This is a genomic window from Hoeflea marina (genome assembly GCF_003182275.1).
In the GTDB taxonomy this organism is placed as follows: Bacteria; Pseudomonadota; Alphaproteobacteria; order Rhizobiales; family Rhizobiaceae; genus Hoeflea; species Hoeflea marina.
The window spans coordinates 286,130-340,590 of sequence record NZ_QGTR01000001.1 but is presented as its reverse complement, the minus strand read 5'-3'; the positions used below and the strand labels follow the sequence as shown (position 1 = coordinate 340,590).

The window sequence follows — 54,461 nt, the reverse complement described above, 5'->3', positions numbered from 1 at the left end:
GACGCCGCCCATGCGCTTGATGTCTTCGTCGGCCTCCTCGTGGATGACGTCGACCACGTCGTCGATGGTCAGCACGCCCACCAGACGGTCGTTTTCGTCGACGACTGCGGCGGAGAGAAGGTCGTACTGCTCGAAGACCTGGGCCGCCTCTTCCTGATCCATCTCTGCGGGGATCGGATAGCGGCTGTCATCCATGATCTCCTCGATGCGGGCCTTGCGCCTTGTGCGCAGGATGCGGTCGAGATTGACCGAGCCGAGCAGCTTGAAGGTCGGATCGATGACGAAGATCTGGCTGAAACTGTCGGGCAGATTCTCCTCGTTTCGCATGTAGTCGATGGTCTGCCCGACCGTCCAGAACGGCGGCACGGCCACGAATTCGGTCTGCATGCGCCGGCCGGCCGTGTCCTCGGGATAGTCCAGCGACCGGCGCAGCCGCACCCGCTCGGTGAACGGCAGCTGGGCGAGGATTTCGGCCTGATCCTCCTCATCGAGATCCTCGAGGATGTAGACCGCATCATCGGAATCGAGATCGCCCAGCGCCTGGGCGATCTGTTCGTTGGGCATGGCATCGATGATTTCGAGGCGGATGGCCTCGTCGACCTCGGTCAGCGCCGCGAAATCGAAGTCCGCGCCCAGCAGCTTGACCAGCGCCTGTCGCTGGCTGGCATTGATCGACTCAAGCAGGTCGCCCAGTTCGGATTCGTGCAGCGGGATGACGTGGTCACGCAGGAACAGCACGTCGCGATCGGCAATCGCCGCACCGATCGCAGTGAGGAAATCCTGCCGGATCGACCCGTCCTCACCGTAGATGTCGTCGTCATCGCCGACTTCCGCCAGCTGGGCATCCTTCATCTTGTCGTCGTCGCGGTCGGCGAAGTCATTCATGGCCAGGGCTCGCGGGTTTGAACGGCTTGAGGGCGGCGAGGTCAACGCGGCGGTTGGGAATCTCGCCGCAGCATAACGGTTTCGGCAAATGCACACAAAGGGGCCGCGAGCGCAATTCGGACACCAAAGAAACGCCAGGGATCGCCATGCGGATGGACGGCCCTCACCGCTGCCGGCGGATCGCGCCGTTCCGGGCGCGATGGCAGATGCAGCCACAAGGCCGGCTGAGCGCCGGCAGCCGGATCACCGGCCCGCACAGTCGCCACCGGTCGGCCCAGGGCCGAGGCGGGTTTCGGTCCGCGTCGGCCGGCGATCCTCTGCAACTCTCGCCAAGACCAGCAACCAGTCCGGGCAACGGCAGATCACCGCCCGGCTCATCAGTCAAATCAACGGGCTAGACTTGTCACATCGACTCACAATACTTTGAGTCATGGAGCTGGGGCCGATTCGACAATTGTGAGCGGTGGCAGTTCCTGATAGCTGGGGATACTTGAATGCAATTTTATGAGCGAAACAGAAATCTCTCGACACTCTACGAGCGGAACAAGCATGCAATTCTTGGAACGCTGACAAAAGAGTCCACGCCGGCGCCCAAGAAGGCATCGGTGATGATTTCGATTTCGAAGGTCTGCGCCGTCTCGTCCGCTATTCTTGACGACATGCGCGCATCCGCCAGCCCCGAAGAGGAGCTTCTGGAGGCGGAGCGCGTGCACCGCGCATGGCAGGACCTGCTGGTCCTCGCCTGGGAAACCAACATGCTGCGGAAGACCGACGCCGCATGACGCCGGCCCTGCCGGCAGCGGCGGGCAGCAGCTCCTGAGAGGCTCTCGAGAGCCTGGGATCTCGAATCGGGATCAGCGGTCGAGCGGTCGGGATGCAAGCCGTTGCGATCGACGGCGCGGCGCCGCAACGCTCCACCCGCAGCAAATCGGCAGCCTGCTCGACCGGGACCGGTTGGAAGCCCTATCGCTGTCTCCGACAACCCGGCGGATCGACGATGAACCACCTGATTCCCAAGGCTTGCCGGCTGCTCAAGGCCATGGTCGCGCGCAATCGTATTTTTGTGGCAATTGCGCTTGTGCACCTCATGGCCATTTGCTACATGCAGCGCGCCGACGCGGTTCGGCTCTACCACGTGCGGTCGTGGCGGAATTGGTAGACGCGCAGCGTTGAGGTCGCTGTGGGGCAACCCGTGGAAGTTCGAGTCTTCTCGACCGCACCATTTCTCCGCATCGAGAAACCCGCTTCGGCGGGTTTTTTGTTGTCCGGATTCGGGAATGCCGGCTGCCGTGGCTCGATCGGCGGTAAGGAGCAATTGCGCCCGCCGCCTCCCTCTCCAAAGCTTGCCAGCCTTTCGGCACGGCGCTAGGAAAGTGCATGACACTTCGCAACGAGCTTGAAACACGCTTCTTCGCCGCCGAAGGCAGCCCTCCGGTGCGCTGGCGCGTGGCCTCGAACCCCGTCCCCTACGAGGAGGCGGTGGCGCGAATGGAATTCGAGGCCGGCGAGATCGCCGCGGGCCGTGCCGACGAACTGGTCTGGCTCATCGAGCACCCTCCCCTCTACACATCCGGCACCAGCGCCGACCCGGCCGACCTGGTTTCGCCCGACCGTTTCCCGGTGTTTTCCACCGGACGGGGCGGCGAGTTCACCTATCACGGCCCGGGCCAGCGCGTCGTCTATGTGATGCTCGACCTCAAGCGCCGCCGTCCCGACGTGCGCGCCTTCGTCGCCGCGCTGGAGGCGCTGGCGATCGGAACGCTGGCGAGCATGAACGTCACCGGCGAACGGCGCGAGGACCGTGTCGGGGTCTGGGTGCGCCGTCCCGACAAGCCGCGCGAGGCGGACGGGTCGATGCAGGAGGACAAGATCGCCGCCATCGGCATCCGGCTGCGGAAATGGGTGAGCTTTCACGGCCTTTCGCTCAATGTCGATCCGGATCTCGAGCACTTCTCGGGGATCGTCTCCTGCGGCATCAGCGACCACGGCGTCACCAGCCTCGTCGATCTCGGACTGCCTGTGGACATGCACGAGGTCGACATAAGGCTGCGGGAGACCTTCGAGGCCGTATTCGGGCCGGCCCGCGATGATGCGACCGCGTGGCAGCCCCTGGAGGCCGGCATTCCGGCCGCCTGACTGAGACGATGCGCTGCCCGCAGCCGCCTCCTGCACGCTGGCGATGGATTCCTGATCAGTCTGCCGTGTGCCTGTGAACCCCTTGCATTCGCGCCGGGATACTATCCTGAATTGTATATTTCAACACTCTGCGCACGAAATAATTGCATAAACCTTGTGTTTTCCAGCCAGCGGTGGCACATAGAGCCGGAATTGGGCGGCCGCAATCCGGTGAACCGCCCGCAGATGGCGTCGGACCGGACGCGCGAGAAGGAGTTGCCCATGACGAACCTCACCCAGAATTTTGCCAGTGACGACGACACGCTTGGCGGACGCATCACCCATGCGCGCGATCTCACCGGCATGGAGACGGCGGAAGTCGCCTCGCATATCGGCGTCACCGAGGAGACGCTGGCGGAATGGGAAAACGACCGCTCGGAACCGCGCTCCAACAAGTTGATGACATTGGCGGGCGTGATGGGTGTGTCCCCGGCCTGGCTGATCAGCGGCAACGGCGAGGCGCCGCGCCCGCAGGGCCTGCAGACCGCGCTTGACGAGATGACGGGGGAACTCGCCCGGTTGCGGGAGCTCAACACCCAGGCGCTGGCCGGCATCGAACTGCTGGAAACACGCCTGGCGACCGTCGCCGCTGCGGTCAAATAATCGTTCCCTCTCCCGATGCATTCAGGGTTGAGCCGCGTGCCCTGCTCTGACACTGTGCAGCCGATATCGATTCCGCCGTGTCATCGGGAGACAGACAATGGACGTACGCGCAGCCGTGGCCTACCAGGCCGGTAAACCGCTCGAAGTGACCACCGTGCAGCTCGACGGTCCGCGCGCCGGCGAGGTGCTGGTGGAAATCAAGGCCACCGGCATCTGCCACACCGACGAGTTCACGCTCTCCGGCGCCGATCCCGAAGGCCAGTTCCCGGCCATTCTCGGCCACGAGGGCGCCGGCATCGTCGTCGATGTCGGCCCGGGCGTCACCAGCCTGAAGAAGGGCGATCACGTCATTCCGCTCTACACGCCGGAATGCCGGCAGTGCGAATACTGCCTTAACCCGAAGACCAATCTGTGCCAGGCGATCCGCACCACCCAGGGCGCCGGCGTCATGCCGGACGGCACATCGCGCTTCTCCATCGAGGGCAAGCCGATCCTGCACTACATGGGCACCTCCACCTTCGCCAACTACACCGTGCTGCCGGAGATCGCGCTCGCCAAGATCCGTGAGGACGCGCCCTTCGACAAGGTCTGCTACATCGGCTGCGGCGTGACCACCGGCATCGGCGCGGTGATCAACACCGCCAAGGTCGAGATCGGCTCGAAGGCCATCGTCTTCGGCCTCGGCGGCATCGGCCTCAACGTGCTGCAGGGCCTCAGGCTGGCGGGCGCGGACATGATCGTCGGCGTCGATCTCAACAACGGCAAGAAGGACATGGCGACACGCTTCGGCATGACCCATTTCGTCAATCCGTCGGAAGTCGAGGGCGACCTCGTCGCCTATCTCGTGAATCTCACCAGGGGCGGCGCCGACTACACGTTCGACGCCACCGGCAACGTCAAGGTGATGCGCACCGCGCTCGAGGCCTCGCACAAGGGCTGGGGCACGTCGATCATCATCGGCGTGGCGCCGGCGGGCGCGGAAATCTCCACCCGGCCGTTCCAGCTGGTGACCGGCCGCAACTGGCGCGGCACCGCCTTCGGCGGCGCCCGCGGCCGCACCGACGTGCCGAAGATCGTCGACTGGTACATGGAGGGCAAGATCGAGATCGATCCGATGATCACGCACACCATGCCGCTGAGCGACATCAACAAGGGCTTCGACCTGATGCACAGCGGCGAGAGCATCCGCAGCGTGGTGATCTACTGATGCCGCATTCCAGCGCAGCCGCCGTCCTCAAGCCGATGCAGATCATCTCGGACGCCAAGGTGCATGGCGGACGGCAGGGTGTCTACACCATCGAGTCGGACGCCTGCGGCTGCGACATGACCTTCGCGGTGTTCGTGCCGCCTCAGGCCAAGGAGCAGCTCTGCCCGGTGCTGTGGTACCTCTCCGGGCTCACCTGCACCCATGCCAACGTCATGGACAAGGGCGAGTACCGCCGCATGGCCGCCGAGCACGGGCTGATCATCGTCTGCCCCGACACATCGCCGCGCGGCGATCACGTGCCCGACGACGCCAGCTGGCAGCTCGGCAAGGGCGCGGCCTTCTATCTCGACGCCACCGAGGAGCCGTGGTCGGCCAATTTCCGCATGGAAAGCCACATCATCGACGAGCTGTCGGCGGTGATCGCGGGGCACTTTCCCGCCGACATGAGCCGCCAGGGGATCTTCGGCCACTCGATGGGCGGCCACGGAGCGCTGACGCTGGCGCTGCGCCATCCCGACCGGTTCAAGAGCTGTTCGGCCTTCGCGCCGATCGTGCAGCCCTCGACCGCCAACTGGTCCGTTGGCGCGCTGACCGCCTATCTCGGCCCGGACCAGGCCGCCTGGCGCGGCCATGACGCAACCCTGCTGATCGCGGACGGGGCGCGCTTCCCCGAGTTTCTGGTCGATCAGGGCAAGTCGGACCAGTATCTGGAAACCGGCCTGATGCCGTGGCTGTTCGAGGACGCCTGCCGCAAGGCCGGGATTCCGCTCACATACCGGCTGCACGAAGGCTACGACCACTCCTACAACTTCATCTCGACCTTCATGGACGACCACCTCGCCTGGCACGCGAGCAGACTGGCGCAAGCCTAGGATCTGATTGCGGAAAGACAGAAGTACAGCGGACAACGACAAGCCCGGAAGCTGATCTTCCGGGCTTTTCGCTTCCGGGTTCCGGAACGTTCAGTTGACGACAGGCGACTGACAGTCGGTCTCGATGGTGACAATGCACGGCTCATCCGGGTCGGACGACGCGTCGGATGGCGCGGCCGCTCGAACCGGCACCTCCCCGGCGGGCACACCGTCGGCAATCGGTGCGACAGAGGTCGCAGCCTGGGCATCGGACTCGGCTGCCAGCAGCGGCCGCGACGTGTCGAGCACCGGCACGTCCTCATCCATCGCAACAGCCGGCACGGATGTCGGGGTCACGGTGCCGTTGAGCAGCGGATCGGCGGCCTCCACTCCCGCGGCATCCAGCGCCGCCTCGGAAGGCAGAGGGCGTACCGAGGGCCTGGCCACGGCGCGTTTCGGCCCTTCGATCGGAGAGGGCACGGTCGCGCCTAGCCCGAGCAGGATGCGGACGTCTCCGGCAATGCGGGCGGCCAGGCCGGCATCCGAATCCGCAGCATCGGTTCCGGACACGGCGCTCTGCCACACTCCGGAGTAGAGGACCCGTCCGGTGGCGTCTTCGGTGACGGAAACGGACCAGCGGGCAAAGTCGCGGCCGACACCGGGCAGGAAGACCGCCGCCGCCGGCCGGCCGCGCTCGATCACAGTCACGGCCAATGTGGCCGCCTGGCCGACATCTCGGCTGGGCCTGCCCGCGGTGGCGCGGAGCCGCTCGTCAAGACGATCTGCAAACACGCGATCATCTGGATCGAGGGCGGTCACGCTCACACTTGTCAGCGACACCACGGCGCTGGCACGCGGCGGCGTCCGGCTGGCGCAGGCGCCGAGGGAAACCGCCAGAACCATCGCAAAAACGACACGGAGGAGGCTCGAATGGAGACGGCGGCAGTTGGTCACGGCAGGCCCCGGCTGTTAATGGAACATGAGAAGACTCACATATTATGGTTAGCGCGAGGTTAACCGACGCGCCCTCGGTCGACCGTTCCGATACTCAGGCGCAGGGGCAGGAAAGCATCCGTGGATTGCCGGCCGCCACCGGACTGGTTCACCGGGCACCAATGTGTTGACGAGGCCGCGAAAAGCAGCAAGGCGCCCTCTTTGGGCGATGTTCGCCCACGCCGGCAAGGTTCCGGACTCATACCACTTCGAGACACTGCCGCATGCCGTGACTGCCCTTGTTGCCGGGGATGCGGCGCTCCCGTCCCATCGGCTTGGCCGAATGTCCCATCGAGGCCGATTTCGACACCATGGATCCTCCCGCCGCACATCACGCGGATCCTTGCAATGCCGCGCGACCATCCGCCAGCTAACGGAGCGTTGAGATTGCGCTCGACAGCACCGGAAGGCATCGCCTAGGGCCGATGCACTGCGACTGTCGTCGTGTCCGTTGGGGGGACGCGTCGACCGTGTCCTGACTACCTCCGGCCAGCGGTCTGGATGGGCCATCCGCCTGTTCACGGCTGATTGACGCTGCCGATGCCATCCGCGCGGCGCCCTGCGGTCGCATCGCCTTGACCAGCGCGGGCGACGGGCGGCAGCTCAAATTGCATCGGCAGCATATTGATTTTCCGCTGAAATTCCACGATAAGCTGGCCCGTGATCGGTCGCGTTTACATTGAGGATTGACGGCTTTGATTGATTCCGCGCTGCAATTGGTCGGGCTGCATCACTCGCCGGAACGCCGAAGCCAGGTTTTCGCCCGGCCGGATAGCCACTTCGGCTTTGACCCCGCCATGCGGTGCTACGCGACCCTCACTCCGGAAGCCTCGCTGGCGATCCAGCAGTCCGAGGATTGGCTGGCCCCCGATCTGACCGCATTCGTCGAGCGGCTGGTCGAGCGCCTCAATCTCGACCTGTCCGTGACCGTGGAGGTTCTCGGCCAGGTGCCACTGCTTCATGAGGGTGCACGGCATCGCGAACTGCGCCGCGACCTCGCGGGCGCCATCAGCTCACGCCTGCCGATCGTGCAAAGGGAGATGCCTGCCTGGGTGTCCCGTTTGCTGGAGCCGATGCGGCACCGCGACAGTTTCGATCTGGTGTCCGAGCTCAGCATTCCGCTCATCGCCGCCATAAGCCGAACTCTTGACGGGGGCATCACCCCGCCCACGGAAGTGGCCGTGTCGCGCCTTGTCGATCAGCTGCTGGGCGTCGGGACCCGCAGAAGCATCGAGACGGCGCTGAAGGCGATGAAGGCGGGTATTGTCGGCCAGAGCGAGACCGAGGCGATACGGGCGCTGGTGCTCAACGTTCTGGGCACCGACACCCTGGGCGGATCGCTCTCGGCCACGCTGCATGACTGTCTGCCCAAGCAGACACCCGCCGGCTTCGCCGAGATCAGCTGGCCGACGGAGTTCACGAGCACGAGCATTCCCTATGTCGCCCGGGTCGCCGGCCGCGATTGTGAAGTGCTTGGCACCTCGTTTTCAAAGGGCGACAATCTGCACCTCTATTTCCTGCCCTTCAGCGACACCGAAGGACATCGGGATCTCGGCAAGCTGTTCGGCTACGGCCGGCATGCCTGCATCGGCAAGAGGCTCTCGCTGATGGTCTGGAACGAGGTGACGCGGCAGCTCGGGCTGATCGACCGGAAAGTGGTGGTCACCGACTACAGGCTCAGACCCGCGGATTACCTTTTCGTCTACCCCGAAAAACTCGAGATCGCACTGTCATGACCGATGCGGCGGAAGTTCGCGGGATGGTGCTGGCCCACATGATCAGCTTCGGCAGCGCCGCCAATGTCGATTTGCTGAAGGCGGCAGATGCTTCGGGTGCCGATGTCGAGTTCGGCCAGCTTGCCCGGTTCGACAGCGTCGACGCGGTCGAATTGTGCATGGAGCTGGAGGCCAGGCTCTCCGTGGCCATTGACCTGGCGGAATTTGCCCGCGTCAGGACACTTGACGGATTTGCGGCGCGCGTGGCGTCGATCGTCCAGTCCAGCGAAGCACGGGAAGCCGATAAGGCTCCGGCAGATTTCGGCCCGCACATGATATGCATGCAGGCCGGGGATCCGGGAAGAGTCCCGCTGTTCCTCATCCCCGGCGCCGATGGCAGCAGCTATGCATTCAGACATGTCGTTTCCTGCCTGTCGGACGCCGTTCCGGTCTACGGGCTGCAGATGCATGGCATTGACGGCAAGGCGATGCCGCGGCTTGACGTGCGGGAGATCGCCGCAGACTGCGTCGACAGCATCCGCTCGATCAAGCCGTCAGGGCCCTGCCGGATACTCGGCTATTCGATGGGCGGCGGGGTGGGTTTCGAGGTGGCGCGGCTGCTGGCGGCGGCGAACACCGGACAGTCGCATGTCATGATGCTCGACAGCGACTGCCCGCGCCAGCAGCCTGTGCGGCAACCGTTCCTCGACCAGATGACGGATTCGCGCTTCTGGATGCGCCTGTCGGGGCTCAAGCGGCTGGAACTGGCCATGCGCGACCGGCGCAATCGGGCCAAGCTGGTGCCGCTGCAGCGGCTGTTCGCCGAGAATGCCCTGCGCGGAGAAGCAATACCGATGAACGAGCGGGAAAGCGCCCTGTTGTCTTTCAACAAGATCGCTCACATGAGCCATGTTCCCGGCCGGTATGACGGGCCGGTCACCCTGCTTCGGGCTGCGCAGCGGCCACCCAAGGCACGCAACGAGCCGGAAGCACTTGGCTGGCAGCAGTTCTGTGACCGGCCGGTGCGGGTGATCACGGTCGATGCCGATCATTACACAATTCTGCACGACCCGGTGGCGCGCGTCGTCGCCGGCCATGTCGACCGACTGATGGCCGATCAGTTGCAGGCGGACGGGCAGCCCGCCTGAGCGCCCGGTCGCCCGTCGCCCCGTTTCGGAGGCGACTTGACGCCCCGCTTCGCTCCCTCGGCGCCTCAGAGCGCGTCTGCTCGTCAGAGCATCGCAGAGGCGCTCCGCGTTCTTGACGTGCCGCATTGTCCTGAGACGACGTGCAATCCACTTCCTCGCGAAATGCGCCAAAGCGCATCGCGGGAATTCAGATTCACGCGATGCGCTTTGGCTCTTTGTAATCATGCATGTCGTGATCCCGAAACCGCTGCACACTTTCAGGCGACATGCATTAGCGCCGGAAACTCTCGATGATCCGGGTTGCCGCGTCCATGTCCTGGCGGCGGGCGGCGCGGCGCGCGGCCGCCTCGCCGTCCTCGCCCCAGTGGGCGATATTCCAGTCTTCGTCGACATGGGCGGCGTTCCAGACGGTGTCGGCGTCGGCCTCGCCTTCGGCCAGCGCCAAAGCGAGCAGGATCGAGCCGCTCATGGCGGTGACCGTGTGCAGGGCCGTCAGCATCAGCGGCGAGGAATGGCGGCGCAGCACCGCGGCCAGCGCGCCCACGGCCTCGGGCGGCTGGGCGACATGCATCACCCCTTCCGACAGCACGAAGCGCGCGCCATGGGCCTGCACGGCCCAGTCGAGGAATGGATCCCAGACCTCGGCCTGCCGCGCGACAAGTTCGGCGGGCTGGGCGGCGCGGTAACACAAGAGGTCTGAGCCGGCGTAGCGGAGGATCTCCTCGAACACAGCCTCCGGCGCCGAGGCCACCCCATCGATGGCGGTGTTGACCATCCGGGTAAGCGGCATGCGCGCGGGATTGATCTCCTTGTCCTGGGCCTCCCATTCGGCGGCGAGCGCCCGGGCGAGCTCTTCGTCATGGACGGCCAGGCTGGCGCGCTGAGGCGTGCGCACCGGCTTGCCGTCGAGCGCGATGGCAAAACCTTCCGGCACAGGGACAACGGAAACGTCCTTGTAGAAGCGTTTGGGCAGCGACCGCTTCATCGTGGCCTGGGCCCGGCGCACCGGGTCCTTCTCCTGGGGAGTTCCCACTTCAAGGTCGCTCAGAATATCGCGCATGGCGCTCTCCGTCAGATCGGTGTGTCAGACAAGTCCGGCAATGGACACCACATCGGTGACCACCTGATGGGCGCCGGCGGCGTGAAGGGCCTCGACCGAGCCGTAGCCCCAGGACACGCCGATGGCGCGGGCGCCGGCGGCGCGGGCCATCTGCATATCGTAGATCGCGTCGCCGATGACAAGGGTTTGCGCCGGATCGATGCCGGCCTCGGCGCAGCATTCGAGCACCATGGCCGGATGCGGCTTGGAGGGGCAATCGTCGGCGGTGCGGGTGGTGAAGAACGTCGTGTCGAGCCCATGGTGGGCAAGGATGGCCTTCAGGCCGCGCTGCGACTTGCCGGTGACGACGCCGAGAACCAGGTCGTCGCGCGCCTTCAGCTCCGCCAGCAGCGGCAGGATCCCCTCGAACACCGGTTCCGGCGCGCCGCCCGCCTGGCGATGGGCGAAGAAGTGGTCCTTGTAGCGCGCCGTCATGGCCGTCACCTCCGGGTCAACCTCGCGCAGCAGCATGCGCGCGATCGCCAGATCGAGCGTCAGCCCGATGATCGACTTGGTCGCCGCCAGGTCCGGCAGCGGATGGTCGAAATCGGCGAATGTCCGGCTCATGCACAGATGGATGACATCGGCGCTGTCGACCAGCGTGCCGTCGCAATCAAACAGGACCAGCTGCATCAGTAGCGGGCCTCGCCGTTTTCCAGGTCGAAGCCGATCAGGTTCCAGCTCTGAACCATGTGCGGCGGCAGCGGCGCGGTGATGTCGAGCGTGCCGCCGGACGGATGCGGCACGACGATGCGACGGGCAAGCAGGTGCAGACGCTTCTGCATGCCGCCCGGGAACGCCCAGTTGTGGTCGGCGTCGAAATATTTCGGATCACCGATGATCGGCGTTCCGAGGCTGAGGGCGTGGACGCGCAGCTGGTGGGTGCGGCCGGTATAGGGCTCCATCTCCAGCCAGGTCAGCTGCTGGCCGGCCTCCTCGAGCACGCGGTAGTAGGACACCGCGTGATCGGCGCCCTGCTCGCCATGCTTGCCGATGCGCATGCGGTCGCCATCGGGCGTCGATTCCTTGATCAGCCAGCTCGACAGCTTGCCTTCCTTCTGCCGCGGCGTGCCCTTGACCAGCGCCCAGTAGGTCTTCTTGGTCTCGCGCTCGCGGAAGGCAGTGGTCAAGGCCTGCGCCGCAGCACGGGTGCGGGCGACGACCAGCACGCCGGCTGTGTCGCGATCGAGCCGGTGCACCAGACGGGGCTTTTCGCCTTTCTTGTTGCGCCAGGCTTCCAGCATCTCGTCGACATTGCGGGTGATGCCCGAACCGCCCTGCACGGCAAGGCCGGCGGGCTTGTTGAAGACCAGCACCTTGTCGTCCTCATGCAGCAGCATCTGCTTGAGCACGTCGTCATCGTCGCGGTTCTTCATGGTGTTGGCGGTGAGCGGTCCATGCACCTTCTCGTCGACGCCGAGCGGCGGCACGCGCACAGTCTGGCCCGGCTGGACGCGAGTCTCGGATTTGACCCGGCCGCCGTCGACGCGGATCTGGCCCGAACGCAGCAGTTTCTGCAACGGCCCGAAGCCGAGACCGGGAAAATGCACCTTGAACCAGCGGTCAAGCCGCATGCCGGTTTCGTCGGCTGCAACCTGAATGAGTTGTACGCCCGCCATATCGTTTCCTTCGTCCAATTGTCAGAGTTGGCGCACGAGCCAGAGGCCGGCAAACAGCGCCAGGATCGACACCAGGACGCTCGCCAGAACATAAATCATCGCGGCGGTCGGCTCGCCGCGTTCATAAAGAGCGACCGCATCGAGCGAGAACGCCGAGAACGTCGTGAACCCGCCCAGAAAGCCGACCGCCAGCAACAGGCGGAGATCGGAATCGCCGGACGAGCGCCGAGCCAGCCAGGAGACCAACAGTCCCATGACCAGCGAGCCCGCGACATTGACGAACAGGGTGCCCCAGGGGAAACCGTGCCCGGCGACGCGTCCGACCAGCAGCCCTGACCCATAGCGCGACACGGCGCCAAGTCCGCCCCCGACAAATACCAGAAAAAATGCACTCATGGCCGCTGCTTTAGCGGAATTCATCCGCCGGATAAAGCAGTAACGGCAATTCCGTCACGGTTGCGCTATCTGGCCGGCAAAAGCATCGATAAATTGATCGAGAGCCGCCCAATCGGTGAACTCGTAATCGCGGCTGGTGTCAACAGGACCGCCTTCCTTGCCGGCAATGCGGCGCATCAGAAAGCGCTTGAAGAAATCATATTCCAGGAATTTGAGCGCTCCGGCGGCATGATGCACCGATGCGGGATGGTAGCCGCTCTTGTGCTGGAGATGGATCGGGTAGGCTTCCGCCTCGGCGCGCTCCTCGGCATTGTCGCTGTGGATCGCGAGAGAAATCGAGACAAGCGCGTTGGGAACGGCTTCGATCGCGGTCTTCCAGTCGGTGACAAAGCGGACGAAGGCTTCCGGATAACGGCCCATATGAATGGGAGCGCAGAGCACGATGGCTTCAAACGTGCCGGGAACGGCAAATCCCGGATCGCGCACGTCCCCGAGCACGACCATATGGCCCTGCCCCTCGATGCGGGCGGCGACATGCTCGGCAATCTTGCGGGTCTGGCCTTCAACGGTGGCATACAGCACAAGCACGTTCATGGCGGATCTCCAGTTTCGCTGACCGATATCACCCGCTATCGGCGGCCGCCGCATTGACGCAGGTCAACCAGGGGCCGCGGGATGCGACAGCAGCCCGTTTGCCCCACTGGCCAGATTGTCCGAAATTGGGCTACTATGATCTTGAGCCATCCTTCTAGGCGGCAACCTTCCCATTGCAAATAGCCGCGGAAAGATACTGGCCCTTTCAATTCTGACTCAGATGTCATCCGTCCAAGGAGCATCGGCAATGGCCTTCGGAGAATCAAGCGCCCAGCATGGCGGAATAACGTTGGGCAGCAGGATCTCGCAAGCCCGGAAGCGTGCAGGTTTAAGCCGTGAAGCCGCCGCATCCAGGGCGGGGGTGACGAGTGAAACTCTGGCGGAATGGGAATCCGATCGCTCCGAACCGCGCGCCAACAAGCTGCTGACATTGGCCGGCGTGATGGGCGTGTCGCCAGCCTGGCTGATCAGCGGCAACGGCGAAACGCCGAAACAGACCGAGACCTCGTCCGAATGGCTCGAATTTTCCGAATTGCGCGAATTCGTCATCGAGCCTTCAATCATGGACGCAGGGCAAAAGCTGAAAGAATGGCATGGCGAAGGTTACAGATATGCCCGTTTCATGGTGCTGGGCTTGCACATCCTATTGGGCTCGCTAGCCGGCATTTTCTCGATATATCTTTATCGGGCCTCTTATCAGATGAGCGAATTGCCGACGATTTCCGTCCCCGATGCCGTGGCCGCGTCGCCGGTGCTGTTTTGGGCAACGCTATCGGCCGGCATTCTCGGAGTGGTTTTGTGGACCGCCATGACAAGGCAAAAATCGGCAAATGTGTTTCGCATTGCCAGCCTGAAGCTTGAACTGGCCGAGATGGCGCTGCGTTCGGACCAAAGAACAAGGGCCCTCGATCAATAGGCCAGGCGCCTATGCCCCGCGAACCGGCTCGGATTGAGTCAATTGCGGATTGCGAAGTCTGGATTGCCGCTCATGCATGGTCGCCAAGCTTCGATTACTCGACCCTGTCGCCGTCGGAAAGACGCGCTTTCGAAACCGAGCTCGGCTCGGTTGTCCTGACATTGTCATCGGAGCTTGAGCGGCTTCGGACCGCGCCATGGTCCACGGCAATCGGCAACACGGGCGGCCTGTGTTCGGTTGCAGGCCTCGCCGCTTTGGCAATTCCATCGCTCGCCATATGGGGCCCTGCATTGACTGTCATTGGCGGCGCGGCGGCGCTTTACGGATATGGGCAAGAGCTGCTGCTCGCACCCCGTATCGAGATCTTGCAATCGCGGCTGGCCGACCTGCGGGTCCTTGACCGAAGGCTTCCGCGGCCATGACGTTCAATCGCAGCATTCCAAGCTGCAATGAACCGCCCTACCCGCCCTGTTTCTCCTTGCGCAGCCTCGACCAGAAATCCAGCCGCTTGCGGATGTCGCGCTCAAACCCGCGTTCGGGCGGATCGTAGAAGGTCTGGCGGCCGAGTTTTTCGGGGAAATAGTCCTGGCCGGAAAAGGCGTCGGGCTCGTCGTGATCGTAGCGGTAGCCGTCGCCATAGCCCTCGCCCTTCATCAGCTTGGTGGGGGCATTGAGGATGTGCTTGGGCGGCGCCAGCGAACCGGCCTCCCTGGCGACCCGCATGGCCTGCTTGTAGGCGGTGTAGACGGCGTTCGACTTAGGCGCGGTGGCAAGATAGACGCAGGCCTGCGCCAGCGCCAGTTCGCCCTCGGGCGAACCAAGAAAATCATAGGCGTCCTTGGCAGCATTGCAGATGACAAGCGCCTGCGGGTCGGCCAGGCCTATGTCCTCTGAGGCCATGCGCACCAGCCGCCGGCCGATGAACAGCGGGTTCTCGCCGGCGTCGAACATCCGGCAGAGATAATACAGCGCCGCGTCGGGGTCCGAGCCGCGCACCGCCTTGTGCAGCGCCGAGATCAGATTGTAATGGCCGTCCTGGCCCTTGTCGTAGATCGGCGCCCGGCGCTGGACGATCCTGGTCAGCGCCTCGGTGTCGAAGATCTCGCCCGGGCGCGCTGCGCGCCAGACTTCCTCCGACAGCGTCAGCACCGCGCGGCCGTCACCGTCGGCCATGCGGATGAGGCTCATGCGCGCATCTTCATCGAGCGGCAGCGGACCGCCCATCTCCGCCTCGGCGCGATCGACCAGGGCAGCGAGGCTCTCCTCGCTGTGGGACTTGAAGGTCAGCACCCGGGCGCGCGAGAGCAGAGCAGCATTGAGCTCGAAGGACGGGTTTTCGGTGGTGGCGCCGACCAGGATGATGGTCCCGTCCTCCATCACCGGCAGGAAACTGTCCTGCTGGGCCCGGTTGAAGCGGTGGATCTCATCGACGAAGAGCAGCGTCTGCCGGCCGCCCATCCGCCGCGACCGCGCGCTCTCGAACACCTTCTTGAGATCGGCCACGCCGGTGAAAATGGCCGAGATCTGTTCGAAGGCGAGATTGGTGTCGCCGGCAAGCAGGCGTGCCACCGTGGTCTTGCCGGTGCCGGGCGGGCCCCAGAAGATCATCGAGCCGAGATTGCCGGAGGCGATCATCCGCGTCAGCGCCCCGTCGGCGCCCGTCAGGTGCTCCTGCCCCGACACCTCGGCCAGCGTCTTCGGCCTCAGCCGGTCGGCGAGCGGTCGGGCTACGGATTCGGCAAGCGAGGTGTCGGTGAACAGATCGGGCATCGGATCAGCGGATGAACTGGCGCATCAGCCGGCCATTGCGGATGACATCGAATTTCCAGAAGCCGGGCTTGCCGCCGAGCGCCGTGCGCAGGTCATCGACCTGCCGGATCTCCGCGCCGTTGACGGCGGCGATGATGTCGCGCGGCTCGAATCCGTAGCGCTCGGCGAGCGACCGGCGGGTCACGTCGACCACCACGACCCCGCTTGTGTTCGGGGGCATGCGCAGGTCGGAAGCCAGGCGCGGCGAAAGGTCGGCGACGGTGACGCCGGCAAACGGGCTGTCGCCCCCGATCAGCAGCTTGCTGCCGGGCGCATCGGCAGGCATCGGCACAAGTGCGATGGTGACGGTGCGCTCGCCGCCGCGTCCCCTGACGGTGAAATCCGCGGTGCCGCCCACGCCGGTGGTGGCGAGGCGGTAGCCCAAGGCGTCGGGATGCTGAACCGACTGGCCGTTCATTGCGACGACGACGTCGCCGGGCTTGAGGCCGGCCTTGGCGGCGGGCCCGCCATCCTCGACCGCGGAGACCAGCGCGCCGTTGGAGTTCTCAAGCCCGAGCGCATCGGCGATCTCCGGGGTGAGCGTCTCGAAGGTGGCGCCGATATAGGGTCGTTCGAACCGGTCGCCGCCGGCCTCGGCAGCCAGCGCCACGGCCCGCACGAGATTGGCGGGAATGGCAAAGCCGATCCCGTTCGATCCGCCGGAGCGGGAGAATATGGCGGTGTTGATGCCGATCAGACGGCCGTTCATGTCGATGAGCGCGCCGCCGGAATTGCCCGGATTGATGGCCGCATCGGTCTGGATGAAGAAGCCGAAGTCGGAGATGCCGACGCGGTTGCGCGCCAGCGCCGAGATGATGCCGCTGGTCACGGTCTGTCCGACACCGAAAGGGTTGCCGATGGCGAGCACAAGGTCGCCCACTTCAAGCGCGTCGGAATCACCGAACTCGATGGTCGGAAACGGGCCGTCACCCTCGATCTTGAGGATGGCGACGTCGAAACGCTCATCCTTGAGAAGGACCTTGGACTCAAACTCACGGCCGTCGGCAAGCGCCACCCGGATGTCGTCCGCGCCCTCGATGACATGGTTGTTGGTGATGATGATGCCCGACGCTTCGACCATCACGCCGGAGCCGAGCGAGGATTGCTTCTCCGTGCGGTTCGGCATGCGCTGGCCAAAGAACTGCTCGAAGAACGGATCCCCCGCAAACGGGCTGCGGCTCTGAACGGTGCGGTCGGCATAGACGTTGACCACCGCGGGCGCTGTCTGCTTGACCAGCGGCGAGAAGCTTTGCAGCATGTCGCCGCGCGATTGCGGCACCTGCCGGACGACCTCGTCCCCGGCCCGGGCGGCAGCCTCCGCCTGGGGAGCGGGCGTCGCGCCAGTGGCGCTCGAATCCGGGACGGGCGCGGCCTTGTCGCCATCGATCACGCCGCGAAAGATGTCGCCGAGCGTCTTTGTCAATGACTCACCACCCTCGGCGGTGGCGGGGCGAGGCGCGGCAAACACGCTGAGACAGACCAGCATCGCAATCAGCAAGGGGGACGCGCGGCGCAGGCCTCGGGCAACAGACTTCATGGCAGACTCATCCTCTTTCACGGTGGCGCAGTATGGCCCAGAAGCGCCGGTCGGGCCACCACCGCCGCACCGGCCCGGGGCGACAAATTGGCCCGGGGAAACAGGCAATTCCGTGTCGGCGCAGCTGAAATCGGCAAACCGCTTCACCCTCTTCCCGCCCCCGCCGCGCACCGGTCGCCGGCCCGCGGCACCCTTGCCCTTGCGAATATAGGCTCGCATCGGCCATAACGGGACAGGCCAGTCGGCGGGGCGCGCGTCGCCCGGCCACGGAACGAATGGAAAGACATGACGGACGACCATGCCGCCAGACGCATCATCTACGATTTCGGTGCCAACAATGGCGACGACATACCCTATTACCTGATGAAGGCCGACCTGGTGGTCGCGGTCGACGCCAACCCGGCCATGTGCGCCCTGATGACGGACCGGTTTTCGGACGAGGTCCGCTCCGGACGGCTGATCATCGAGCAGTGCGTGCTCACGGATTGCGCCACCGAAGGCGAGGTGCATTTCTACAATCACCGTCTCAGCGACAGATGGGGCCAGTTCTCCCCGCCGTCCGCCGATAGACTGCACGAATACGACCGCGTCCTGCTGCCGTCGAGGAATGTCGCCGCACTTGTGCGGGATCACGGCGTGCCGCACTACATCAAGATCGACGTCGAAGGTTACGACGGCCCGCTGCTGCGGTCGCTGTTCGAGCACGGCATCCGCCCGCCTTTCATTTCCGCCGAATCGCACACGATCGATGTCTTCTGCCTCTTGGCAGGCATGGGCGGATACAATTCCTTCAAACTGGTTGAGGGCGACAGGGTCGACACCTACGGCACCGGCACGATCCTGACGCCGGCCGGCGTCAGGGAGCACTGGTTTCACGCCGAGAGCGCGGGTCCGTTCGGCGACGACATCCGTGGCGAATGGGCATGCGCGGAGGATTTCTTCCAGATCCTCGCCATCCATGGCCTGGGCTGGAAGGACATCCATGCCACAACCGTCATCGAGGCCGCGCCGCGCGGGGGAAAGTCGCTCAGGGCCGTTCTTCGGCCGTGGATCACCGCCCGCCGGATGGAACGTCTCAGGCGCCGGCTCGACAGATGGCGCGCGGTACTTGGGGCGGGTTCATCTCGCCGATAGCCGCCGGGGTGGCGATCAAATGCAAAAAGCCGGATGCGTCGAGCACCCGGCTTTTCAAATGCGACGGTGAAAGCAGCCTATCAGGCGGCTTCGTCCTCGTTGGCGGCTTCGGCGGCCACGCGGGCCAGATCCTTGGCGCCCTTGGCGCTGACGTCGCGGTCAACGAATTCGACAACGGCCATCGGAGCGTTGTCGCCGGTGCGGAAGCCGGCCTTCATGATGCGGATATAGCCGCCGTTGCGTGTGGCGTAACGGGTGGCAATGGCATCGAACAGCTTGCGCACGGCATCGTTGTCGCGGATCTGCGAGAGCGCCTGACGGCGGGCATGCAGGTCGCCGCGCTTGCCGAGCGTGACAAGCTTTTCAACGATCGGGCGGATTTCCTTGGCCTTGGGCAAGGTCGTCATGATCTGCTCATGCTCGATGAGCGAGGTCGCCATATTGGCAAACATCGCCTTGCGGTGGCTCGAGGTGCGGTTCAGCTTGCGGCCTGAATTTCCATGGCGCATGGCTCGTCTCCTTCACTTGCAGGCTGATGCCTGCCGTTTGACTGGGGCGCATGCAACCCGCCGCGGCGGAAACAGGCATGCGCAAGTTAAATGGCCAAGGCCGCTGTCGCGCCCCATCAGGGGCGCGGGCGTCCTCAGTACTGGTCTTCGTAGCGCTTGGCGAGATCTTCGATGTTCTCGGGCGGCCAGGACGGCACTTCCATGCCGAGATGCAGACCCATCGAAGCGAGAACTTCCTTGATCTCGTTGAGCGACTTGCGACCAAAGTTCGGAGTGCGAAGCATTTCGGCCTCGGTCTTCTGAATGAGGTCGCCGATGTAAACGATGTTGTCGTTCTTGAGGCAGTTGGCCGAACGCACCGAAAGCTCGAGTTCGTCGACCTTCTTGAGCAGCGCCGGGTTGAACGCCAGTTCCGCAACGGTCTCTTCGTGGACTTCCTTCTGCGGCTCGTCGAAATTGACGAAGACGCCAAGCTGGTCCTGCAGAATGCGCGCGGCGTAGGCCACGGCATCTTCACCGCTGACCGATCCGTCGGTCTCGATGTTCAGCGTCAGCTTGTCATAGTCGAGAACCTGGCCCTCGCGGGTGTTCTCGACCTTGTAGGAGACCTTCTTGACCGGCGAGTAGAGACTGTCGATCGGGATAAGACCGATCGGAGCGTCTTCGGCGCGGTTGCGGTCGGCGGGCACATAGCCCTTGCCGTTGTTGACGGTGAATTCCATCCGGATTTCCGCACCCTCGTCCAGCGTGCAGAGCACGTGTTCGGGGTTGAGGATCTCGATGTCGCCCACTGTCTGGATGTCGCCGGCGCGGACAACGCCCGGGCCCTGCTTGCGGACGACCATGCGCTTGGCATCGTCGCCTTCCATGCGGATGGCGATTTCCTTGATGTTGAGGATGATGTCTGTGACATCTTCCCGCACGCCGGGGATCGAGGAGAACTCGTGCAGGACGCCGTCGATCTGCACGGCGGTGACCGCGGCGCCGCGAAGCGACGACAGCAGCACGCGGCGCAGCGCGTTGCCGAGCGTCAGGCCGAAGCCACGCTCAAGCGGTTCGGCGACAACCGTCGCCTTGGTGCGTCCCGACAAGATGAACTCGACCTTGCTCGGCTTGATAAGTTCCTGCCAATTTTTCTGAATCATATTTTCCGCCTTCCTGTCGTCGTCACCATCCAATCGTGACGACCAAGTGAAAGAGCCCGACGGAACACGGTCCGCCGGGCTAGTAAGGGTAAGGCTTAGACGCGACGCTTCTTGCGCGGACGGCAGCCATTGTGCGGAATCGGAGTCACATCGCGGATCGAGGTGATGACGATTCCGGCAGCCTGCAGGGCGCGCAGAGCCGATTCACGGCCCGAACCGGGACCGCAGACTTCGACTTCGAGCGTCTTCATGCCGTGATCCTGCGCCTTCTTGGCGGCGTCTTCAGCAGCCATCTGGGCGGCAAACGGTGTCGACTTGCGCGAACCCTTGAAGCCCTTCGCACCGGCGGACGACCAGGAAATCGTGTTTCCCTGCGCGTCGGTGATGGTGATCATGGTGTTGTTGAAGGTCGAATTGACATGTGCAACGCCGGTCGAGATATTCTTGCGTTCGCGACGGCGTACGCGTGTAGCTTCTTTAGCCATGGTAGTCCCTTTCCTGATATCTTCACCGCCGTAATGCCAGCGGCTCCACCCCGTCCACAAACCGCAAATTCCGCCAGGCCGGAAAACCGGCTGGCGGAACGAGCGGGACGCGTCCGGAAATTACTTCTTCTTGCCTGCGATCGCCTTTGCCGGACCCTTGCGGGTGCGTGCATTGGTGTGGGTCCGCTGACCGCGAACCGGAAGACCGCGACGATGGCGCAGGCCGCGGTAGCAGCCCAGATCCATCAGACGCTTGATGTTCATCGAATTTTCGCGGCGAAGGTCGCCCTCGACCTGATAGTCGCGGTCGATGGTTTCGCGGATCTGCAGCACTTCGGCGTCCGAAAGCTGGTTGACGCGGCGTTCCAGTGGAATGCCGACCTTCTCCACGATCTCCTGGGCAAACTTCTTGCCGATGCCGTGGATGTAGGTGAGCGCGATGACGACGCGCTTGTTCGTCGGAATGTTTACGCCTGCTATGCGGGCCATGTGCTTCTCCATGTGGGCCGGGACAGATCTGATCTGGCCGGCGGGTTATTGTTGACCCGCGTCCGGTGGAGGCCGGCCCTTGCGGGGTAGTCCGTACAGGGACAATCGGATCCTTGCGGACGATCGGCCGATGCGTGTTCCCGGCACGAATAAAGCGATCAGGCCCGTGTCCCCGAATCTGCGGGGAACGCACCGATCGCCTTCATGTCGCGAGTTGCGCAGGTCATATCGGACTCGGAAGGGTTACGTCAACCTCCCGAGACCCTTATTTTGCGCCTGACACAGCCGGACCCGCCACCATCCCGTAAGAAAGCAGCGCTGCAAACCGACTCAGATCGAGGCCACCAGGGAATCGATCTCGGCGGAAACCTGCTCGATGTCGGCCATTCCGTCGAGCGAGCGCAGCTTGCCCTTGGCGTAATAGTAGCCGATCAGCGGTGCGGTCTTCTTGTAATATTCGCGCAGCCGCTCATCGAACACCACCGGCTCGTCATCACGGCGGACCGGCTCACCGGCAGCCTTGGCGTCGGCGGCACGCTTGACGATGCGGCCGACAAGCGCCTTGTCGTCGACGACCAGCTCGATGACCATGTCGAGCTCCATTCCCTTGGCAGCCAGCATCGCCGCCACCGAATCGGCCTGCACCAGCGTGCGCGGATAGCCGTCGAGGATGAACCCCTTGGCGCAATCGGGCTGGTCGATGCGGTCGGAGACGATCGCCGTGACGATCGAATCGGAGACCAGCTCGCCGGCATCCATGACCGCCTTGGCCTTCTTCCCCACTTCGGTCCCCGCGGAGACTGCCGCGCGGAGCATATCACCGGTCGACAGCTGCGGAATTCCGTACTTGGCCACCATGCGCTGGGCCTGGGTCCCCTTGCCCGCGCCTGGCGGTCCTAAAAGTATCAATCTCATCTGCCCTTCTTCCCTCCCCGAAGCTTCGACTTCTTGATCAGCCCTTCATACTGCTGGGCGATCAGGTGCCCCTGCACCTGCGTTACCGTATCGAGCGTCACGCTGACAACGATCAGAAGCGACGTTCCACCGAGATAAAACGGAACCCCGGTCTGGGCGATCAGAATTTCCGGCAGGAGGCAGACGAAGATGAGGTAGAGCGCACCGACGACCGTAATGCGAGTCAGCACATAGTCGATATACTCCGCCGTGCGTTCCCCCGGACGAATGCCGGGCACGAACCCGCCATGGCGCTTGAGATTGTCGGCGGTGTCCTTCGGATTGAAGACGATGGCTGTGTAGAAGAATGCGAAGAAGCCGATCATACTGGCATACATCAGCATGTAGAGCGGCTGGCCATGGCCCAGCGAGGCGAGAACCGCCGTCGCCCAGCTCGGCAGGTTGCCGGTGTTGGCGAACCCGGCGACGGTGGCCGGAAGCAGCAGCAGCGACGAGGCGAAGATCGGTGGAATGACGCCGGCCGTGTTCAGCTTGAGCGGCAGGTGCGAGGTGTCGCCCTGGAACATGCGCGCGCCGACCTGTCGCTTCGGATACTGGATCAACAGCCGGCGCTGAGCCCGTTCGACAAAGACGATGAAGGCAATGACGCCGACAGCCACGAGCAGCACGGCAACGATCAGTGCCGGCGACAGCGCGCCGGTCCGGCCGAGTTCAAGCGTACCAGCCACCGCGTTCGGAAGCGCGGCGACAATGCCTGCGAAGATGATCAGCGAAATGCCGTTGCCGATGCCGCGCGCGGTGATCTGCTCGCCGAGCCACATCAGGAACATGGTGCCGCCAACCAGCGTGACGACGGTCGAGATGCGGAAGAACCAGCCTGGATCGGTCGCCACGCCGGCACTCGACTCGAGGCCGACGGAAATGCCATAGGCCTGCAGAGTGCCGAGCAGCACGGTGCCGTAGCGGGTGTACTGGTTGATGACCTTGCGGCCCTGCTCGCCTTCCTTCTTGAGCTGTTCAAGCGAAGGCACCACCGAGGTCATCAACTGGATGATGATCGAGGCCGAGATATAGGGCATGATGCCGAGCGCGAAGATCGCCATGCGCCCGACGGCGCCGCCGGCAAACATGTTGAACAGGCCGAGAATGCCGCCCGCCTGTCCCTGGAAGGCGCGGGCAAAGGCATCGGGATTGATGCCGGGCAGCGGAATGTAGGTTCCAAGCCGATAGACCAAAAGCGCACCCAGTGTGAACCAGATGCGCTTCTTGAGGTCTTCCGCCTTCGAAAAGGCGGAGAAATTCAGGTTGGAGGCGAGCTGTTCGGCTGCAGATGCCATGGAATTCTCCGCGCGGCCCAACCGGGGCATGATGAACCCCATCATCTCCGGAGGGTCTAAATTGGTTTCATTGAGCGTCGGGCGCTGCATCCGGATGCTCCGGAGCGGTCCCCTGCCCCGATCGTCGCGACATTCGCGCCGATCGCACCCCCATATGGGACGGAAATCGCCCGGTGTGAAGCACCGGGCGATAACTATTGCGCTATTCGGCGGCCTTGTCGGCCTTGGCAGGCTGGACCTTGATCGATCCGCCGGCCTTTTCGATCTTCTCGACCGCGGACTTGGAAGCGCCGGCGACGTCGAGGTTGATCTTGGCCTTGAGTTCGCCATCGGCCAGAACCCGCACGCCGTCCTTGAGACGGCGGATCACACCGGCAGCCTTGAGCGCCAGGGCGTCGATCGACACCTTGGCGTCGAGCTTGCCCGCGTCGATCGCGGTCTGGATGCGGCCCAGCGACACGACATTGAAGTCGGTCGTGAAGATGTTGGTGAAGCCGCGCTTGGGCAGACGCCGATAGATCGGCATCTGACCGCCCTCGAAGCCGTTGATGGCAACGCCACCGCGGGACTTCTGGCCCTTCACACCACGGCCGCCGGTCTTGCCGGAGCCGGAGCCGATGCCGCGACCAACGCGCTTGCGAGCGTGGGTGGCGCCTTCGACGTCACTGATTTCATTGAGTTTCATGATCGTGTCTCCGGGTTCACTTCTCGTCGACGACGCGAACGAGATGGCCGACCGCACGGATCATGCCACGCACGGACGGCGTGTCCTCGAGGGTGCGGCGGCGGTGCATCTTGTTGAGGCCCAGGCCGATCAGCGTCTGACGCTGAACGTTGGGACGGCGGGACGGGCTGCCGATCTGTTCGACAGTGACCGTCTTGCCCTTCTGATTATCAGCCATGGATCTGGCTCCCTAAAACGAAGTGAAGGCAGACGCCTGGTTACTCTTCAGTGTCAACAACGGACGAACGACGAGCCTGCAGTGTGGAATACTTGATCCCGCGCTGAGCCGCGACGTCCTTCGGGTGAACCTGGTGCTTCAAGGCATCGAATGTCGCGCGGACCATGTTGTACGGGTTCGAGGAACCCGTCGACTTGGCAACCACGTCGGCCATGCCGAGGGTCTCGAAGACAGCGCGCATCGGGCCACCGGCGATGATGCCCGTACCAGGCTTTGCTGAGCGCAGCAGAACCTTGCCGGCGCCATGACGGCCATGCACATCGTGGTGCAGGGTCCGGCCGCCGCGCAGCGGTACGAAAATCAGCTCGCGCTTGGCAGCTTCCGTCGCCTTGCGGATGGCTTCCGGCACTTCACGCGCCTTGCCATGACCGAAACCGACGCGACCCTTCTGGTCGCCGACGATCACGAGGGCTGCAAAACCGAACCGACGACCGCCCTTGACGACCTTGGCGACGCGGTTGATGTGGACGAGCTTGTCGACAAATTCGCTGTCGCGCTCTTCTTCCTTGCCGCGGTTGTCGCGGCGGGCTTCTCTTGCCATTGTCCTTTTCCTTATTCTTTTCCGGAATCAATCGGCGATTGTTAGAAGTTCAGACCGCCTTCGCGGGCTGCTTCGGCGAGGGCCTTGATGCGGCCATGATATATGAAGGCACCACGGTCGAAGACCACGTCCGTCACACCGGCCTTGGAGGCGCGCTCTGCGATCAGCTTGCCGACAGCTGCAGCCGCAGCTGTGTCGGCGCCGGTCTTGAGCGCACCGCGCAGATCGGTGTCGAGGGTCGATGCTGCCGCGAGCGTGTGGCCCGCTGCGTCATCGATGACCTGGACGTAGATGTTCTTCGACGAGCGATGAACCGACAGGCGCGGACGGCCGTTGGCCACCGCTTTAAGCTGGCGCCGCACGCGATCGGCGCGACGCGTAAGGGATTCTTTCCTGCTAGCCATTTCGCGTCTTCCTTACTTCTTCTTGCCTTCTTTGCGGACAATCCGCTCACCGGCATACTTGACACCCTTGCCCTTGTAGGGCTCCGGACCACGGTAACCGCGGATCTCCGCCGCCACCTGGCCAAGCACCTGCTTGTCGATGCCGGTGAGGGTGATTTCCGTCGGCTTCGGGCATGCAATGCTGACGCCTTCCGGCGGCTGATAGACCACATCGTGGCTAAAGCCAAGGGCGAGCTGCAGATTGCGGCCCTGCAACGTCGCGCGATAACCAACCCCATGGATCTCGAGCTTGCGCTCGTAGCCATCCTTCACACCGGTGAAGATGTTGGAGATCATCGTGCGGGCCATGCCCCACTTGGCGCGTGCATCCTTGGATGCATCCACCGGGGTCACGACGACTTCATTGTTTTCGAGCTTTACCGTGACTTCATCGTTGGCGACAAAGAAAAGTTCACCCTTGGGACCCTTGGCGACAACCTTCTGGCCGTCGACCGTCGCGGTGACGCCAGCGGGAACCGGAACGGGTTTTTTACCGATACGAGACATTGTTCAACCTGTCTGTTCGAGTTTGAGGTTCTGCCGATCAGAAGATCGAGCAGAGAACCTCGCCACCAACATTCTGCTCACGCGCCTGGTGATCAGCGAGCACGCCCTTCGGAGTCGAAAGGATCGTGATGCCGAGACCGTTGCCGACCTGCGGAATGGACTTGACCGAGACATATACCCGGCGACCTGGCTTGGAAACGCGAGCGATCTCGCGGATAACCGGGGTGCCTTCGTGGTATTTGAGCTCGATATTGATCTCGGCCTTGCCATTGTCGAAGGAGACTTCCGAGTAACCCCGGATGTAGCCTTCGGCCTGCATGACGTCGAGAACGCGGGCACGGAGCTTGGACGCAGGCGTCGAGATCGACGACTTGCGGCGGGCCATGCCGTTGCGGATACGTGTGAGCATATCGCCCAGAGGATCAGTCATTGCCATCTGTGCAGCTCCTTACCAGCTCGACTTGACGAGGCCCGGCACCTTGCCGAGTGACCCGAATTCACGCAATGCGATACGCGACATCTGCAGCTTCCGATAGAAGCCTCGCGGACGACCGGTAATTTCGCACCGATTGCGGATACGAACCTTTGCCCCGTTGCGCGGCATTTCGGCCAGCTTCAGGGTGGCGCGGAAACGCTCCTCGATTGGGAGTTTCTGGTCCTGGGTGATTGCCTTGAGGGTGGCGCGCTTTGCGGCATCCCGGGCAACCAGATTGCGACGGCGCTTGTTCTTTTCAACTGCGCTCAATTTCGCCATGTCTCTATCCTTCTCTACGAATGCCGTAACGATTACTGGCGGAACGGGAAGTTGAACTCTTTGAGAAGAGCCCGCGCTTCGTCGTCCGTCTTTGACGTCGTACAAACGATGATGTCCATGCCCCAGATCTGGTCAACCTTGTCATAGTTGATTTCCGGGAACACGATGTGCTCCTTGATGCCCATGGCAAAGTTGCCGCGGCCGTCAAAGCTCTTCGGGTTCAGGCCGCGAAAGTCGCGAACGCGCGGAAGCGCGATCGTCACCAGGCGGTCCATGAATTCATACATCCGCGCGCCGCGCAGCGTCACCTTGGCACCGATCGGCATGTGCTCGCGCAGCTTGAAGCCGGCGATCGAGGTGCGGGCCCGGGTGATGACCGGCTTCTGACCGGCAATGGCTGCCAGGTCTTCAGCGGCGATCGCAGGCTTCTTCGAATCGGCGGTCGATTCGCCGATGCCCATGTTGATGACGATCTTGTCCAGACGCGGGATCTGCATGACGTTGGCATAGCCGAACTGTTCATGCAGGGCCGGGCGGATACGCTCGTTGTATTCGGTCTTGAGCCGCGGCTCATACTTTGCATCAGCCATCGATGACCACTCCCGAACGCTTTGCCACGCGCACCTTCTTGTCGCCTTCAATCTTGAAGCCGACGCGGGTCGGCTTGCCGTCCTGCGGATCGGCGATTGCGAGGTTCGACAGGTGAAGCGAAGCTTCCTTGTTGATAATGCCGGCTTCCTGGGTCTGGGTCTGGCGCTGATGGCGCTTGACCATGTTGACGCCACGGACAACGGCCCGATCTTCCTTCGGCATCACGGCAATGACTTCGCCGGTACGGCCCTTGTCCTTGCCTGCCAGGACGACGACCTTGTCGCCTTTGCGGATCTTTTGCATCGGTACGTTCCTTACAGCACTTCTGGAGCCAGAGAGATGATCTTCATGTGGCTCTTGGCGCGAAGTTCGCGCGGAACCGGTCCGAAGATGCGGGTGCCGATCGGCTCTTTCTTGTTGTCGATCAGAACAGCAGCATTCCGGTCGAACCGGATCACGCTGCCATCGGCGCGACGGATGTCCTTCGCAGTGCGAACGACAACCGCCTTCATCACATCACCCTTCTTGACGCGGCCGCGCGGAATGGCTTCCTTGATCGACACAACGATGATGTCGCCAATGGAAGCGTACTTGCGCTTGGAGCCGCCCAGAACCTTGATGCACATGACACGACGGGCGCCGGAATTATCCGCGACGTCGAGGTTTGTTTGCATCTGAATCATATCAGGCCGCCTTCTTGTTGTTACCGGCACGGTTGGGCACGAAGGCCCCCTTTGCCAGCTTATGAATCAATTCTATCTTGCGCGGGAAGAATATTGCCAAGGTGGTTTCCACTGTGGGACCTTCCGTGCGCTTAAAGCAGAAGAACGCCCGTTACCGGGGCGTTCTTGCGCCAATGGCCTGTGTCATACAGGATTCTTCGCAGGGTGCAATAGCCCCCTGCCCTAATTCAGTCCGTCAAGCCTCGGTGGCGGAAATCACCGTCCAGCGCTTGTCCTTGGAAATCGGCGCGCATTCCTGGATGGAAACCTCATCGCCGACCTTGTGCTGATTGGTCTCGTCATGCGCCTTGTACTTCTTGGTACGGCGAATGATCTTTTGCATGACCGGATGTGCGAAACGACGTTCCACACGGACAACCACGGTCTTTTCGTTCTTGTCGCTGACGACAGTGCCCTGCAGAATGCGTTTTGGCATTGTATCTGGTCCTTAAACCTTGGCTTCCGCCGCCTTGAGGCGAGCGATTGTCTTGATGCGTGCGATGTCACGACGGACGATCTGGACACGCGATGTCTTTTCCAGCTGGCCGGTGGCCGCCTGGAAGCGCAGATTGAACTGCTCTTTCTTCAACTTCAGAAGCTCGTCGTTGAGCTGGTCGACGCTCATGGCGCGGACGTCTGCGGCTTTCATGATCCGTCTCCTTACTCTGCGATGCGCTGTACGAAGCGTGTCTTGACCGAAAGCTTGGCTGCACCGAGGCGCAGGGCTTCACGGGCGAGTTCTTCGCTGACGCCGTCGATTTCAAACATGACCCGGCCTGGCTTGACCTTGCATGCCCAGTAGTCAACCGAACCCTTGCCCTTGCCCATGCGGACTTCGGTCGGCTTCGATGTCACCGGAACGTCCGGGAAAATCCGGATCCACACCCGGCCCGCACGCTTCATGTGACGCGTGATGGCCCGGCGGGCTGCTTCGATCTGGCGCGCGTTGACCCGGTCAGGCTCCTGAGCCTTCAAGCCGAATGCGCCGAAATTCAAGTCCGAACCACCCTTGGCAACGCCCTTGATGCGGCCCTTGAACTGCTTCCGGTACTTAGTACGCTTTGGCTGCAACATTGTCTAATTCTCCGAATTGTCGTGCCCGGCAAGAGCCTCAGGCGTTTTCGCGCCGACGATTGCCGCCTGATGCGTCACCCTCGGTGGAGCGGCGCTCGGAAGCCATCGGATCGTGCTCGAGGATTTCGCCCTTGAAGATCCAGACCTTCACGCCGCAGATGCCGTAGGCAGTTTTTGCTTCAGCCGTACCGTAGTCGATGTCGGCGCGAAGCGTGTGCAACGGCACCCGGCCTTCGCGGTACCATTCGGTGCGGGCGATTTCCGCGCCGCCGAGACGGCCGCCGCAGGTGATCTTGATGCCTTCGGCGCCAAGACGCATGGCCGACTGAACCGAACGCTTCATGGCGCGACGGAAGGCGATGCGACGCTCGAGCTGCTGGGCGATCGACTGCGCCACCAGCGTTGCGTCGATCTCCGGCTTGCGGACCTCGACGATGTTGAGGTGCGTTTCCGAAGCGGTCATTTCGCCCAGCTTGCGGCGGAGCTTCTCGATGTCCGCACCCTTCTTGCCGATGATCAGGCCAGGACGCGCTGCGTGAATGGTCACGCGGCACTTCTTGTGCGGCCGCTCGATCACCACCTTGGCGATGCCGGCCTGCTTGAGTTCCTTCATCAGATAGGCGCGGATCTTGATGTCTTCATGGAGCAGCTTGCCGTATTCCGCGTTGTCGGCGAACCAGCGGCTGTCCCAGGTACGGTTGATGCCGAGGCGAAAACCGATCGGATTGATTTTCTGACCCATTATGCGGCCTCCCCTTTAGCTTCCGTCACTTCGCGCACCACGATGGTGAGGTGTGCGAACGGCTTCTCGATGCGCGAGGAGCGACCGCGACCACGGGCATGGAAGCGCTTCATGACGATGGACTTGCCCACATAGGCTTCCGCGACGATGAGCGAATCAACGTCGAGATCATGGTTGTTCTCTGCGTTTGCGATGGCAGACTCAAGGGTCTTCTTGACGGTGCCCGAAATCCGCTTGCGCGAGAATTCGAGTTCGGCAAGCGCCTGGCCAACCTTCTTGCCGCGAATGAGGGCGGCAACGAGATTGAGCTTCTGGGGGCTGACGCGCAATGTGCGCGCAACCGCCTGGGCCTCGTTATCCTTGAGCCGGCGTTCTGTTTTAGCCTTGCTCATTGTTACTTCCTCTTCGCTTTCTTGTCCGCGCCGTGACCGTAGTAGGTCCGCGTCGGTGAATATTCACCAAGCTTCTGGCCGACCATGTCCTCGGTGACGTTGACCGGAATATGCTTGTTGCCGTTATAGACGCCAAAAGTCAGGCCGACAAACTGAGGCATGATCGTGGAGCGACGGCTCCACGTCTTGATAACCTCGTTGCGGCCGCCTTCGCGAACCTTCTCAGCCTTCTTGAGAAGATAGCCGTCAACAAACGGACCTTTCCAAACTGAACGAGCCATTGGAGACTTCCTCTCTTACTTCTTGCGCTGGTGGCGCGAACGCATGATGAACTTGTCGGTCGACTTGTTCGAACGCGTGCGCTTGCCCTTGGTCGGCTTGCCCCAGGGGCTAACCGGGTGACGACCACCGGAGGTACGGCCTTCGCCGCCGCCGTGCGGGTGGTCGACCGGGTTCATGGCCACACCGCGAACATGCGGACGCTTGCCACGCCAGATCGTGCGACCGGCCTTGCCATCGTTGATGTTGCTGTGATCCGGGTTGGACACGGCGCCGACGGTGGCGAGGCAGGTGCCCTGCACCAGACGCTGCTCGCCGGAATTGAGCCGAAGAATGGCCATGCCCTGGTCGCGACCGACCAGCTGGGCGTAGCCGCCCGCCGAGCGGGCGATCTGGCCGCCCTTCTCAGGCTTCATCTCGATGTTGTGCACGATCGTGCCCACCGGCATGAACTGCAGCGGCATCGCATTGCCGGGCTTGACGTCGACGGCCTTGGCCGAAGAAATGACCTTGTCGCCGGCTGCCAGACGCTGTGGCGCCAGAATATAGGCCTGAACACCGTCGGCATAGGTGATGAGCGCGATGAACGCCGTGCGGTTGGGGTCGTATTCCAAACGCTCGACAGTCGCCTCGATGTCAAACTTGCGACGCTTGAAATCGACCATGCGATAGGTGCGCTTGTGACCACCACCGATGGACTGCGCCGTGATGCGACCGTGGTTGTTGCGGCCGCCCTTCTTGTTCAGACCAACGGTCAGCGCCTTGAGAGGCTTGCCGCGGTGAAGACCCGAACGATCAACGATGACCAGCTGACGCTGGCTCGGTGTCGTCGGATTGTAGCTTTTCAGTGCCATTTTCCTGTTCCCTTTGAGGGCTTGTCCGCGCGGTCTCAGAGACCGGTGGAGACGTCGATCGACTGACCGTCAGCCAGCGTTACATACGCCTTTTTCACATCCTGCTGGCGACCGGAGAAACCGCGGAAGCGCTTGGTCTTACCCTTGCGCAGCAGCGTGTTGACCGCCGTGACCTTGACACCGAACAGCGCTTCGACCGCAGCCTTGATTTCAGGCTTGGACGCACGCCGTGCGACGTTGAAGACAACCTGGTTCTGTTCGGAAACCATTGTCGATTTTTCGGTGATTGCCGGTGAGACAATCACATCATAGTGGCGAAGATCAGTCATTTGAACCGCTCCTCCAGAGCCGCGATGGCGTCCTTGGACAAGACCAGCTTGCCGCGGCGCAGGATGTCGTAGACGTTGATGCCCTGAATCGGCAGCACGTCGACGTTCGGAATGTTGGCGGCCGCCAGGCTGAAGTTCTTGTCGAGCTCGGCGCCACCGATGAACAGGGCGTTGACGATCCCGAGCTTGCCCAGCGTACCTGCAAGCACCTTGGTCTTCGGATCGGTCGAGGTGAAGCTGTCGACGACGATGATGTCGGACGACTTGAACTTGGCCGAAAGGGCGTGACGCAGGCCGAGTGCCCTCACCTTCTTGGGAAGGTCATGGGCGTGGCTGCGGACGACAGGACCATGAGCCCGGCCACCGCCGCGAAACTGCGGAGCGCTCGCAGCATGGTGACGGGCGCGGCCCGTACCCTTCTGCTTGAACATCTTGGCGCCGGTGCGGGAGACCTGCGACCGGCTGAGCGTCTTGTGGCCGCCCTGCTGACGCTTGGCCAACTGCCAGCGAACGATGCGCTGGATCAGATCCTGGCGCGGGTCGAGGCCGAAGATCGCATCGGAAAGAGTGATCTTTCCAGCGTCCTGACCATCGAGGGTGGTGACATTAAAGTCCATTATTCGGCTCCCTCATTCGAAGCTGTTGCTGCGGCGCGAAGCGCTGCGGGACGGGGGGCATCAGCCGGAGTGCCGGATTTGACCGCATCACGAACCATGATCCATGTGCCCTTGGAGCCGGGAACGGCGCCCTTGACCAGGATCAGGCCACGATCATCGTCCGTCGAGACGACGACCAGGTTCTGGGTCGTGATCTTTGTCTGACCCATGTGGCCAGCCATCTTCTTGCCCTTCCACACCTTGCCCGGATCCTGGTTGGAACCGGTCGAGCCGTGCGAACGGTGCGAGACCGAAACGCCGTGGGTGGCGCGCAGACCGCCGAAGCCGTGGCGCTTCATGGCGCCGGCGAAGCCCTTGCCCTGGCTGACGCCGGAGACGTCAACCAGCTGGCCGGCGACGAAGTGGCTCGGGGTGATCTCGGCACCAACATCAATCATGTTGTCCGTGGATACCCGGAACTCGACCACCTTCGCCTTCGGCTCGACATTGGCAATGGCGAAGTTGCCGCGCATGGCCTTGGACGTATTCTTGACCTTGGCCCGGCCTACGCCGAGCTGAACAGCGGTATAGCCGTTCTTTTCGTCTGTACGCTGGGCTACCACCTGGCAGTTTTCCAGACGCAGGACGGTCACCGGGATGTGTTCGCCGGCGTCATTGTAGACCCGGGTCATCCCAACCTTCTGTGCAATCACACCTGAACGCATCGGTTCATTCCTCTCAGAGTAGCCTGTCGGGGGTTGCCCTTCACGCCTCTATACCTGCTCTAACGCTTCAGCCTTAAAGCTTGATTTCCACATCGACGCCTGCAGCCAGGTCGAGCTTCATAAGCGCGTCAACCGTCTGGGGTGTCGGATCGACAATATCGAGAAGACGCTTATGGGTGCGCATCTCGAACTGCTCGCGGCTCTTCTTGTCGATATGCGGCGACCGGTTGACCGTGAATTTCTCGATCCGGGTCGGCAGCGGTACCGGACCACGCACGCTTGCACCGGTCCGCTTGGCGGTCGATACGATTTCCCGCGTCGAGGCGTCGAGAATCCGGTGATCAAACGCTTTCAGGCGGATGCGGATGTTCTGGCCGTTCATTCGAATTGTCCTTGCTTGTGTGTGAAGGGCGCGCGCCCCGTAGACCGGGAAACGCGCACCTTTACCACAGTTTGTTACTCGATGATCGAAGCGACGATGCCGGCGCCGACGGTACGACCGCCTTCGCGGATGGCGAAGCGCAGCTTGTCTTCCATGGCGATCGGCACGATCAGCGACACGTCAACCGTCACGTTGTCGCCCGGCATGACCATCTCCGTGCCTTCCGGCAGTGTCACGATTCCGGTCACGTCGGTGGTGCGGAAGTAGAACTGCGGACGGTAGTTGGTGAAGAACGGCGTGTGACGGCCACCCTCTTCCTTGGTCAGAATGTAGGCTTCCGCCTTGAACTTCGTGTGCGGCTTGACCGAACCCGGCTTGCACAGGATCTGGCCACGCTCGACGCCGTCACGCTGCACGCCGCGGATGAGCGCGCCGATGTTGTCGCCCGCCTGACCCTGGTCGAGCAGCTTGCGGAACATTTCAACGCCCGTGCACACCGTCTTGGTGGTCGGACGGATGCCGACGATCTCGACTTCCTCGCCAACCTTGACGACGCCGCGCTCGACGCGACCGGTCACAACCGTGCCGCGGCCCGAGATCGAGAACACGTCTTCGATCGGCATCAGGAACGGCATGTTGATCGGACGCTCGGGCGTCGGGATGTAGTCGTCAACGGCGGCCATCAGGGCGCGGATGGCGTCTTCGCCGATCGCCTTGTTGGAATCGTTGAGAGCGGCAAGCGCCGAACCCTTGACGATCGGAATGTCGTCGCCCGGATAGTCGTAGGACGACAGCAGCTCGCGCACTTCCATCTCGACCAGCTCAAGCAGTTCCTCGTCGTCGACCTGGTCGACCTTGTTGAGGAACACCACCAGCGCCGGCACGCCGACCTGGCGGGCGAGCAGAATGTGCTCGCGCGTCTGCGGCATCGGGCCGTCGGCAGCCGACACCACCAGGATGCCGCCGTCCATCTGCGCAGCACCCGTGATCATGTTCTTCACATAGTCGGCGTGGCCGGGGCAGTCGACGTGGGCGTAGTGGCGGTTCGCCGTCTCGTATTCCACGTGGGCCGTCGAGATCGTGATGCCGCGGGCCTTCTCTTCCGGCGCCGCGTCGATCTGGTCGTACGCCTTGTATTCACCGAAATACTTGGTGATCGCGGCCGTCAGCGACGTCTTGCCGTGGTCGACGTGACCGATCGTGCCGATGTTCACATGCGGCTTGTTCCGCTCGAATTTACCCTTTGCCATCTTCGGCTCTCCATTCTCATTCAGCCCGTGCGGGCAAATCTAGGTTCGTTCCAAGGCCATTCCCGCCGCGTCGCCGCGGGATCGGAATGGCCCCGGGGGGATCAGGCGTACTTGGCCTGGATTTCCAGTGCGACGTTGCTGGGCACCGGCGCATAATGATCGAAGGTCATCGAATACTGGGCGCGGCCCTGGGACATCGAACGCAGCGTATCGACATACTTGAACATGTTGGCCAGCGGCACATGAGCGTCGATGACCACGGCGATGCCGCGCATTTCCTGGCCCTGGATCTGGCCACGGCGGGAGTTCAGGTCGCCGATCACGTCACCGACGTAATCTTCCGGCGTCACGACTTCCACCTTCATGATCGGCTCAAGCAGCTGAGCGCCCATGAACTTCGAGTTTTCGCGGAAGCAGGCCCGGCCGGCGATTTCGAAGGCCAGAACGCTCGAGTCCACATCATGGTAGGCACCATCGATCAGCGTGGCCTTGACGCCCAGCATCGGGAAGCCGGCAAGCGGGCCCGACGACATCACCGAAGCGATGCCCTTCTGGACGCCTGGCACGTATTCCTTCGGAACCGAACCACCCACAACCTTGGATTCGAACACGAAATCCTCGGTCTCTGCATTCGGCTCGAACCGGATCTTGACGCGTGCGAACTGACCCGAACCACCCGACTGCTTCTTGTGGGTGTAATCGGCCTCGTAGGACTTGGTGATCGACTCGCGGTAGGCAACCTGCGGCGCGCCGACATTGGCCTCGACCTTGAACTCGCGACGCATGCGGTCGACGAGAATGTCGAGGTGAAGTTCACCCATGCCGGCGATGATCGTCTGGCCGGATTCCTCGTCGGTCTTGACGCGGAAGGACGGATCCTCGGCTGCCAGGCGGTTGAGCGCGAGGCCCATCTTTTCCTGGTCGCCCTTGGTCTTCGGCTCGATGGCGATCTGGATGACCGGCTCGGGGAATTCCATCCGCTCGAGGATCACCTGCTTCAGCGGATCGCAGAGCGTGTCGCCGGTGGTGGTGTCCTTGAGGCCGGCCAGTGCAACGATGTCGCCGGCAAAGGCTTCCTCGATGTCTTCGCGGGAGTTGGAATGCATCTGCAGCATGCGGCCGATGCGCTCGCGCTTTTCCTTGACCGTGTTCTGCAGCGTCGTGCCCTTTTCGAGCTTGCCGGAGTAGATACGGGCGAAGGTGAGCGAACCCACGAAGGGATCGTTCATGATCTTGAAGGCCAGCATGGACAACGGTTCGCTGTCGTCGGCATGGCGATAGATGACTTCCTCGGTCTTGACGTCGATGCCTTCAATGGCGGGAACGTCGGCCGGGCTCGGCAGATACTCGACAACGGCGTCGAGCAACGGCTGGACGCCCTTGTTCTTGAAGGCCGAACCGCAGAACATCGGGAAGAACTGCACCGCGATGGTGCCCTTGCGGACCAGCGAGCGGATCTCGTCATTGTCCGGCATCACGCCTTCGAGGTAGCGTTCCATGGCGGCTTCGTCGGCTTCCACGGCGGTCTCGATGAGCAGCTCGCGGTATTCGGCGGCCTTTTCCTTGAGATCGTCAGGGATCTCGACGACGTCCCACTGGGCGCCCAGCGATTCATCGCGCCAGACCAGAGCGTTCATCTCGATCAGGTCGACAACGCCGACAAATTCGGTCTCAGCGCCGATCGGCAGCTGCATGACCACCGGGATCGCACCAAGACGCGACTTGATCATCGAAACCGAACGGTAGAAATCCGCACCGGTCTTGTCCATCTTGTTGCAGAAGATCATCCGCGGGACATTGTACTTGTCGGCCTGGCGCCAGACGGTCTCCGTCTGCGGCTCAACGCCGGCATTGGCATCGAGCAGCGCGATGGCGCCATCGAGCACGCGCAGCGAACGCTCGACTTCAATCGTGAAGTCGACGTGGCCGGGGGTGTCGATGATGTTGAACCGGCACATCTTGCCCGTGCGGCCCTTCCAGTAGGTGGTGGTGGCAGCGGACGTGATCGTGATCCCGCGCTCCTGCTCCTGCTCCATCCAGTCCATGGTGGCGGCGCCATCATGAACTTCACCGATCTTGTGCGACTTGCCGGTGTAATAGAGCACCCGCTCGGTCGTCGTCGTCTTGCCGGCATCGATGTGGGCCATGATGCCGAAATTGCGATAGTCTTCGATTGCGTATTCGCGGGCCATTGTACTTGCCTTTTAGATATCGGTGTTCGTGGACTACCAGCGGTAATGCGAGAACGCGCGGTTGGCGTCGGCCATCTTGTGGGTGTCTTCCCGCTTCTTGACCGCGCTTCCGCGACCGTTGGCGGCATCCATGAGCTCGCCCGACAGGCGCTCAATCATGGTGGTTTCGTTGCGCTTGCGCGCAGCGGCGATCAGCCAGCGGATTGCCAACGCCTGACGGCGCTCGGGACGGACGTCCACCGGCACCTGGTAGGTGGCGCCGCCGACGCGACGCGACCGGACTTCCACATGCGGAGCGACATTGTCGAGCGCCTGGTGGAACATGCCGACAGGCTCCTGCTTGGAGCGGGTCTGCACCTGGTCGAGCGCACCGTAAACGATCTGCTCGGCAACTGACTTCTTGCCGTGCATCATGATCGCGTTCATGAACTTGCTGACGATGAGGTCACCGAACTTGGGGTCCGGGTTGATCTCGCGCTTTTCTGCACTGTGACGTCTTGACATATGCTTGTCTCTCAACTTTCAAAAAGCGCCTTATCACGCGGAGAACCTCGCGCAGCGCCGAAAAACACGAAACCGAATTACTTCGGACGCTTGGCACCATACTTCGAACGGCGCTGCTTGCGGTTCTTGACGCCCTGGGTGTCGAGAACGCCGCGGATGACGTGATAACGCACGCCGGGCAAATCCTTCACGCGGCCGCCGCGGATCATCACAACAGAGTGTTCCTGCAGGTTGTGGCCTTCACCGGGAATGTAACCGATGACTTCGAAGCCATTGGTCAGACGGATCTTGGCAACCTTACGAAGCGCCGAGTTGGGCTTCTTCGGGGTCGTTGTGTAGACGCGTGTGCAAACGCCGCGCTTCTGCGGGTTCTGCTCCAGCGCCGGAACCTTGTTTCGCTTGACCGGAGCCTGGCGGGGCTTGCGGATCAGCTGGTTTACAGTTGGCATGTAACCATCCCTTTAAAATTCATGTCCTTGCCCTCTCGGGCATCGATGCATGGGAATTTCATGCGCAAAACAAGGGCCGTGTCCGTTTCTAGCGGATGGCCCATGAAAAGCAGAGGACACCTATGCGGTGTCATGCGTGCAGCATTTGTCATTCCCAGTGCAGTCAGAGAACTTGTTTGAGACAAATTTCAGAACGTGTCGTTCCGAAGAAATGCGTCTCACATCGGTCTCGGTGGCTGCTAACTACTGAGTTCGCGGGGTTCCGTCAAGGGTGCGGGCGAAATAATCGCCACTGCAGGCCGGAAACGCCGGCTTTGGCCTGCCAGTCCGGCTCAATGGCGGAGAGCGGCCGGCTATTTCCGCACCGGGAGAGGGCAAAGCGACGAGACCGCCCTCCCCGGTCGCCGTCATGCAGCCAAAACCGCGCCAATGCAACCATACCGATTCGGCACCGACTCGCACAAGCGCCCGAATTCGGTGGTGAGTCGGACAAGCCGGGTTGCGTTCAGCCGGAACCTCCCCGATTCTTGAAGGCGATTCCCCGGCGCCCCCGCCCGGTCCACATCCGCAGCCGTGCAGCCGGCCATCACCTTCAGGACATCTGCCATGAACGCCGACAACGACAATCCAAACGACGAACCGTTCGACATTGCGCCCGGGGATACGAGGGAGCCTGGCGATGAAGGCGATCCCGCCGCCACCGTGTTCATCATCATCGGCCGCGTGACCAGGCGGCGCGGCGGCAAGAAGTCGGAGGTGCATGTCATGCTCAGAGCGCCCGACGACGACTACGCCGTGCGCGAGACGCTCAACGCGCTCAGCCGCGAAGGCTACGCGGAGGCCGAGCTCGACCAGATCGGCGTGCTCGACGGCGTGCCTGCCGACGAGCCGCATGCATCGGCGTATCAGGGCGTGCTCGACGGCGAAGTCGCCATTATCGCCCACGACTGACTGCGCGCCGGGACTTCCGGCGCGGCGGCGCGCAGGCTGGATCGGGTGCGGATCTCCTGCCGGCGCGAAGGCCGCCCTGGCCTATCGGGCGGTCGGGTCAGCGCATGGCGTCGAGCGTCGGCCTGACTGCCGCGATGTTGTTGGTCCAGACCAGGCCGGCAAAGCCCGGCGGCACCCGCGCGGCCAGCTGCTGCGTGTCGATGCCGTCGCCGGCGGCCTCGCCCGCAATCGGGCCGCGCAGCACTACCTCGGATCCCGCCCGATGCATGCGCGCCGTGAATCGGTCAGGCCAACCCCAGAGCCACGGCGCGACGTCGATGGGGACCAGCACGATCGCCCGCCGGCACGCCGCCGGAACATACCCGCTCCATCCGAGCGCGAGATAGCCGGCAAGGCATGATTTCGCGCTCTTCGGCGTTACCCCGATCATGTCCGGCATCAATTCGACCGCGACGGCGGTGGGCTCCTCGCCGCCATACACACCCCAGATCGCCGGTCGCCAAGACGGGTTGGCCTCCATCAGCTCGGCGAACCGCCTGCCCTCCTCCTCGTCACGAGACTTGAAGTTGACCAGAAAGCGGCCGTCCGGGAACTCCCGCATGACCTCGGCAAGCGTCGGCATGAGGCCCACACCCTTGCCGCGCAGCGGAAAGGTCCGCCCTCCGTCGAAGGTGTAGCCATATCCGATATCGAGTGACGTTAGATACGCCATGTCATGGTCGCGCGTCTTGCCTGAACCGTTGGTGCGGCAGTCGAGCGTCCAGTCATGAAAGACCGCGAAGCCCCCGTCGGTAGTGGGATGGACATCGAGCTCGACCACCCCGGCTCCCATCTCGAAGGCTGCCCTCATGGAGGCGATGGTGTTCTCGATCTCCGGAGCGACGGGAGGCAGGATCCTTTCCGCAGTACAGGTCTCGTTGGTCAGGCCGGTGCGGTCGAAGTCCTGATGAACGCCCCGGTGGGCCAGCAACCTTGTCTCTCCATCGATGGACGGAGCGAGAAGACTGGTGTTGTTGGCCCAGACCGCCGCTGCGACAAGTGCCAGACCGATCAGCAGTTTACTGCGCTTGCGCATGCACATCTCCCTTCTCCAGTCGGGACCGGGTTCTGGCAAACAAAAAAGGCCGCTTTGGGGAAAGCGGCCTTTTCAAGTTTCGTGTGCGAAGCGGCTTATTCGGCCGGCTGGGCGTCTTCCGCCATGTCTTCGAGCATCGGCAGCGCGGTTTCCGCACCGGTGGTCTTGCGACGCTCGTCGAGGATCATGTCGTCACGCGAGGTGGCGATGCGACGGATCTGGCTCATCGTCGAGCCGGTGCCGACCGGCACCAGACGACCGACGATGACGTTTTCCTTGAGGCCCTGCAGCGTGTCGACCTTGCCGGCAACGGCCGCTTCGGTAAGCACCTTGGTGGTCTCCTGGAACGACGCCGCCGAGAAGAACGACGGTGTCTGCAGCGAGGCCTTGGTGATGCCGAGAAGAACCGGCACGCCGAGACCAGGCTTGCGGCCTTCCTCGATCAGGCGCTCGTTGGCCCGCTCGAGTTCAATGCGGTCGACATTGTCGCCAACGATATAGACCGAGTCACCGGCGTCGGTGATTTCGACCTTCTGCAGCATCTGGCGAACGATCACCTCGATGTGCTTGTCGTTGATCAACACGCCCTGCAGACGGTAGACTTCCTGGATCTCGTTGACGAGGTAGGACGCAAGTGCCTCCACGCCCTTGATGGCCAGAATGTCGTGCGGCGCCGGGTTGCCGTCGAGGATGTAGTCACCCTTCTCGATGTAGTCGCCGTCCTGAAGATGGAACGGCTTGCCCTTCGGGATCAGGTACTCGACGGGTTCGACACCATCTTCCGCAGGCTCGATCTGGATGCGACGCTTGTTCTTGTAGTCGCGGCCAAAGCGAACGGTACCATCGATCTCTGCGATGATGGCGTGGTCCTTCGGACGACGGGCCTCGAACAATTCCGCCACCCGCGGCAGACCGCCGGTGATGTCCTTGGTCTTGGCGCTTTCAAGCGGCACGCGGGCGAGCACATCACCCTGGCTGACCTTGCCACCCGGCATGACCGACAGAATGGCGTCGACCGACAGCTGGAAGCGGGCTTCGCCACCACGGGGAAGACGGGCGATTTCGCCATTCTTGTCCTTGATGATGACCGACGGACGCAGATCGATACCGCGCGGCGTCGAACGCCAGTCGATGACCTGACGCTTGGTGATGCCGGTTGCCTCGTCGGTATTTTCGATGACCGAGATGCCGTCGACGACGTCCTCGAACTCGACCGTACCTTCGATTTCCGTCATCATCGGGCGTGTGTACGGATCCCACTCGGCCAGACGCTGGCCGCGCTTCACGACATCGCCGTCATCGACGAAGATCTTCGAACCGTAAGCGACGCGCTGGGAAGAGCGCTCGGTGCCCTTCTCGTCGAGAAGCTGGATGGCCATGTTGCGGCCCATGGCAACCAGGTTGCCATCGGAGTTGCGCAGCATGTTGCGGTTCTTGATCCGGACCGTGCCTTCGTAGGACGCTTCCAGGAACGATTGGTCGACCACGGTTGCCGCACCACCAAGGTGGAACGTGCGCATGGTGAGCTGGGTACCAGGCTCGCCGATCGACTGGGCAGCGATGACACCCACCGCCTCGCCCTGGTTGACCGTCGTGCCGCGCGCCAAGTCACGACCGTAGCAGGCCGCGCAGATGCCGGTCTGGATTTCGCAGGTCAGCGGCGAGCGGATGCGCACCGACTGGATGCCCGCGGCCTCGACTTCGAGAACCTGGGCCTCATCGACCATGGTGCCGGCCTTGACGATCGTCACGTCCGTCACCGGGTGGTTGATGTCGTCGAGAGCCGTCCGTCCGAGGATGCGCTGCCCGATCGGGGCCACGACCTGGCCGGCGTCGACGATGGCCGTCATGGTCAGGCCTTCGGTCGTGCCGCAATCCACCTGGGTGACGATGCAATCCTGGGCCACGTCCACCAGACGGCGGGTGAGATAGCCCGAGTTCGCGGTCTTCAGCGCGGTGTCGGCCAGACCCTTGCGGGCGCCGTGAGTCGAGTTGAAGTACTCGTTCACGGTCAGGCCTTCCTTGAAGTTCGAGATGATCGGCGTCTCGATGATTTCACCCGACGGCTTGGCCATCAGGCCGCGCATGCCGCCCAGCTGACGCATCTGGCTCGGCGAGCCTCGTGCGCCGGAATGGCTCATCATGTAGATCGAGTTCATCTGCTTCTGGCGACCGTTTTCGTGGAATTCCACGGACTTGATGCGCGCCATCATCTCGTCGGCCACCTTTTCGGTGGCCTTGCCCCAGGCGTCGACGACCTTGTTGTACTTCTCGCCCTGGGTGATCAGGCCTTCGTTGTACTGCTGCTCGTATTCCTTCACCAGGCTGTCGGTATCGCCGACGATCTTCGCTTTGGTGTCCGGAATGACCATGTCGTCCTTGCCGAACGAAATGCCGGCGCGGCAGGCGTGGCTGAAGCCCAGCTGCATGATCCGGTCACAGAAGATGACCGTGTCCTTCTGGCCGCAATGCCGGTAGACGGCATCGATCATGCGCGAGATGTTCTTCTTGGTCATTTCCTGGTTGCAGATGTCGAACGGGATGTTGACGTTCCTGGGCAGCAGTTCGCCCATGATCATGCGGCCAGGCGTGGTTTCGAAGATCTTCGAAACCGGCTTGCCCTCGGCATCGACGGACTTGAAGCGTCCCTTGATGCGGGTGTGCAGGGTGACGAATTTGTTCTCCAGCGCATGGTGCAGTTCGCCCATGTCCGAAAACACCATGCCCTCGCCCGGCTCGTTCTGGGCCGAGATCGACAGATAGTACAGCCCCAGCACCATGTCCTGCGACGGCACGATGATCGGCGCGCCGTTGGCGGGGTGGAGGATGTTGTTCGTCGACATCATCAGAACGCGGGCTTCGAGCTGGGCTTCCAGCGAAAGCGGCACGTGGACCGCCATCTGGTCACCGTCGAAGTCGGCGTTGAAGGCCGTGCAGACGAGCGGATGCAGCTGGATGGCCTTGCCTTCGACCAGGATCGGTTCGAAGGCCTGGATGCCCAGGCGGTGGAGCGTCGGGGCGCGGTTTAGCAGCACCGGGTGCTCGCGGATGACCTCGTCGAGGATATCCCAGACTTCCGGCTTTTCCTTCTCGACCAGCTTCTTGGCCTGCTTGACGGTGGAGGAATACCCCTTGGCGTCGAGACGGGCGTAGATGAAGGGCTTGAAGAGCTCGAGCGCCATCTTCTTGGGCAGGCCGCACTGATGCAGCTTCAGTTCCGGACCGGTCACGATGACCGAACGGCCGGAATAGTCGACGCGCTTGCCGAGCAGGTTCTGCCGGAAACGGCCCTGCTTGCCCTTGAGCATGTCGGAGAGCGACTTCAGCGGACGCTTGTTGGCGCCGGTGATGACGCGGCCGCGGCGGCCGTTGTCGAACAGCGCATCCACCGATTCCTGAAGCATCCGCTTCTCGTTGCGGATGATGATGCCGGGAGCGCGCAGTTCGATGAGGCGCTTGAGGCGGTTGTTGCGGTTGATGACGCGGCGGTAGAGATCGTTCAGATCCGAGGTCGCGAAGCGGCCGCCGTCGAGCGGCACCAGCGGACGCAGGTCCGGCGGAATCACCGGCACGATCTTCATGATCATCCACTCGGGACGATTGCCCGAAGCCATGAAGTTCTCAACGATCTTGAGACGCTTCATCAGCTTCTTCTGCTTGAGATCCGACGTGGTCGTGGCAAGCTCGGTGCGCAGTTCGCCCGCGATCTTCTCCAGTTCCATCGAGGCCAGCAGCTCATAGATCGCTTCGGCGCCGATCATGGCGGTGAAGGAATCCTCGCCGAATTCGTCGACGGCGAGCATGTACTCTTCCTCAGAGAGCAGCGAGTGCTCCTTGAGCGAGGTCAGGCCCGGTTCGGTGACGATGTAGTTCTCGAAATACAGGACGCGCTCGATATCCTTGAGCGTCATGTCGAGAAGCGTGCCGATGCGGCTCGGCAGCGACTTCAGGAACCAGATGTGAGCGACCGGTGCTGCCAGCTCGATATGGCCCATGCGCTCGCGGCGAACGCGGCTCAGCGTGACTTCCACGCCGCACTTTTCGCAGATGACGCCTTTGTACTTCATGCGCTTGTACTTGCCGCACAGGCATTCATAGTCCTTGATGGGACCAAAGATGCGGGCGCAGAACAAACCGTCGCGCTCCGGCTTGAAAGTCCGGTAGTTGATCGTTTCGGGCTTCTTGATCTCGCCGAACGACCAGGACAGAATCTTTTCCGGGCTCGCGATCGAAATCCGGATGGAATCGAACGTCTGAGCCGGAACCTGGCTGTTAAAAAGATTCATGACCTCATGGTTCATGCCTGTCTCCTTCATGGGCTTTAGGCCCTTGGCTTGCAACGGCGCCGGACAGACTCCGGCAACGGCCACTGCTCGAATTCAATGCCGCTTTCGCGGAGAACGGGCCCTCACCGCCGCAGGGGCGAAAAGGGAAGCGGCGCGCGGGCCAAGGCCCGCGCGCTTCGTGGCTTATTCCGCGGCGTCAGGCAGCCGGTCGAGTTCGATCGCATCGTCGAGCTTGGTCGATTCCAGCTCCACGTTGAGACCGAGCGAGCGCATTTCCTTGACGAGAACGTTGAAGCTCTCCGGAATGCCCGCCTCGAAGGTGTCGTCGCCACGCACGATGGCCTCGTACACCTTGGTGCGGCCCGCCACGTCGTCCGACTTCACGGTCAGCATTTCCTGCAGCGTGTAGGCGGCGCCGTAGGCCTCAAGCGCCCAGACTTCCATTTCCCCGAAGCGCTGGCCACCGAACTGCGCCTTGCCACCCAGCGGCTGCTGGGTCACGAGCGAGTAAGGTCCGATCGAGCGGGCATGGATCTTGTCGTCGACCAGGTGGTTGAGCTTGAGCATGTAGATGTAGCCCACGGTCACCGGACGGTCGAAGGTCTCTCCGGTACGTCCGTCATAGAGCGTCGACTGACCCGAGACATTGAGACCAGCCTGTTCCAACATGATGTTGATGTCGGCTTCCACGGCGCCGTCAAACACCGGCGTGGCGATGGAAACGCCGCGGCGGGTCTGCTCGGCCAGCAGAACGATCGAGGGGTCGTCATACTGCTTGATCGGCTCGCCCTTGGGTCCCGACCCGATGACGCTGTCGATGGTGGCGCGCAATGGCTCGATGTTGCCGTCAGCCTTGTAGGCATCGAGCATGGCACCGATCTTCTTGCCCATTCCGGCGCAGGCCCAACCCAGATGGGTTTCCAGGATCTGGCCGACATTCATGCGCGACGGCACGCCCAACGGATTGAGCACGATATCGACATGAGTGCCGTCTTCGAGGAACGGCATGTCCTCGCAAGGCAGGATGCGCGAAACCACGCCCTTGTTGCCGTGACGGCCGGCCATCTTGTCGCCCGGCTGGAGCTTCCGCTTCACGGCGACGAAGACCTTGACCATCTTCATCACGCCCGGCGGCAGTTCGTCGCCACGCTGGACCTTTTCGACCTTGTCCATGAAGCGGGCTTCGAGCAGCTTCTTGGAGTCGTCGTACTGGCCGCGCAGGGCTTCGATTTCACCCTGAGCCGCTTCGTCCTCGACTGCGAAGGTCCACCACTGCGAACGCGGATAGTCCGACATCGAGGCCTGCTGGACGACCGAGCCCTTCTTGAAGCTCTTCGGCCCGGCAATGGCGACCTTGCCATCGAGCATGTCGGCGAGACGGCCGTAGACGTTGCGGTCGAGAATGGCCTGCTCGTCGTCGCGGTCCTTGGCCAGACGCTCGATTTCCTCGCGCTCGATGGCCATGGCGCGCTCGTCCTTCTCGACGCCGTGGCGGTTGAACACGCGAACTTCGACGATGGTGCCGTAGGTTCCCGGCGGCATGCGCATGGAGGTGTCGCGGACATCGGACGCCTTCTCGCCGAAGATGGCGCGCAGAAGCTTCTCTTCCGGCGTCATCGGGCTTTCGCCCTTCGGCGTGATCTTGCCGACGAGAATGTCACCCGGAGCCACTTCGGCGCCGATATAGACAATGCCGGCCTCGTCGAGGTTGCGCAGGGCTTCCTCGGAGACGTTCGGGATGTCGCGGGTGATTTCTTCCGGTCCGAGCTTGGTGTCGCGCGCCATCACCTCGAACTCGTCGATGTGGATGGAGGTGAACACGTCGTCGGAGACGATGCGCTCCGACAGCAGGATCGAATCCTCGTAGTTGTAGCCGTTCCAGGGCATGAACGCGACGAGCACGTTGCGGCCGAGAGCCAGATCGCCGAGTTCGGTCGACGGACCATCGGCGATGATGTCGCCCTTGTTGATGATGTCACCGACAGTGACCAGCGGGCGCTGGTTGATGCAGGTGTTCTGGTTGGAGCGCTGGAACTTCTGCAGCCGGTAGATGTCGACGCCCGACGTGGACGCGTTCATGTCCTCGGTTGCCCGGATGACGACGCGCGTCGCATCGACCTGGTCGACCACGCCGCTGCGGCGGGCAGCGATGGCAGCACCCGAGTCACGCGCCACGATCGGCTCCATGCCGGTACCCACGAACGGCGCTTCGGCGCGCACCAGCGGCACGGCCTGACGCTGCATGTTCGAGCCCATCAGTGCGCGGTTGGCGTCATCGTTCTCGAGGAACGGAATGAGCGCGGCGGCGACAGAGACCAGCTGGCGGGGCGACACGTCCATCAGATCGATGTTCTCGCGCGGCGTCATCATCACGTCGCCGGAATGGCGCGAGACGATGAAGTCGTTGACGAGAGAGCCGTCTTCGGACAGTTCGGCATTGGCCTGGGCGACGAAGAACTTCGCCTCTTCCATGGCCGAGAGATAGACCACTTCCTTGGTCACCTTTCCGTCCTTGATCTTCCGGTACGGGCTCTCGATGAATCCGTACTTGTTGACCCGGGCGAAGGTGGCAAGCGAGTTGATCAGACCGATGTTCGGGCCTTCCGGCGTTTCGATCGGGCAGATGCGACCGTAGTGGGTCGGGTGCACGTCGCGGACTTCGAAGCCCGCGCGTTCGCGCGTCAGACCACCGGGTCCAAGCGCCGACAGGCGGCGCTTGTGGGTGATTTCCGACAGCGGATTGACCTGGTCCATGAACTGCGACAGCTGCGAGGAGCCGAAGAATTCACGCACCGCGGCGGCCGCCGGCTTGGCGTTGATCAGGTCCTGCGGCATCACGGTGTCGATCTCGATGGACGACATGCGTTCCTTGATGGCGCGCTCCATGCGAAGCAGGCCCAGGCGGTACTGGTTTTCCATGAGTTCGCCGACCGAACGCACCCGGCGGTTGCCGAGATTGTCGATGTCGTCGATTTCGCCCTTGCCGTCGCGCAGCGCCACCAGCGTGCGGACCACCGAGATGATGTCTTCCTTGCGCAGCACGCGCACGGTGTCCTCGGCGTCGAGATCCAGACGCATGTTCATCTTGACGCGGCCGACGGCCGAAAGGTCGTAGCGTTCGCTGTCGAAGAACAGCGACTTGAACATCGCCTCGGCCGAATCCATTGTCGGCGGCTCGCCGGGACGCATAACGCGGTAGATGTCGAACAGCGCGTCCTGGCGGCTTTCATTCTTGTCGACCGCCAGGGTGTTGCGGATATAGGCGCCGATGTTGATGTGGTCGATGTCGAGAATCGGCACTTCCGTCATGCCGGCCTCGGCCAGTACGGGAAGCGTCTTCTCGTCGATCTCGTCGCCGGCCTCGAGGAAGACCTCGCCGGTTTCGGGATTGACGATGTCCTCGGCCAGATAGGTGCCGTAGAGATCCTCGTCATTGGCCTTGATGAACTTGAGGCCCTTCTCGGTCAGCTGCTTGAGCAGGCGCGGAGTCAGCTTCTTGCCCGATTCGACCGCCACTTCACCGGTGTCGGCGTCGATGAGGTCGGAGAGCGCCTTGGTGCCCTTCAGCGTCTCGGGGTTGAACGGAATGCGCCAGGCCTCGCCGTCACGCGAATAGATCGAGTGAGTGTAGAAGGTCGAGAGGATTTCCTCCGCGTCCATGCCAAGCGCCATCAGCAGCGACGACGCCGGGATCTTGCGGCGACGGTCGATGCGGGCGTGGACGATGTCCTTGGCATCGAACTCGATGTCAAGCCAGGAGCCGCGATAGGGGATGACGCGGGCGGCAAACAGCAGCTTGCCCGACGAGTGGCTCTTGCCCTTGTCGTGATCGAAGAACACGCCAGGCGACCGGTGCATCTGCGAGACGATGACGCGCTCGGTGCCGTTGACGATGAAGGTGCCGTTGTCGGTCATGAGCGGCATGTCGCCCATGTAGACGTTCTGCTCCTTGATGTCCTTGATGGACTTGGCGCCGGTATCCTCGTCGATATCGAACACGATGAGACGCAGCGTCACCTTGAGCGGCGCCGCATAGGTCAGATCGCGCTGACGGCATTCCTCGGTGTCGAACTTCGGCGGTTCGAATTCGTAGGACACGAATTCGAGCATCGCGCTGCCTGAGAAGTCGGAAATCGGGAACACCGATTTGAAGACCGACTGCAGTCCTTCGTCCAGACGGCCGCCAGCGGGCTCGTCCACCATCAGGAACTGGTCATAAGATGCCTTCTGAACCTCGATGAGGTTCGGCATTTCCGCCACTTCGGGGATTTTTCCGTAGAACTTGCGTACGCGCCTGCGACCGTTGAAGGAAAGGGTCTGAGCCATCGTCGCTCCTTGTCAATATGCATCCGGGCCTGCAACAGACGGACGCCGCTGGCCAAGCGACTCCGTCATATTAATGCGTTCGTTCAATCTCGTCCCATTTCCCAGAGCGGCGCGGCCGGAGTGCCTTGCGGTCTGGTTCGAGACTATCCTTTTGAAGAACCCATTACCCAAAAGCCGTTTCCGGGCTTTTGGGTAATCCGTTCATCCGAAACAGCGAATGGGAGAAGGCCGAAGCCCTCCCCCAGACGCCCGTTCTGTCTTACTTGACGTCGACCTTGGCGCCGGCAGCTTCCAGCTTGGTCTTGATGTCGGCGGCTTCAGCCTTCGACACGCCTTCCTTGACGGCCTTCGGAGCGGCTTCCACCAGATCCTTGGCTTCCTTGAGGCCGAGGCCGGTGATGGCGCGGACTTCCTTGATGACGTTGATCTTGTTGGCGCCGATGTCGGCCAGGATCACATCAAATTCAGTCTTTTCTTCGGCAGCTTCAGCCGGAGCGGCAGCAGCGGCAGCGGCAGCGACCGGTGCAGCGGCGGACACGCCCCAGGTTTCTTCAAGCATCTTGGACAGCTCGGCGGCTTCCATGACGGTCAGGGCGGAAAGTTCTTCCACGATCTTGGCGAGGTTTGCCATATTCATATTCCTTGTATTCGGTTCGAACCGGTTTTGACTTGTTATGCGAAGGTCTGCCTATGCAGCCTCGTCCTTGCGGGCATATGCGCCGATGACACGCGCGACGGAACCCGCCGGTGCGTTGACGATCTGGGCAATGCGCGTTGCCGGCGTGACAATCATGCCAAGCAGCTTTGCGCGCAGCTCGTCGAGCGATGGGAGCGTGGCCAAGGCCTTGATCCCGTCGGCGTCGAGCGTTGTTGACCCCATCGCGCCACCAAGGATGATCAGCTTGTCGCTGACCTTGGTGAACTCGACGGCAATTTTCGGAGCGGTCACCGGATCACTGCAATATGCAATGAGCGTCTGACCCTTGAAGAGGTCTGCGACCCCTTCCGACTCCGTGCCCTGAAGAGCGATTTTGGCAAGGCGGTTCTTCGCGACCTTGACGGTGCCACCAGCTACACGCATGCGCGACCGGAGGTCGTTCATCTGCGCAACCGTGAGACCAGCATAGTGGGCCACGACAACCGAGCCGGCGCCCTGGAAGGCTCCGTTCAGTTCCGCGACGAATTCGCGTTTTTCCGCTTTATCCACTGCGTTTCTCCAGTTGACAGGCGCCGCAAGCGACACCTGCCGGGTTTGCCTTTTGCCGCTCGGGATCCGTCGATGGAACCACAAGCGACGCTTGAGGATCCTGTCCCCTCGCGCCGGTCCCAGAGAATCTCCGATGCGGCACAAGGCAAGCGCGGTTCGAACCGTTCTGGGCTTTCGCCCGTATCCGGATCTCACCCGTCTCATGCAGGTTACCAAATTAAGGCGGGCCGATGAAAGCCAGCCACCTGCAGTCTCGGACAGGGTGCCCGGGTTACCCCGGACATTTCCGGCCCGAAGGCCGGAAACAGTTTGAAACCGGGCTGTTGGGCCCGGTTTCGAATTCAGTGCATCAGGCGACGCTGAGCGTGGCCGGATCGATCTTGACGCCAGGGCCCATGGTCGACGAAATCGCCACGCGCTTGACGTAGTTGCCCTTGGCGCCCGACGGCTTGGCCTTGATGACCGCATCGGCGAAGGCGCGGATGTTTTCCATCAGGGCTTCGTCACCGAACGAGGCCTTGCCGATGCCGGCATGGATGATGCCGGCCTTCTCGACGCGGAACTCGACGGCACCGCCCTTGGAGGCGTTGACCGCACCGGTGATGTCGTTGGTCACGGTGCCGACCTTCGGGTTCGGCATCATGCCGCGCGGGCCGAGCACCTTGCCGAGACGGCCGACGAGCGGCATCATGTCCGGCGTGGCGATGCAGCGATCGAAATCGATCTGGCCGCCCTGGACAATCTCCACCAGTTCCTCGGCGCCGACAATGTCGGCTCCCGCAGCGCGGGCTTCGTCGGCCTTGTCGCCACGGGCGAAGACGGCCACGCGAACCGTGCGGCCGGTGCCGTTCGGAAGGTTGACGACGCCGCGGACCATCTGGTCGGCGTGGCGCGGGTCAACGCCGAGATTCATCGCAACTTCGATGGTCTCGTCGAACTTGGCGATGGCACGCGCCTTGATGAGCGCGATGGCCTCGGGAAGCGCGTAATACTGCACGGGGCTCACGCCTTCGCGCACTTTCTGCATGCGTTTTGCAATCTTGGCCATGTCTTATCCAATCACTTCCAGGCCCATGGAGCGGGCAGAGCCCTCGACCATGGCCATCGCGCCTTCGATGTCGGCTGCGTTGAGATCCTTCATCTTGGTCTCGGCGATCGAGCGGACCTGATCACGGGTGATCGAGCCTGCCTTTTCCTTGCCCGGAAGCTTGGCGCCCGACTTGAGCTTGGCTTCGGTCTTCAGAAGGTAGCTCACCGGCGGCTTCTTCATCGCGAAGGTGAAGGACTTGTCCTGGTAATAGGTGATGACGACCGGAATCGGCATGCCCTTTTCCATTTCCTGCGTGGCGGCATTGAACGCCTTGCAGAATTCCATGATGTTAATGCCGCGCTGGCCGAGGGCCGGACCGATGGGTGGCGAAGGATTCGCCGAACCGGCCTTTACCTGCAGCTTGAGCTGGCCTGCAACTTTTTTAGCCATTTCTTCTCTGCCTTTCTTTGGCGTGACGGCTTGCCGTCACTGCGATGCCGGGACGTGCCCGGCGGCTGCGGTTGCGTGGTGCGGCTTGACGGATCGGCTAACCCGCCTGCCTCCCACGCGATGCACGACGGACGACCGCCATGCATAAAACCCGCCCGCGCAGCAAGCGCAGGCAGGCTATCTGAAAATCAGGCCTTCTCGACCTGGGCGTATTCGAGCTCGACCGGTGTGGCGCGGCCGAAGATCGAGACCTCGACCTTGAGGCGCGAGCGCTCCTCGTCGACTTCCTGAACGGTGCCGTTGAAGGAGGCGAACGGACCATCGGAGACGCGCACCTGCTCGCCGATCTCAAACGAGATGGAGGGCTTGGGACGCTCGACGCCCTCCTGAACCTGCATGAGGATGCGCTCGGCTTCCGAATCCGGAATCGGCACGGGCTTGCTCTCGGTTCCCAGGAAGCCCGTCACCTTGGGCGTGTTCTTGATGAGGTGGAACACCTCGTCGGTCAGCTCGGCGCGCACCAGGACATAGCCCGGAAAGAACTTGCGCTCGGCGTCGACCTTGCGACCGCGGCGAACTTCCACGACCTTCTCGGTCGGCACCAGAATCTTTTCGAACAGATGGCTCAAGCCGGTCTGGCGAGCCTTCTCTTCAATCGATTCAGCCACCTTCTTTTCGAAGTTCGAATAGGCGTGGACGATATACCAACGTGCAGTCATAAAATTTCCCCGCCCTTAGGCGCCAATATTCAGGATCAGCGAGATGCCCCAGCCCATGAGCTGGTCTGCCGCAAAGAAGAAGATCGCGGCGACAAATACCATGACCAGCACCATGACGGTGGAAATCATGGTCTCGCGCTGCGACGGCCACACGACCTTCGCGGTCTCCGCGCGAACCTGCTGCAAGAACGTAATTGGATTGTTTTTGGATGCCATTGCCTGCCCACGCTTGTACGGCGCGTATGGCCGGACTTCCAGCCCCACGCGCCGCGTGTCTGATTTCGACTACATATAGTCCGATTCCCCAAATCACAATAGGGAAAAGCACATTTAACCCGATGCGGGCCATCATCGCTGACGCGTGGCCCGTCAATTGCTTCCCACCCGCGACGCGAAAGCACGATGGGGGTGGCAGGGGCAGCAGGACTCGAACCTGCGACCTGCGGTTTTGGAGACCGCCGCTCTACCAACTGAGCTATACCCCTAGGTGCGGCGTGTCTATTATTACGCCCGATCTGCTATGTCCAGCGAAGAAAGGCGGAAGCCCTCATTTTCGAAGCGCATTCTCCAATGCGTCGATATCTCCGGCTTCAATGGCCGGTTCAATCCGCCCGCGCGCATCGCACCACCGGGGCGCCTGCCGGCCAGAACCCTTTGTTGTTGAGTAGTCTTTGGCTCGCCACACTCTGGCGGCGGACTGGAGTCGTTCAGTCTGTCGCGTCAACTGCCTGTACCCAAAGGTAGGAATGGTTCTGATCGTAAATGTCGCTCAGTCTGGCTGAGCTGGCTTTGGGCCAACGCTGCCGGGTCCACGCACCCGGGACGTGTTCGATCCCAGCGCGCATTCCCTGTTCAGCCCGGTGTTGGGCGCGTTCTCGAACACGCAGCGGGTCTCGGGCGGCGTCCCGCACTTTTTTGCAAGCTCGCGGAAGCCGACGCAGCGTTGCGTGGCGATGTGACGGTAACCGGGTCCGCCCTTGCAGCCGCATCCGTGGCAGGACGGTCGCTCCGGACAACCGGCTGCCCCGCCCGCCGTGGGATTGGCAAGGATGAGCAGAAGAGCGGCAAAGGCAGGCGCAATTGCGCGCATCTGGTGTCCCCCTGCCCGATCACACCCTTTCGCCCGCCCAAGGTCAACACCGGGACGGATGAACATCCGCCGCTCCGCGGAAGCGGTCAGCCGGCGCCAAGAACGACAAAACGCGCCGAAGCGCGTTTTGTATTCTTTTGGCTGGATGCCGCCGGTGACTACCGATCACCGATCACCGATCATCGATTACTCGATGATCGAAGCGACGATGCCGGCGCCGCGTGCAAATCGCGCTTGCGCGCCATTTGCACCACCTTGGTGCGTCGGCAGCTTTCGGCAGCCGCAGACGATCATCGATTACTCGATGATCGAAGCGACGATGCCGGCGCCGACGGTACGACCGCCTTCGCGGATGGCGAAGCGCAGCTTGTCTTCCATGGCGATCGGCACGATCAGCGACACGTCAACCGTCACGTTGTCGCCCGGCATGACCATCTCCGTGCCTTCCGGCAGTGTCACGATTCCGGTCACGTCGGTGGTGCGGAAGTAGAACTGCGGACGGTAGTTGGTGAAGAACGGCGTGTGACGGCCACCCTCTTCCTTGGTCAGAATGTAGGCTTCCGCCTTGAACTTCGTGTGCGGCTTGACCGAACCCGGCTTGCACAGGATCTGGCCACGCTCGACGCCGTCACGCTGCACGCCGCGGATGAGCGCGCCGATGTTGTCGCCCGCCTGACCCTGGTCGAGCAGCTTGCGGAACATTTCAACGCCCGTGCACACCGTCTTGGTGGTCGGACGGATGCCGACGATCTCGACTTCCTCGCCAACCTTGACGACGCCGCGCTCGACGCGACCGGTCACAACCGTGCCGCGGCCCGAGATCGAGAACACGTCTTCGATCGGCATCAGGAACGGCATGTTGATCGGACGCTCGGGCGTCGGGATGTAGTCGTCAACGGCGGCCATCAGGGCGCGGATGGCGTCTTCGCCGATCGCCTTGTTGGAATCGTTGAGAGCGGCAAGCGCCGAACCCTTGACGATCGGAATGTCGTCGCCCGGATAGTCGTAGGACGACAGCAGCTCGCGCACTTCCATCTCGACCAGCTCAAGCAGTTCCTCGTCGTCGACCTGGTCGACCTTGTTGAGGAACACCACCAGCGCCGGCACGCCGACCTGGCGGGCGAGCAGAATGTGCTCGCGCGTCTGCGGCATCGGGCCGTCGGCAGCCGACACCACCAGGATGCCGCCGTCCATCTGCGCAGCACCCGTGATCATGTTCTTCACATAGTCGGCGTGGCCGGGGCAGTCGACGTGGGCGTAGTGGCGGTTCGCCGTCTCGTATTCCACGTGGGCCGTCGAGATCGTGATGCCGCGGGCCTTCTCTTCCGGCGCCGCGTCGATCTGGTCGTACGCCTTGTATTCACCGAAATACTTGGTGATCGCGGCCGTCAGCGACGTCTTGCCGTGGTCGACGTGACCGATCGTGCCGATGTTCACATGCGGCTTGTTCCGCTCGAATTTACCCTTTGCCATCTTCG

62 protein-coding genes and 2 tRNA genes (1 of these 64 cut by a window edge) are annotated in these 54,461 nt (G+C 62.6%); 13 read left to right on the top strand and 51 right to left on the bottom strand.

From position 1 onward, the window contains the following. Nucleotides 1-852 carry the 5' portion of a magnesium transporter gene (gene mgtE / locus DFR52_RS01640; protein WP_110031068.1) on the bottom strand. The gene continues 549 nt to the left of window position 1, outside the view, so 852 of the gene's 1,401 nt are visible here — the first part of the coding sequence; the start codon lies at nt 850-852; its stop codon lies beyond the left edge, outside the window. Between the two features lie 527 nt (nt 853-1,379). Between mgtE and DFR52_RS01635 the strand changes: the two genes are divergently transcribed. The 7 genes from DFR52_RS01635 to fghA all read left to right on the top strand — a co-directional run bounded on the left by DFR52_RS01635 (nt 1,380) and on the right by fghA (nt 5,742). Further along, nucleotides 1,380-1,667, top strand: a complete 288-nt coding sequence (locus DFR52_RS01635; protein ID WP_110030176.1) for a hypothetical protein — start codon at nt 1,380-1,382, stop codon at nt 1,665-1,667. A 215-nt stretch (nt 1,668-1,882) separates the two neighbouring features. Then, entirely contained in the window at nt 1,883-2,044 is a 162-nt protein-coding gene (locus DFR52_RS24385) for a hypothetical protein (protein ID WP_158284825.1), read from the top strand. Continuing rightward, nucleotides 2,023-2,107 (top strand) — tRNA-Leu (locus DFR52_RS01630). The genes DFR52_RS24385 and DFR52_RS01630 overlap by 22 nt, the downstream gene beginning before the upstream one ends. A 155-nt stretch (nt 2,108-2,262) precedes the next feature. Continuing rightward, complete coding sequence (gene lipB / locus DFR52_RS01625; RefSeq protein ID WP_110030175.1) at nt 2,263-3,021, top strand: lipoyl(octanoyl) transferase LipB; 759 nt, start codon at nt 2,263-2,265, stop codon at nt 3,019-3,021. 261 nt (nt 3,022-3,282) lie between these two features. Further along, nucleotides 3,283-3,663 carry a helix-turn-helix domain-containing protein gene (locus DFR52_RS01620; protein WP_110031067.1) on the top strand — a complete coding sequence of 127 codons (381 nt, stop codon included), beginning with the start codon at nt 3,283-3,285 and terminating at the stop codon, nt 3,661-3,663. Between the two features lie 97 nt (nt 3,664-3,760). Next, complete coding sequence (locus DFR52_RS01615; protein WP_110030174.1) at nt 3,761-4,870, top strand: S-(hydroxymethyl)glutathione dehydrogenase/class III alcohol dehydrogenase; 1,110 nt, start codon at nt 3,761-3,763, stop codon at nt 4,868-4,870. A 35-nt stretch (nt 4,871-4,905) separates the two neighbouring features. After that, a complete protein-coding gene (fghA, locus tag DFR52_RS01610; protein ID WP_110031066.1) occupies nt 4,906-5,742 on the top strand; it encodes an S-formylglutathione hydrolase in 837 nt (278 codons plus the stop codon). 90 nt (nt 5,743-5,832) lie between these two features. On the opposite strand, the gene DFR52_RS01605 is transcribed toward fghA, so the two are convergent. Then, nucleotides 5,833-6,624 (bottom strand): hypothetical protein, encoded by a 792-nt coding sequence (locus DFR52_RS01605; RefSeq protein WP_110030173.1) that lies wholly within the window; start codon nt 6,622-6,624, stop codon nt 5,833-5,835. A 785-nt stretch (nt 6,625-7,409) separates the two neighbouring features. Here DFR52_RS01605 and DFR52_RS01600 point away from each other — a divergent pair. Continuing rightward, on the top strand, nt 7,410-8,450 hold the full coding sequence (locus tag DFR52_RS01600; protein ID WP_110030172.1) for a hypothetical protein: 1,041 nt from the start codon (nt 7,410-7,412) through the stop codon (nt 8,448-8,450). Continuing rightward, a complete protein-coding gene (locus DFR52_RS01595) occupies nt 8,447-9,577 on the top strand; it encodes a thioesterase domain-containing protein (protein ID WP_110030171.1) in 1,131 nt (376 codons plus the stop codon). The genes DFR52_RS01600 and DFR52_RS01595 overlap by 4 nt, the downstream gene beginning before the upstream one ends. Before the next feature lie 271 nt (nt 9,578-9,848). Here the strand turns inward: DFR52_RS01595 and DFR52_RS01590 are convergent, their stop codons facing one another. From DFR52_RS01590 to DFR52_RS01570, 5 genes are read right to left on the bottom strand one after another with little or no spacing between them, the layout of a single operon-like run. After that, a complete protein-coding gene (locus DFR52_RS01590; RefSeq protein WP_110030170.1) occupies nt 9,849-10,637 on the bottom strand; it encodes an ATP12 family chaperone protein in 789 nt (262 codons plus the stop codon). A gap of 24 nt (nt 10,638-10,661) precedes the next feature. Then, the gene (locus DFR52_RS01585) at nt 10,662-11,309 is read right to left on the bottom strand and encodes an HAD-IA family hydrolase (protein WP_110030169.1); all 648 of its coding nucleotides are present in this window, start codon (nt 11,307-11,309) and stop codon (nt 10,662-10,664) included. Continuing rightward, nucleotides 11,309-12,295: an RluA family pseudouridine synthase gene (locus tag DFR52_RS01580; protein ID WP_110030168.1), complete on the bottom strand. Its 987-nt coding sequence runs from the start codon at nt 12,293-12,295 to the stop codon at nt 11,309-11,311. The genes DFR52_RS01585 and DFR52_RS01580 overlap by 1 nt, the downstream gene beginning before the upstream one ends. A 21-nt stretch (nt 12,296-12,316) precedes the next feature. After that, a complete protein-coding gene (gene crcB, locus DFR52_RS01575) occupies nt 12,317-12,691 on the bottom strand; it encodes a fluoride efflux transporter CrcB (protein WP_110030167.1) in 375 nt (124 codons plus the stop codon). 54 nt (nt 12,692-12,745) lie between these two features. Further along, complete coding sequence (locus tag DFR52_RS01570) at nt 12,746-13,285, bottom strand: flavodoxin domain-containing protein (protein WP_110030166.1); 540 nt, start codon at nt 13,283-13,285, stop codon at nt 12,746-12,748. A 247-nt stretch (nt 13,286-13,532) separates the two neighbouring features. On the opposite strand from DFR52_RS01570, the gene DFR52_RS01565 reads away from it, so the two are divergent. Together DFR52_RS01565 and DFR52_RS24140 are read left to right on the top strand one after the other, a co-directional pair. Continuing rightward, nucleotides 13,533-14,201: a helix-turn-helix domain-containing protein gene (locus DFR52_RS01565; RefSeq protein ID WP_110030165.1), complete on the top strand. Its 669-nt coding sequence runs from the start codon at nt 13,533-13,535 to the stop codon at nt 14,199-14,201. Nucleotides 14,202-14,212: 11 nt separating this feature from the next. Next, a complete protein-coding gene (locus DFR52_RS24140) occupies nt 14,213-14,623 on the top strand; it encodes a hypothetical protein (RefSeq protein WP_146215521.1) in 411 nt (136 codons plus the stop codon). A 37-nt stretch (nt 14,624-14,660) separates the two neighbouring features. On the opposite strand, the gene DFR52_RS01560 is transcribed toward DFR52_RS24140, so the two are convergent. Both DFR52_RS01560 and DFR52_RS01555 read right to left on the bottom strand, forming a co-directional pair. After that, the gene (locus tag DFR52_RS01560) at nt 14,661-15,971 is read right to left on the bottom strand and encodes a replication-associated recombination protein A (RefSeq protein WP_110030164.1); all 1,311 of its coding nucleotides are present in this window, start codon (nt 15,969-15,971) and stop codon (nt 14,661-14,663) included. A 4-nt stretch (nt 15,972-15,975) separates the two neighbouring features. Beyond that, nucleotides 15,976-17,400, bottom strand: coding sequence for a DegQ family serine endoprotease (locus DFR52_RS01555; protein WP_425351141.1), 1,425 nt, complete (start codon nt 17,398-17,400; stop codon nt 15,976-15,978). A gap of 432 nt (nt 17,401-17,832) precedes the next feature. Between DFR52_RS01555 and DFR52_RS01550 the strand changes: the two genes are divergently transcribed. Next, nucleotides 17,833-18,681 (top strand): FkbM family methyltransferase, encoded by an 849-nt coding sequence (locus DFR52_RS01550; protein ID WP_110030163.1) that lies wholly within the window; start codon nt 17,833-17,835, stop codon nt 18,679-18,681. An 80-nt stretch (nt 18,682-18,761) separates the two neighbouring features. Here DFR52_RS01550 and rplQ read toward each other — a convergent pair whose 3' ends face one another. The 31 genes from rplQ to rpsL form a co-directional block, all read right to left on the bottom strand. Then, entirely contained in the window at nt 18,762-19,190 is a 429-nt protein-coding gene (gene rplQ / locus DFR52_RS01545) for a 50S ribosomal protein L17 (protein ID WP_110030162.1), read from the bottom strand. Between the two features lie 134 nt (nt 19,191-19,324). Then, a complete protein-coding gene (locus DFR52_RS01540) occupies nt 19,325-20,335 on the bottom strand; it encodes a DNA-directed RNA polymerase subunit alpha (RefSeq protein ID WP_110030161.1) in 1,011 nt (336 codons plus the stop codon). Nucleotides 20,336-20,430: 95 nt separating this feature from the next. Then, complete coding sequence (rpsK, locus tag DFR52_RS01535) at nt 20,431-20,820, bottom strand: 30S ribosomal protein S11 (RefSeq protein ID WP_110030160.1); 390 nt, start codon at nt 20,818-20,820, stop codon at nt 20,431-20,433. Nucleotides 20,821-20,940: 120 nt separating this feature from the next. Then, nucleotides 20,941-21,309 (bottom strand): 30S ribosomal protein S13, encoded by a 369-nt coding sequence (rpsM, locus tag DFR52_RS01530; RefSeq protein ID WP_110030159.1) that lies wholly within the window; start codon nt 21,307-21,309, stop codon nt 20,941-20,943. A 330-nt stretch (nt 21,310-21,639) separates the two neighbouring features. Next, entirely contained in the window at nt 21,640-22,224 is a 585-nt protein-coding gene (locus DFR52_RS01525; RefSeq protein WP_110030158.1) for an adenylate kinase, read from the bottom strand. Continuing rightward, nucleotides 22,221-23,561, bottom strand: a complete 1,341-nt coding sequence (secY, locus tag DFR52_RS01520; protein WP_110031064.1) for a preprotein translocase subunit SecY — start codon at nt 23,559-23,561, stop codon at nt 22,221-22,223. The genes DFR52_RS01525 and secY overlap by 4 nt, the downstream gene beginning before the upstream one ends. 202 nt (nt 23,562-23,763) lie before the next feature. Continuing rightward, nucleotides 23,764-24,246 carry a 50S ribosomal protein L15 gene (rplO, locus tag DFR52_RS01515; RefSeq protein WP_110030157.1) on the bottom strand — a complete coding sequence of 161 codons (483 nt, stop codon included), beginning with the start codon at nt 24,244-24,246 and terminating at the stop codon, nt 23,764-23,766. 16 nt (nt 24,247-24,262) lie between these two features. Next, nucleotides 24,263-24,463 carry a 50S ribosomal protein L30 gene (gene rpmD, locus DFR52_RS01510; protein ID WP_110030156.1) on the bottom strand — a complete coding sequence of 67 codons (201 nt, stop codon included), beginning with the start codon at nt 24,461-24,463 and terminating at the stop codon, nt 24,263-24,265. Between the two features lie 40 nt (nt 24,464-24,503). Continuing rightward, complete coding sequence (gene rpsE / locus DFR52_RS01505; protein WP_110030155.1) at nt 24,504-25,064, bottom strand: 30S ribosomal protein S5; 561 nt, start codon at nt 25,062-25,064, stop codon at nt 24,504-24,506. A gap of 41 nt (nt 25,065-25,105) precedes the next feature. After that, nucleotides 25,106-25,468: a 50S ribosomal protein L18 gene (rplR, locus tag DFR52_RS01500; RefSeq protein ID WP_110030154.1), complete on the bottom strand. Its 363-nt coding sequence runs from the start codon at nt 25,466-25,468 to the stop codon at nt 25,106-25,108. Nucleotides 25,469-25,480: 12 nt separating this feature from the next. After that, complete coding sequence (gene rplF / locus DFR52_RS01495; protein ID WP_110030153.1) at nt 25,481-26,014, bottom strand: 50S ribosomal protein L6; 534 nt, start codon at nt 26,012-26,014, stop codon at nt 25,481-25,483. Between the two features lie 37 nt (nt 26,015-26,051). Next, nucleotides 26,052-26,450, bottom strand: coding sequence for a 30S ribosomal protein S8 (gene rpsH / locus DFR52_RS01490; RefSeq protein WP_110030152.1), 399 nt, complete (start codon nt 26,448-26,450; stop codon nt 26,052-26,054). Nucleotides 26,451-26,462: 12 nt separating this feature from the next. After that, the gene (gene rpsN / locus DFR52_RS01485; protein ID WP_110030151.1) at nt 26,463-26,768 is read right to left on the bottom strand and encodes a 30S ribosomal protein S14; all 306 of its coding nucleotides are present in this window, start codon (nt 26,766-26,768) and stop codon (nt 26,463-26,465) included. Between the two features lie 32 nt (nt 26,769-26,800). Further along, on the bottom strand, nt 26,801-27,358 hold the full coding sequence (gene rplE, locus DFR52_RS01480) for a 50S ribosomal protein L5 (RefSeq protein ID WP_110030150.1): 558 nt from the start codon (nt 27,356-27,358) through the stop codon (nt 26,801-26,803). Then, entirely contained in the window at nt 27,351-27,662 is a 312-nt protein-coding gene (gene rplX / locus DFR52_RS01475) for a 50S ribosomal protein L24 (protein WP_110030149.1), read from the bottom strand. Before rplX ends, rplE begins: the two co-directional genes overlap by 8 nt. 11 nt (nt 27,663-27,673) lie before the next feature. Beyond that, nucleotides 27,674-28,042: a 50S ribosomal protein L14 gene (rplN, locus tag DFR52_RS01470; RefSeq protein ID WP_035528307.1), complete on the bottom strand. Its 369-nt coding sequence runs from the start codon at nt 28,040-28,042 to the stop codon at nt 27,674-27,676. A 235-nt stretch (nt 28,043-28,277) separates the two neighbouring features. Next, a complete protein-coding gene (gene rpsQ, locus DFR52_RS01465) occupies nt 28,278-28,517 on the bottom strand; it encodes a 30S ribosomal protein S17 (protein ID WP_110030148.1) in 240 nt (79 codons plus the stop codon). Between the two features lie 12 nt (nt 28,518-28,529). Beyond that, nucleotides 28,530-28,730, bottom strand: coding sequence for a 50S ribosomal protein L29 (rpmC, locus tag DFR52_RS01460; RefSeq protein ID WP_110030147.1), 201 nt, complete (start codon nt 28,728-28,730; stop codon nt 28,530-28,532). Between the two features lie 11 nt (nt 28,731-28,741). Further along, a complete protein-coding gene (gene rplP / locus DFR52_RS01455) occupies nt 28,742-29,155 on the bottom strand; it encodes a 50S ribosomal protein L16 (RefSeq protein ID WP_110030146.1) in 414 nt (137 codons plus the stop codon). Between the two features lie 37 nt (nt 29,156-29,192). After that, on the bottom strand, nt 29,193-29,897 hold the full coding sequence (gene rpsC, locus DFR52_RS01450; protein WP_110030145.1) for a 30S ribosomal protein S3: 705 nt from the start codon (nt 29,895-29,897) through the stop codon (nt 29,193-29,195). Further along, the gene (gene rplV, locus DFR52_RS01445) at nt 29,897-30,289 is read right to left on the bottom strand and encodes a 50S ribosomal protein L22 (protein ID WP_110030144.1); all 393 of its coding nucleotides are present in this window, start codon (nt 30,287-30,289) and stop codon (nt 29,897-29,899) included. The genes rpsC and rplV overlap by 1 nt, the downstream gene beginning before the upstream one ends. 2 nt (nt 30,290-30,291) lie before the next feature. Continuing rightward, nucleotides 30,292-30,570, bottom strand: a complete 279-nt coding sequence (gene rpsS, locus DFR52_RS01440) for a 30S ribosomal protein S19 (RefSeq protein ID WP_110030143.1) — start codon at nt 30,568-30,570, stop codon at nt 30,292-30,294. Nucleotides 30,571-30,585: 15 nt separating this feature from the next. After that, nucleotides 30,586-31,422 (bottom strand): 50S ribosomal protein L2, encoded by an 837-nt coding sequence (gene rplB / locus DFR52_RS01435; protein WP_110030142.1) that lies wholly within the window; start codon nt 31,420-31,422, stop codon nt 30,586-30,588. A 35-nt stretch (nt 31,423-31,457) separates the two neighbouring features. Continuing rightward, nucleotides 31,458-31,751: a 50S ribosomal protein L23 gene (locus tag DFR52_RS01430; protein ID WP_110030141.1), complete on the bottom strand. Its 294-nt coding sequence runs from the start codon at nt 31,749-31,751 to the stop codon at nt 31,458-31,460. Then, nucleotides 31,748-32,368, bottom strand: coding sequence for a 50S ribosomal protein L4 (gene rplD / locus DFR52_RS01425; RefSeq protein WP_110030140.1), 621 nt, complete (start codon nt 32,366-32,368; stop codon nt 31,748-31,750). The genes DFR52_RS01430 and rplD overlap by 4 nt, the downstream gene beginning before the upstream one ends. Then, nucleotides 32,368-33,072, bottom strand: coding sequence for a 50S ribosomal protein L3 (rplC, locus tag DFR52_RS01420; protein ID WP_110030139.1), 705 nt, complete (start codon nt 33,070-33,072; stop codon nt 32,368-32,370). The genes rplD and rplC overlap by 1 nt, the downstream gene beginning before the upstream one ends. A gap of 73 nt (nt 33,073-33,145) precedes the next feature. Next, nucleotides 33,146-33,454, bottom strand: coding sequence for a 30S ribosomal protein S10 (gene rpsJ, locus DFR52_RS01415; RefSeq protein ID WP_003547547.1), 309 nt, complete (start codon nt 33,452-33,454; stop codon nt 33,146-33,148). A 74-nt stretch (nt 33,455-33,528) separates the two neighbouring features. Next, nucleotides 33,529-34,704 carry an elongation factor Tu gene (gene tuf / locus DFR52_RS01410; RefSeq protein WP_110030128.1) on the bottom strand — a complete coding sequence of 392 codons (1,176 nt, stop codon included), beginning with the start codon at nt 34,702-34,704 and terminating at the stop codon, nt 33,529-33,531. 101 nt (nt 34,705-34,805) lie between these two features. After that, nucleotides 34,806-36,896 carry an elongation factor G gene (gene fusA, locus DFR52_RS01405; RefSeq protein WP_110030138.1) on the bottom strand — a complete coding sequence of 697 codons (2,091 nt, stop codon included), beginning with the start codon at nt 36,894-36,896 and terminating at the stop codon, nt 34,806-34,808. A 33-nt stretch (nt 36,897-36,929) separates the two neighbouring features. Then, on the bottom strand, nt 36,930-37,400 hold the full coding sequence (gene rpsG / locus DFR52_RS01400) for a 30S ribosomal protein S7 (RefSeq protein WP_110030137.1): 471 nt from the start codon (nt 37,398-37,400) through the stop codon (nt 36,930-36,932). A 77-nt stretch (nt 37,401-37,477) separates the two neighbouring features. After that, the gene (gene rpsL, locus DFR52_RS01395) at nt 37,478-37,849 is read right to left on the bottom strand and encodes a 30S ribosomal protein S12 (RefSeq protein ID WP_047030256.1); all 372 of its coding nucleotides are present in this window, start codon (nt 37,847-37,849) and stop codon (nt 37,478-37,480) included. A gap of 606 nt (nt 37,850-38,455) precedes the next feature. On the opposite strand from rpsL, the gene DFR52_RS01390 reads away from it, so the two are divergent. Next, nucleotides 38,456-38,800, top strand: a complete 345-nt coding sequence (locus tag DFR52_RS01390; protein ID WP_245415153.1) for a transcriptional regulator — start codon at nt 38,456-38,458, stop codon at nt 38,798-38,800. Between the two features lie 97 nt (nt 38,801-38,897). On the opposite strand, the gene DFR52_RS01385 is transcribed toward DFR52_RS01390, so the two are convergent. The 11 genes from DFR52_RS01385 to tuf (DFR52_RS01330) all read right to left on the bottom strand — a co-directional run bounded on the left by DFR52_RS01385 (nt 38,898) and on the right by tuf (DFR52_RS01330) (nt 54,456). Further along, nucleotides 38,898-39,875 carry a glycerophosphodiester phosphodiesterase family protein gene (locus DFR52_RS01385; protein ID WP_110031062.1) on the bottom strand — a complete coding sequence of 326 codons (978 nt, stop codon included), beginning with the start codon at nt 39,873-39,875 and terminating at the stop codon, nt 38,898-38,900. A gap of 95 nt (nt 39,876-39,970) precedes the next feature. Further along, complete coding sequence (rpoC, locus tag DFR52_RS01380) at nt 39,971-44,176, bottom strand: DNA-directed RNA polymerase subunit beta' (RefSeq protein ID WP_110030136.1); 4,206 nt, start codon at nt 44,174-44,176, stop codon at nt 39,971-39,973. 168 nt (nt 44,177-44,344) lie between these two features. Further along, nucleotides 44,345-48,487 carry a DNA-directed RNA polymerase subunit beta gene (rpoB, locus tag DFR52_RS01375; protein WP_110030135.1) on the bottom strand — a complete coding sequence of 1,381 codons (4,143 nt, stop codon included), beginning with the start codon at nt 48,485-48,487 and terminating at the stop codon, nt 44,345-44,347. Nucleotides 48,488-48,746: 259 nt separating this feature from the next. Next, nucleotides 48,747-49,118, bottom strand: a complete 372-nt coding sequence (gene rplL / locus DFR52_RS01370) for a 50S ribosomal protein L7/L12 (protein WP_110030134.1) — start codon at nt 49,116-49,118, stop codon at nt 48,747-48,749. Between the two features lie 57 nt (nt 49,119-49,175). Beyond that, complete coding sequence (gene rplJ / locus DFR52_RS01365; RefSeq protein WP_110030133.1) at nt 49,176-49,694, bottom strand: 50S ribosomal protein L10; 519 nt, start codon at nt 49,692-49,694, stop codon at nt 49,176-49,178. Between the two features lie 349 nt (nt 49,695-50,043). Continuing rightward, the gene (gene rplA / locus DFR52_RS01360; RefSeq protein WP_110030132.1) at nt 50,044-50,742 is read right to left on the bottom strand and encodes a 50S ribosomal protein L1; all 699 of its coding nucleotides are present in this window, start codon (nt 50,740-50,742) and stop codon (nt 50,044-50,046) included. 3 nt (nt 50,743-50,745) lie between these two features. Next, nucleotides 50,746-51,174, bottom strand: a complete 429-nt coding sequence (gene rplK, locus DFR52_RS01355) for a 50S ribosomal protein L11 (protein ID WP_110030131.1) — start codon at nt 51,172-51,174, stop codon at nt 50,746-50,748. A 188-nt stretch (nt 51,175-51,362) separates the two neighbouring features. Continuing rightward, nucleotides 51,363-51,893 (bottom strand): transcription termination/antitermination protein NusG, encoded by a 531-nt coding sequence (gene nusG / locus DFR52_RS01350; protein ID WP_110030130.1) that lies wholly within the window; start codon nt 51,891-51,893, stop codon nt 51,363-51,365. Nucleotides 51,894-51,908: 15 nt separating this feature from the next. After that, on the bottom strand, nt 51,909-52,109 hold the full coding sequence (gene secE / locus DFR52_RS01345) for a preprotein translocase subunit SecE (protein ID WP_110030129.1): 201 nt from the start codon (nt 52,107-52,109) through the stop codon (nt 51,909-51,911). Between the two features lie 193 nt (nt 52,110-52,302). Then, a tRNA-Trp gene (locus tag DFR52_RS01340) sits at nt 52,303-52,378 on the bottom strand. Nucleotides 52,379-53,280: 902 nt separating this feature from the next. Next, nucleotides 53,281-54,456, bottom strand: coding sequence for an elongation factor Tu (gene tuf, locus DFR52_RS01330; RefSeq protein WP_110030128.1), 1,176 nt, complete (start codon nt 54,454-54,456; stop codon nt 53,281-53,283). Between the last annotated feature and the right edge of the window lie 5 nt (nt 54,457-54,461).

Excerpts from the sequence above, each read along its gene's own strand:
- DFR52_RS01635 (WP_110030176.1), top strand. The coding sequence starts at position 1,380 with ATGCAATTTTATGAGCGAAACAGAAATCTCTCGACACTCTACGAGCGG.
- DFR52_RS24385 (WP_158284825.1), top strand. The coding sequence starts at position 1,883 with ATGAACCACCTGATTCCCAAGGCTTGCCGGCTGCTCAAGGCCATGGTC.
- lipB (WP_110030175.1), top strand. The coding sequence starts at position 2,263 with ATGACACTTCGCAACGAGCTTGAAACACGCTTCTTCGCCGCCGAAGGC.
- DFR52_RS01620 (WP_110031067.1), top strand. The coding sequence starts at position 3,283 with ATGACGAACCTCACCCAGAATTTTGCCAGTGACGACGACACGCTTGGC.
- DFR52_RS01615 (WP_110030174.1), top strand. The coding sequence starts at position 3,761 with ATGGACGTACGCGCAGCCGTGGCCTACCAGGCCGGTAAACCGCTCGAA.
- fghA (WP_110031066.1), top strand. The coding sequence starts at position 4,906 with ATGCAGATCATCTCGGACGCCAAGGTGCATGGCGGACGGCAGGGTGTC.
- DFR52_RS01605 (WP_110030173.1), bottom strand. The coding sequence starts at position 6,624 with ATGGTTCTGGCGGTTTCCCTCGGCGCCTGCGCCAGCCGGACGCCGCCG.
- DFR52_RS01595 (WP_110030171.1), top strand. The coding sequence starts at position 8,447 with ATGACCGATGCGGCGGAAGTTCGCGGGATGGTGCTGGCCCACATGATC.
- DFR52_RS01590 (WP_110030170.1), bottom strand. The coding sequence starts at position 10,637 with ATGCGCGATATTCTGAGCGACCTTGAAGTGGGAACTCCCCAGGAGAAG.
- DFR52_RS01585 (WP_110030169.1), bottom strand. The coding sequence starts at position 11,309 with ATGCAGCTGGTCCTGTTTGATTGCGACGGCACGCTGGTCGACAGCGCC.
- DFR52_RS01580 (WP_110030168.1), bottom strand. The coding sequence starts at position 12,295 with ATGGCGGGCGTACAACTCATTCAGGTTGCAGCCGACGAAACCGGCATG.
- crcB (WP_110030167.1), bottom strand. The coding sequence starts at position 12,691 with ATGAGTGCATTTTTTCTGGTATTTGTCGGGGGCGGACTTGGCGCCGTG.
- DFR52_RS01570 (WP_110030166.1), bottom strand. The coding sequence starts at position 13,285 with ATGAACGTGCTTGTGCTGTATGCCACCGTTGAAGGCCAGACCCGCAAG.
- DFR52_RS01565 (WP_110030165.1), top strand. The coding sequence starts at position 13,533 with ATGGCCTTCGGAGAATCAAGCGCCCAGCATGGCGGAATAACGTTGGGC.
- DFR52_RS24140 (WP_146215521.1), top strand. The coding sequence starts at position 14,213 with ATGCCCCGCGAACCGGCTCGGATTGAGTCAATTGCGGATTGCGAAGTC.
- DFR52_RS01560 (WP_110030164.1), bottom strand. The coding sequence starts at position 15,971 with ATGCCCGATCTGTTCACCGACACCTCGCTTGCCGAATCCGTAGCCCGA.
- DFR52_RS01550 (WP_110030163.1), top strand. The coding sequence starts at position 17,833 with ATGACGGACGACCATGCCGCCAGACGCATCATCTACGATTTCGGTGCC.
- rplQ (WP_110030162.1), bottom strand. The coding sequence starts at position 19,190 with ATGCGCCATGGAAATTCAGGCCGCAAGCTGAACCGCACCTCGAGCCAC.
- DFR52_RS01540 (WP_110030161.1), bottom strand. The coding sequence starts at position 20,335 with ATGATTCAGAAAAATTGGCAGGAACTTATCAAGCCGAGCAAGGTCGAG.
- rpsK (WP_110030160.1), bottom strand. The coding sequence starts at position 20,820 with ATGGCTAAAGAAGCTACACGCGTACGCCGTCGCGAACGCAAGAATATC.
- rpsM (WP_110030159.1), bottom strand. The coding sequence starts at position 21,309 with ATGGCCCGCATAGCAGGCGTAAACATTCCGACGAACAAGCGCGTCGTC.
- DFR52_RS01525 (WP_110030158.1), bottom strand. The coding sequence starts at position 22,224 with ATGAGATTGATACTTTTAGGACCGCCAGGCGCGGGCAAGGGGACCCAG.
- secY (WP_110031064.1), bottom strand. The coding sequence starts at position 23,561 with ATGGCATCTGCAGCCGAACAGCTCGCCTCCAACCTGAATTTCTCCGCC.
- rplO (WP_110030157.1), bottom strand. The coding sequence starts at position 24,246 with ATGAAACTCAATGAAATCAGTGACGTCGAAGGCGCCACCCACGCTCGC.
- rpmD (WP_110030156.1), bottom strand. The coding sequence starts at position 24,463 with ATGGCTGATAATCAGAAGGGCAAGACGGTCACTGTCGAACAGATCGGC.
- rpsE (WP_110030155.1), bottom strand. The coding sequence starts at position 25,064 with ATGGCAAGAGAAGCCCGCCGCGACAACCGCGGCAAGGAAGAAGAGCGC.
- rplR (WP_110030154.1), bottom strand. The coding sequence starts at position 25,468 with ATGGCTAGCAGGAAAGAATCCCTTACGCGTCGCGCCGATCGCGTGCGG.
- rplF (WP_110030153.1), bottom strand. The coding sequence starts at position 26,014 with ATGTCTCGTATCGGTAAAAAACCCGTTCCGGTTCCCGCTGGCGTCACC.
- rpsH (WP_110030152.1), bottom strand. The coding sequence starts at position 26,450 with ATGGCAATGACTGATCCTCTGGGCGATATGCTCACACGTATCCGCAAC.
- rpsN (WP_110030151.1), bottom strand. The coding sequence starts at position 26,768 with ATGGCGAAATTGAGCGCAGTTGAAAAGAACAAGCGCCGTCGCAATCTG.
- rplE (WP_110030150.1), bottom strand. The coding sequence starts at position 27,358 with ATGGCTGATGCAAAGTATGAGCCGCGGCTCAAGACCGAATACAACGAG.
- rplX (WP_110030149.1), bottom strand. The coding sequence starts at position 27,662 with ATGCAAAAGATCCGCAAAGGCGACAAGGTCGTCGTCCTGGCAGGCAAG.
- rplN (WP_035528307.1), bottom strand. The coding sequence starts at position 28,042 with ATGATTCAGATGCAAACAAACCTCGACGTCGCGGATAATTCCGGCGCC.
- rpsQ (WP_110030148.1), bottom strand. The coding sequence starts at position 28,517 with ATGCCAAAACGCATTCTGCAGGGCACTGTCGTCAGCGACAAGAACGAA.
- rpmC (WP_110030147.1), bottom strand. The coding sequence starts at position 28,730 with ATGAAAGCCGCAGACGTCCGCGCCATGAGCGTCGACCAGCTCAACGAC.
- rplP (WP_110030146.1), bottom strand. The coding sequence starts at position 29,155 with ATGTTGCAGCCAAAGCGTACTAAGTACCGGAAGCAGTTCAAGGGCCGC.
- rpsC (WP_110030145.1), bottom strand. The coding sequence starts at position 29,897 with ATGGGTCAGAAAATCAATCCGATCGGTTTTCGCCTCGGCATCAACCGT.
- rplV (WP_110030144.1), bottom strand. The coding sequence starts at position 30,289 with ATGAGCAAGGCTAAAACAGAACGCCGGCTCAAGGATAACGAGGCCCAG.
- rpsS (WP_110030143.1), bottom strand. The coding sequence starts at position 30,570 with ATGGCTCGTTCAGTTTGGAAAGGTCCGTTTGTTGACGGCTATCTTCTC.
- rplB (WP_110030142.1), bottom strand. The coding sequence starts at position 31,422 with ATGGCACTGAAAAGCTACAATCCGACGACACCGAGCCAGCGTCAGCTG.
- DFR52_RS01430 (WP_110030141.1), bottom strand. The coding sequence starts at position 31,751 with ATGACTGATCTTCGCCACTATGATGTGATTGTCTCACCGGCAATCACC.
- rplD (WP_110030140.1), bottom strand. The coding sequence starts at position 32,368 with ATGGACTTTAATGTCACCACCCTCGATGGTCAGGACGCTGGAAAGATC.
- rplC (WP_110030139.1), bottom strand. The coding sequence starts at position 33,072 with ATGCGTTCAGGTGTGATTGCACAGAAGGTTGGGATGACCCGGGTCTAC.
- rpsJ (WP_003547547.1), bottom strand. The coding sequence starts at position 33,454 with ATGAACGGCCAGAACATCCGCATCCGCCTGAAAGCGTTTGATCACCGG.
- tuf (WP_110030128.1), bottom strand. The coding sequence starts at position 34,704 with ATGGCAAAGGGTAAATTCGAGCGGAACAAGCCGCATGTGAACATCGGC.
- fusA (WP_110030138.1), bottom strand. The coding sequence starts at position 36,896 with ATGGCCCGCGAATACGCAATCGAAGACTATCGCAATTTCGGCATCATG.
- rpsG (WP_110030137.1), bottom strand. The coding sequence starts at position 37,400 with ATGTCAAGACGTCACAGTGCAGAAAAGCGCGAGATCAACCCGGACCCC.
- rpsL (WP_047030256.1), bottom strand. The coding sequence starts at position 37,849 with ATGCCAACTGTAAACCAGCTGATCCGCAAGCCCCGCCAGGCTCCGGTC.
- DFR52_RS01390 (WP_245415153.1), top strand. The coding sequence starts at position 38,456 with ATGAACGCCGACAACGACAATCCAAACGACGAACCGTTCGACATTGCG.
- DFR52_RS01385 (WP_110031062.1), bottom strand. The coding sequence starts at position 39,875 with ATGCGCAAGCGCAGTAAACTGCTGATCGGTCTGGCACTTGTCGCAGCG.
- rpoC (WP_110030136.1), bottom strand. The coding sequence starts at position 44,176 with ATGAACCATGAGGTCATGAATCTTTTTAACAGCCAGGTTCCGGCTCAG.
- rpoB (WP_110030135.1), bottom strand. The coding sequence starts at position 48,487 with ATGGCTCAGACCCTTTCCTTCAACGGTCGCAGGCGCGTACGCAAGTTC.
- rplL (WP_110030134.1), bottom strand. The coding sequence starts at position 49,118 with ATGGCAAACCTCGCCAAGATCGTGGAAGAACTTTCCGCCCTGACCGTC.
- rplA (WP_110030132.1), bottom strand. The coding sequence starts at position 50,742 with ATGGCCAAGATTGCAAAACGCATGCAGAAAGTGCGCGAAGGCGTGAGC.
- rplK (WP_110030131.1), bottom strand. The coding sequence starts at position 51,174 with ATGGCTAAAAAAGTTGCAGGCCAGCTCAAGCTGCAGGTAAAGGCCGGT.
- nusG (WP_110030130.1), bottom strand. The coding sequence starts at position 51,893 with ATGACTGCACGTTGGTATATCGTCCACGCCTATTCGAACTTCGAAAAG.
- secE (WP_110030129.1), bottom strand. The coding sequence starts at position 52,109 with ATGGCATCCAAAAACAATCCAATTACGTTCTTGCAGCAGGTTCGCGCG.
- tuf (WP_110030128.1), bottom strand. The coding sequence starts at position 54,456 with ATGGCAAAGGGTAAATTCGAGCGGAACAAGCCGCATGTGAACATCGGC.